The sequence below is a fragment of the Polaromonas sp. P3_B1 genome (genome assembly GCF_056402935.1).
Window position 1 is genome coordinate 52,648 of record NZ_JBFUGK010000017.1, and the last position, 51,556, is coordinate 104,203.

The window sequence follows — 51,556 nt, forward strand, 5'->3', positions numbered from 1 at the left end:
CCAGAGCCATCCCCGTGGACGGCTTGATGATCTCCCACTGGAATTCGGTGTTCCCGCCTTCATAGCCTTCATTGAGGTAGATGATGAAGGTCAGCAGGCTGACTTCGTCGTCGCTCTTGAAGTAGAACCCGTCCTTGTGCCATTTGAAATACTGGCCGGGAACATAGCGGTAAAACCGGAAGCGCTCGTTGAACCCTGACAAGGTCCACTGGTCGAGCACATCCGGAAGCAAAGGCCGCGCGCGTTCAAACAGGGTTTGCGCGAGCGCAGGATCGTCAAAAACAATCCGGTCGTTGTTCCTGATTTCGCGAGCTATTTCAGATCCATTGGCGGTCTGGATGGCGGCCTCTTCATAGCCGGTTTCCTCGCTGCCGCCGATGTAGACGGCGCATTCCTGCGGCGTCAGGAATTCCTTGAGCGTGAACAGGCCTGCGCCGTGGCTGATCTTTTCCATGGGGGACCCGTTGTTTTTTGATGGGCCTGATCATAGAGCCGGTTCGGTGTCGTGCCCCGCGCACACCTCGCGCACGCAAGCGCGCAGCCAGCGGTGCGCCGGATCGGCATCCAGCCGTGGGTGCCACAGCAATGACACGGTGAACTCGGGCGTGGCGACGGGCAGGGCAAAGCTCAGCATGCCGGCGCGCAGCTTGCCGGTATGGCGCTCGGGCACGCTGGCCACCAGGTCGGAATCGCCGGCCAGCACCAGCGCGGCCGAAAAACTGCCGACGATGGCGGCGACGTCCCTTTGCAGGCCCAGGGGCGCCAGGGCCTCATCCACCGCCTCGGCGCCCAGGCCGCGCCGCGAGACGGCGATGTGCCGGGCGGCCGCATAACGGGCGGGCGTGATCTCGCCTTCAGCCAGCGCATGGCCAGCGCGCACGACGCCTATAAAGCGGTCGCGAAACAGCGCCTGCACGCGCAGCTCGGGCGCCGTGGCCTTGCCGATCACACCGGTTTCGAGATCGACGTCGCCGTCGCGCAGCGGCGTGCTGTCCTTGTCGAGCTTTTGCACAAAACACAGGCGCACGCCGGGCGCTTCGGCGCCTATGCGGGCCAGCAGCGCGGGCCCGAAGTTTTCCACAAAACCTTCGCGGGTGCGCAGGGTGAAGGTGCGCACCAGTTGGGCCAGGTCCAGCTTTTCGGCGGGGCGCAGCACGGCTTCGGTGTCTTGCACCAACCGGCCGACCCGCTCGCGCAGCTCAATCGCCCGGGGCGTGGGAACCAGGCCGCGCCCGGCCCTGACCAGCAGCGGGTCGCCCGTGGTCTCGCGCAGGCGGGCCAGCGCCCGGCTCATGGCCGAGGGGCTGAGCCGCAAACGCCTGGCCGCACCGGCCACGCTGCCTTCGGCGAGCAGCACGTCGAGGACCACCAGCAGGTTGAAATCAGGCATGGACATGCCCGCACCATAGCGCATCTGCACCTGGCATGGCGTCAAACGCACGAATAAAGTGCAAATGCTGCGTCTTCCGCTACGCCATGCAAAAACCTACGCTTGAGACAACCCTGTTCCGGGCCTTGTCTCAATAAGAAAGCGGAGTCCATGTCCAAGCCAATTCATACCCAATCCGATGCCGGTGTGGCATCACCGCCCATGCAGCCCGCGGTCCGCTGGGCGCTCGCCAGCCTGTCGCTGTCCATGTTGCTGTCCTCGCTGGGCACCAGCATCGCCAATGTGGGCCTGCCTACGCTGGCGCTGGCCTTCAATGCCTCTTTCCAGGAGGTGCAGTGGATAGTGCTGGCTTATCTGCTGGCCATCACCACCTTGATCGTGGGCGCCGGGCGGCTGGGCGACATGCTCGGACGGCGGCGCCTGTTGCTGGCCAGCATCGGCCTGTTCACCGCGGCGTCGCTGCTGTGCGCCGCTGCGCCCACACTGGGACTGCTGGTCGCGGCCCGCGCGCTGCAGGGCCTGGGCGCCGCCGTGATGATGGCGCTGACCATGGCGTTTGTCGGCGAGACGGTACCCAAGGCCAGGACCGGCAGCGCCATGGGCCTGCTGGGAACCATGTCGGCGGTGGGCACCGCGCTCGGCCCCTCGCTGGGCGGCGTGCTGATTGCCGGCTTCGGCTGGCGGGCGCTTTTCCTCGTCAATGCCCCGCTGGGCCTGCTTGCGCTGCTGATGGCCTGGCGCTACCTGCCGCCGGATCGCAAGGCCGGGGCCGGCAAGGCTGGCTTCGATACCGTGGGCACGCTGCTGCTGGCCCTGGCGCTTGCGGCCTATGCGCTGGCCGTGACACTGGGGCGCGGCAGCTTCGGCTTGCTCAATATCGCGCTGCTGCTGGCGGCGGCCCTGGGCGCGGGCCTGTTTGTGTTGGCCGAAGCACGCGTTGCATCGCCGCTGGTCCGCCTGGCGATGTTTCGCGACCGCGTGCTGAGCGCCAGCCTGGTGATGAATGTGCTGGTCGCCACGGTGATGATGGCGACGCTGGTGGTCGGGCCTTTCTATTTGTCCCGCGCGCTGGGGCTGGGCTCGGCCATGGTGGGGCTGGTGCTGTCGGCGGGGCCGGTGATCTCCGCGCTCAGCGGGGTGGTGGCGGGCCGGCTGGTTGACCGCCTGGGTGCGCCGGCCATGGTCGCCTTGGGCCTGGCCGCCATGGTGGCGGGCTCGGCGGCGCTGTCCGTGCTGCCGGGCCTGTTCGGCCTGGCGGGTTATATCGCCGCCATCGCCGTGCTGACACCCGGCTACCAGTTGTTCCAGGCCGCCAACAACACGGCGGTCATGGCCGACGTGCAGGCGGACCGGCGCGGCGTCGTCTCCGGGCTGCTCAATTTGTCGCGCAACCTGGGCTTGATCACGGGCGCTTCGGTGATGGGCGCGGTGTTCGCGTTGGCTTCGGCGGCCAGCGATATCAGCGCCGCGAATCCCGCAGCGGTGGCGACGGGCATGCGCATCACCTTCGCGGTGGCGACTGTGCTGGCAGCCGTGGCACTGGCCCTGGCGCTCGCAAGCCGCACATTCGCGGCACGCCCTAGCGTGCCCGCGTGCCCAGCACCGCCGCGCCTATGATCATCGCCGCCGCCAGGCCTATGCTCCAGCTCAGCGCGCGGCCGCTGACTCCCATCAGCAGCGCGGTGGAGCCCAGCGGCGTGAGGTAGCTCAGGATGCCTATCTGCCGCGCGTCGCCGAGCTTGAGGGCTTTGTCCCAGAGGAAAAACGCCGCGCCCAGCGGGCCCAGGCCCATCACGGCCAGCAGCAGCCAGTCTTGCGCCGACAGGGCCGCCGCCGGCTCCAGCACCCAGTGGCACAGCAGCGAGAGCAGGCCCGACACCAGGCCGAACAATCCTATGGCCGCCGTGGGAAAAGCTGCGACGCGTTTTGTCATCAGCGAGTAGCTGGCCCAGATCAAGGCCGAGCCCAGCGCCGGCAGATAACCCCATGACCAGCCGCCCGTTGCGGGTCCGCCGGCGGCGCCCAGGATGGCAATGGCCGCGCCGGCAAACCCCAGCAGGGCCGCGGCCACATGCACGCCGCGCAGCCGCACGCCGCGAAGAAACAGCGGCGCCAGCACCACCATGAACAGCGGCCACAGGTAGTTGACCAGGTTGGCCTCGACGGCGGGCGCATGGCGCAGCGCGATAAAGAGCAGGAAGTGAAAACCGAAAAGGCCGTAGATGCCCAGCGCCAGCGTGGTGGCGGGAATCTTCCATAAGGCGCGGTCCCGCAGCACAAAAGGCAGGGCCAGCAGGCTGCCGACCAGCAGCGCCACACCGGTCAGCAGAAAAGGCGGCACATGTTTGAGCGACACGCCGAGCGAGGCAAGCAGGGCCCAGAGGGCGATGGCGCCCAGTGCATAAAGATTGGCAGGCATGCCGCGAGCATAAAAGCCGCCGCGCGGGGCATCGTCGCGCAACGACGCTGTTCCAGCGCGTAACGACGTTGAAGGGCCCGTGCCCGGCCATGTGCGCCTGCCGTCCTACAGGAATGCCTACATCCGGTAACCAGTTTCACCTGGCGGGCGTGTGGCAGACACCTCCCGGGCGCGGGTGGCGCGTTCAATGAGGGTGCAGATGTTCTGACAACAAACCGAGGCTCGCAGCCTCAAGGAGACCCTCATGAAAAAGCTTTCCATCTTCCTGCTCTCGCTCGTGGGCTTTCTGGCCTTGTCGGGCTGCGTGGCCTATCCCGTGCCTTATGACAACGGGCCGCATTACCGCGGCGGCCCCGGCCCGGGTCCGCGCTATGACCGTGACGGCGATGGCGTGAGCGACCGCTACGACCGCCGGCCCAACAACCCCTACCGCTATTGAGTCAGGGAAGCACTTGACTGCCGCCTGAGCGCGGCCGTCAGTGCCGAGGGCGAGTGGTAGCCGCAGTGCAGCGCGGTATCGGCCACGCTCATGCCGCGGCCGCGCAGTTGCAAAGCCAGCTCCAGGCGTTGCCGGCGCAGCCAGTGCATCACGCTGAGGCCGGTTTCGCGCCGGCAGCGCGCGGCGAACTGCGTAGGGCTTAAAAACACCTGGGTGGCGAGCTGCGCCACGCTGAGCGGTTCGTGCAGGCGCTGCTGCGTCCAGGCGGCCAGCTGCTCCCAGTCTATGGGGCGGCGGTAGCGTGTGGTGCGCGGCGCATGCTGCGCCAGCGGCTGCCAGGATTCCAGCAGCAGGGCCGGGCCGTAATGCTGGGCCAGGCTGCCGCGCTGCTGCAGCGCGTGGGCCAGGTAGTTGCCAAGGGCCAGGGCTTGCGCGGCATGGGCTGGGTCGGGGGCGCAGCGCGCCCAGCCGGCGTGCGGGGTGTCCAGCACGATGCAGCGGCTGCCTTCGCGCGATTCGAAGTCGTGGTGCTCGCCGGGCGCTATCACGCAGCCCTGGCCGGCCGCGACGCGGCGCCCGCGTCCCTGCACCTCGAGTTCGAGCACGCCGTCCAGGCCCAGCAGGACCTGGAAATGCGGGTGCGCATGGCTGCCGTGGGAGGCGCCGTAGCGGCGCAGCGACAGGGAGCCTTGCGGCGCGTTCATGTTCCGTGTATCAAAGGGCGGCAGCCGCCGCATCGGCCTTGTCGGCCACGCCGGCGGCGTGGGCCTGCTGGTCGGCGTGGTAGCTGCTGCGCACCATGGCGCCCACGGCGGCGTGGGTAAAGCCCATCTTGTAGGCTTCCTCTTCGAACATCTTGAAGGTGTCGGGGTGCACGTAGCGGCGCACCGGCAGGTGGCTGGTCGATGGCGCAAGGTATTGGCCGATCGTCAGCATGTCGATGTTGTGGGCGCGCATGTCGCGCATGACCTGCAGGATTTCCTCGTCGGTCTCGCCCAGGCCCACCATGATGCCGCTCTTGGTCGGCACATCGGGGTGCAGGGCTTTGAACTTCTTGAGCAGGTTGAGGCTGAAGGAATAGTCGCTGCCGGGGCGCGCTTCTTTGTAGAGGCGCGGCGCGGTTTCGAGGTTGTGGTTCATCACGTCGGGCGGCGCGGCTTTGAGGATTTCAAGCGCGCGGTCGTCGCGGCCGCGGAAGTCGGGCACCAGGATTTCAATCGTGGTGGCGGGCGAGAGCTCGCGGATCTTCTGGATGCACTCGACAAAATGGCCGCTGCCGCCGTCGCGCAGGTCGTCGCGGTCCACGCTGGTGATCACCACGTACTTGAGCTTGAGCGCCGCGATGGTTTTCGCCAGGTTCATCGGTTCGTTGACGTCCAGCGGGTCGGGCCGGCCGTGGCCGACGTCGCAGAACGGGCAGCGGCGCGTGCACTTGTCGCCCATGATCATGAAGGTGGCCGTGCCCTTGCCGAAGCATTCGCCGATGTTGGGGCAGCTGGCTTCTTCGCAGACGGTGTTGAGCTTGTTCTCGCGCAGGATCTGCTTGATCTCGTAAAAGCGCGTGGTCGGGCTGCCGGCCTTGACGCGGATCCAGTCGGGCTTCTTGAGCATTTCGCCCTGCACCACCTTGACGGGGATGCGCGAGAGCTTGGCCGCGGCCTTTTGTTTGGCCAGCGGGTTGTAACCTTCCAGGGCCTGGACGTCGCGGACCACGGGGTTGGAAGAGGGCGTTGTCGCCGCGTTGACGATCTCTGGTGTGCTCATGGTCAATGCCGTTCGAAATCCGCTCATTACCGGTTGCGGCCGGGGGCTTGGACAGGCTCAGCCCGAACGGAAAAAAAGATCAGGGTGCCAGATACGTCGCGAGTTTCTGCCCCAGCACGTCCGCAGCCTCCTGCCACGTGACGGATACGCCAATTGTACGGAGGTCCGTGGTTTCCAGCCCCACATAGCCGCAAGGGTTGATGCGCGAGAAGGGTTCCAGGTCCATGGCCACATTGAGCGCTACGCCGTGGTAAGTGCAATTGCGGCTGACCTTGATGCCCAGGGCGGCGATTTTGCCCAGGCCCCGGAAGGGATCGGCCGGGTGCAGTGGGCCGGTAAGCGCGGCATGTGATGCGGGGTCGTCCAGGCGCACATAAATACCGGGCGAGCCGGCCACGCGGTGGCCGGTGACGCCGAAGTGCGCCAGGGTCTTGATGACGGATTCCTCGATGCGGTAGACGTATTCCTTGACGTAGTAGCCGGCGCGCTTGAGGTCTATCAGCGGGTAGGCCACGACCTGGCCGGGTCCGTGGTAAGTCACCTGGCCGCCGCGGTTGGTCTGCACCACCGGGATGGCGCCGGGATTCAGGACATGGTCCGGCTTGCCCGCCAGGCCCTGGGTATAGACCGGCGGGTGTTCGCAAATCCACAGCTGATCGGGCTCGCCCTCGGCGGCGCCCGGGTGGCGGGCGGCCGTGAAGGCTTGCATGGCTTCGTAGGTGGGCAGGTAGTCGACCCGGCCCAGGTGGCGTGTTTCAGCCTGCATTTGCGGCTTCGATCGAGCTTGGTTAGAGAACCACCTTGACCATGGGGTGCGTGGACAGCGTGCGATAGAGCTCGTCGAGCTGTTCGCGGCTGGTGGCGGTGACGGTGACGGTGACGCCCAGGTATTTGCCGCCCTTGCTTTCACGCAGCTCTATGGTGGAGGCGTCGAAGTTCGGGTCGAACTGGTGCGCCACCGAGGTGATGGCGGCGACCAGCCCATCGACCTTGTGGCCCATGACCTTGATGGGGAACTGCGAGGGGTATTCGATCAGCGACTCCTGGCGTGCGGGCCCGGAGCCGGGGACGCCGATGATGTTCGGGTTGTTCGGGGTATCGGGAGAGGTGGTCATGGCAAAGGTCCTTTCAGGCCTGTTTGGCACGCTGGTATTGCGCGTACAGCTTGGCATAGATGGGGCCTGGCTTGCCCTTTTCCAGGCCGTTGCCCACGGGCTGGCCGTCCAGCAGGGTCACGGGCAGCACTTCCTTGGTGGCCGATGACAGCATGATTTCGTCGGCGGCCAGCACTTCGGCGCGGCTGATGCGGCGCAGCTCAAAAGGGATGCCGGCAGCGCGGCAGATTTCTTCGATCAGGCCGAAGCGTATGCCTTCGAGCACCAGGTTGTCCTTGGGCGGGCCCAGGACCTTGCCGTCCTTGGCGATCCAGACATTGCTCGAAGCGGCTTCGCTGAGGTAGCCGCCGCGAAACATCACCGTTTCCACCGCGCCGGCATCGACGCTGATCTGGCGTGCGAACACCGCGCCCAGCAGGCTGGTGCTTTTGATGTGGGCCTTTTCCCAGCGGAAGTCGTCGGCGGTCACGCAGGCCACGCCGGCTTCGCGTTGCTGCGGGCTCGGCAGCTTCATGGTGTTGGCCATCGCGAACACGGTGGGCGTGAGGCCGGGCAGCATGGGATGGTCGCGCATGGCGACGCCGCGGCTGAGCTGGATATAGACCAGCTGGCTGCCGCTTTCGGCCGGTGTGCCGGTGGAGAGCGCGTGGGCAGCGATCAGCTTCAAGGCGACGGCCTGCCATTCATCGCGGGTCATCGGATTGGGAATGCGCAACTCGGCCAGGCTGCGTTCCAGGCGCGCCATGTGCTGCTCAAAACGAAACAGCCGGCCGCCATAGGCCGGCACCACTTCGTACACGCCGTCGCCGAAGATGAAGCCGCGGTCCATCACGCTGATCTTCGCGTCCTTGAGGGGGGTGTATTCGCCGTTGAGGTAGCAGGGCGTGTCGGGAAGGCTGGAAGGCGTGGTCATGGTGAGCTGAAGAGAGGGAAATAAAGAAGAATAAATGCCCGATTGTCCAGGGTCCGGCGTTTAACGGCGGCGGCGCTTGAACCAGATGCGCAAACGCCAGGCCAGCTTGACCAGCAGGTAACCGGTGACGGAACCCAGCACCGCGAACGAGCCCATGCCCAGTATGGCAGGCCCGCCAAACGAAGCCAGCCAGCCGACGACACCCGCGCCCTCGGACATGGGCACCGGCGGCGGCGCATCGAGCAGCAGGCTGCCGGCCTGGTAGGCCAGCCAGAGCCAGAAGCCCACGGTGAAGGGGTTGGTGATGAAGGTGATGCCGACGGCGACCGGAATATTGGCGCGCCACCAGACGCTGTGGGCGGCGGCCGCGACGATTTGCGCGAAGGGCAGCGCAAAGGCCCAGAAGATGCCGATGGCCGCGCCGCGCGCCACGGCTTCATGCTGCAGCCGCCACAGCTGCGGGTCCAGCAGGCGGTGCGCCACAGGCCTGAGCCAGGGGTGGGCGGCCAGCGCCTCGCGGGTCGGCACCGACGCCTTCAGGCGCTCCAGCCAGCCGGGTTTTTTTCGGAGTTTGGGCCGTGCCTTTTTCACGCGAGAAAGATGACGGCGGCAATCGCCAGCGCGCCCAGTGCGAGGTTGGCCATGGCCAGGGTGGCGATCTGCCCGGTGCGGCGCCCGCCTTCGGGCCAGTCGGATGCGGCCACGGCCTGCTTGAGGCGGCGATAGGGGCCGAAATACAGGTGGCCGAAGAGCGCGAACATCAACAGGCCCAGGCCGAACATCAGGTGCCAGCCGGTGGGGGCGCTCTTCATGCCGACCGCCAGCAGCATGGCCAGGCCCGTCAGCAGCAGGACCGCGATGCTGAGCCACACCGCGACGAAGAAGCGCCGCAGGACCTGCATGATCAGCGGCAGGCGCTGCGGCGGGGGGAGTAATTCGGTAGCGGCAGGGCGCAGCGCGAACAGCATGAAGGAAATCCCGCCCAGCCAGGCAATGGCGGCGGCGAGGTGCAGGAATTTCATCAGGGCGTGCATGGGGGATCTTTCAGTGCGGCGTTGTGGGCCGGCCCATTGTGAACCACCCCTGGTGCCCGCTCCGGCGCAGGCGTGAGAGGCCCCTAATTCACCCGCAAGCGGGGTTTTTTATGGGGTCCGGGGGTTTCTACGTATAATCAAGGGCTTTGCTAATAGCGGCCCCTGTAACTTTCCCGTAATTTGTAGGTTTCAGAATGACAAATTCGGTGAATTCGGCGACGGACCCGGTCCCCCGGGCAGTTACATATGAGCTTGAGGCGGACGACGAGGGTTTCAAGCCCCTGACGCGTGAAGAAGCCCAAAAGCTTCGTGCAACGAGTCCGTCGATCTCCCCCTGGTCGGTATTGGCGGGACAACTGGTGGTTGGGGTTCTGGTGGCGTGTGCCGCCTGGGCTTTGACGGGCCAGCGGTCCGCCGGCTGGTCGGCGCTCTACGGAGCGCTGGCGGTGGTGATTCCGGCCGCGCTGTTTGCGCGCGGCTTGACCGGCAAAGTGTGGTCCATGAACCCAGGCACTGCGGTGGCTGGGTTCTTTTTGTGGGAAATGGTCAAGATCGCCTTGACGGTGGCAATGTTGTTTGCCGCGCCAAGGCTGGTTTCGATGCTGAGTTGGCCGGCCATGCTGGTCGGCCTGGTGGTGACAATGAAAACGTCCTGGCTCGCGCTGTTGTTCGCGGTCAGGAAAAACAAACTTTGAGGCGTGCAATAAATGGCTGCTGAGAATGCTGCTGGACATGGCGGTCCAACCGCCGGTGAATACATCGTTCACCACCTGACGCACTGGCGCAACAAGGAACTTGTTGGCCCGTTCGATCTGAGCGTCATCAATATTGACTCCACCATTTTCACCATTTTGCTGGGTGTGATCGGCTGCTTCCTGCTCTGGAAAGCCGCCCGCAAAGCCACTTCCGGCGTTCCCGGCCGTTTCCAGGCCGCGGTTGAAATCCTGGTTGAAATGGTCGACGCGCAAGCCAAGGGCATTGTGCACAACGCCCAAAGCCGCAAGCTGGTCGCTCCGCTGGCTCTCACCGTGTTTGTCTGGATTTTCCTGCTGAACGCCATGGACTTGCTGCCGGTCGACCTGCTGCCGGTGCTGTGGGCCTGGGTTTACGGCGCTGCCGGCCATGATGCGCACCACGCCTACATGCGCTCGGTGCCCACCGCCGACCTTTCCATCACCATGGGCCTGTCCATGGGCGTGCTGATCACCTGCCTGGTCTACAACGTCAAGATCAAGGGTGTGGGCGGCTGGATCCACGAGCTTTTCACCGCGCCTTTCGGCAACCACTGGGCGCTGTACCCCTTCAACTTCCTGATGCAGGTCATCGAGTTTGTCGCCAAGACGGTCTCCCACGGCATGCGACTGTTCGGCAACATGTATGCCGGCGAACTGATTTTCCTGCTGATCGCCCTGATGGGCGGCGCCTGGTCGCTGTCGGCGACCGGCATCGGCCTGGCCATCGGCCACATCATCGCGGGCTCGGCCTGGGCGATTTTCCACATCCTGATCATCACGCTGCAAGCTTTCGTGTTCATGATGCTGACGCTGGTGTACATCGGCCAGGCGCACGATCACCACTGATCAGTTGTTCCCGTTTTCGTTTTCAGTTTTTCTTTTTCTCTCGTAACCAAAGTCCTAAGGAGTCATCATGGAAGTTATTAGTTTTGTCGCTCTGGCCGCTGGCCTCATCATCGGCCTGGGCGCAGTTGGCGCCTGTATCGGTATCGGCATCATGGGCAGCAAATACCTCGAAGCAGCTGCACGCCAGCCTGAACTGATGGGCGAACTGCAGACCAAGATGTTCCTGCTGGCCGGTCTGATCGACGCGGCTTTCATTATCGGTACGGGTATTGCACTGTGGTTCGCCACTGCCAACCCCTTCCTGGCGCAAATCGCCAACCTGCCCAAGTAAGCATTGATCAAAGTCCCAAGAATGTCATTCCTTCGGGTCGGCCTCTGGTTGGGCCCCAAGGGAAAGGATGAGCAGTGAGCATTACCGGTACCCTTATTGTCCAGCTGATCGTTTTCCTGATTTTGGTCGGGTTCACGATGAAGTTTGTGTGGCCACCCATCGCGGCGGCCCTGGATGCGCGCGCGCAAAAAATCGCTGACGGCCTTGCTGCTGCCGACAAAGCCAAATCCGAACTCTCCGTCGCCAACAAGCGCGTGGAAGAAGAGCTGGCCAAGTCTCGCAATGAAGCGGCCGTGCGCCTGGCTGAAGCCGAGCGCCGTGGCCAGGCCCTGATCGAAGAAGCCAAGGCCAAGGCCACCGAAGAAGGCAGCAAGATCATTGCCGCCGCCAAGGCCGAAGCCGAGCAGCAGGCCGTCAAGGCCCGCGAAGCGCTGCGCGAGCAGGTAGCCGCGCTGGCCGTCAAGGGCGCCGAGCAGATTCTGCGCAAGGAAGTCAATGCCGGTGTGCATGCTGACTTGCTGGGCCGCCTGAAGACCGAACTCTAAGCGAGCACCAACATGGCCGAACTAGCCACCATTGCCCGTCCCTACGCTGAAGCGCTGTTCAAGGCCTCCGGCTCTGACCTGGGCGGCACCGCCGTCTGGCTCGAAGAGCTGGCCGCCATCGCTGCGAATGCGCAGCTGCAGCAGTACGCCGGCAACCCCGGCGTCACTTCGGCGCAGGCGTTCGACGTGATTTCGGGCGTTGCCAAGACCAAGCTGCCGGACGCCGCGAAAAACTTCCTGCGCACGGTGATCGAGAACGGCCGCCTCAGCGTCCTGCCGGAAATCGCCGCGCAGTTCCGTGCCCTGAAAAACGCGCAGAGCGGTTCTTCCGACGCGACCGTCTACAGCGCTTTCGCGCTCGACGGCGCGGCGCTGGCCGGCCTGTCCGCAACGCTGGAAAAACGCTTCGGCAAGAAGCTCAATCTCCAGGTTGAGCTGGAGCCGGCCCTGATAGGCGGCGTGCGAGTCGTGGTGGGTGACGAGGTGCTGGACACCTCGGTCAAAGCCCGTTTAGAGCAAATGAAAGTGGCGCTGGTTTCCTGAGCCCGGTGCCCAGGCGCAGTCCGCAGGTTTTTAGCCAACAACATACTGAAAGAAGGAAAGAGTCATGCAACTCAATCCCGCAGAAATTTCTGAACTGATCAAGAGCCGCATCGAAGGCTTGACCGGCAGCAGCGACATCCGCAACCAGGGCACCGTGGTGTCCGTCACCGACGGTATCGTCCGCATCCACGGCCTGTCCGACGTGATGCAGGGCGAAATGCTGGAATTCCCCGCAACCGCCGACGGCACCCCCACCTACGGCCTGGCGCTGAACCTCGAGCGCGACTCGGTCGGTTCCGTGATTTTGGGCGAATACGAACACATCGCGGAAGGCGACACCGTCAAGTGCACGGGCCGCATTCTGGAAGTGCCCGTCGGCCCCGAGCTGCTCGGCCGCGTGGTGAACGCCCTGGGCCAGCCCATCGACGGCAAGGGCCCGATCAACGCCAAGATGACCGACGTGATCGAAAAGGTCGCGCCCGGCGTGATCGCCCGTAAATCCGTCGACCAGCCCCTGCAGACCGGCCTGAAGTCCATCGACTCCATGGTGCCCGTCGGTCGCGGCCAGCGCGAACTGATCATMGGCGACCGCCAGACCGGCAAGACGGCCGTGGCCATCGACGCCATCATCAACCAGAAGGGCAAGGGCGTTTCCTGCGTCTACGTCGCGATCGGCCAGAAGGCTTCCTCGATCAAGAACGTGGTGCGCGCACTGGAACAAGCCGGCGCAATGGAATACACCATCGTCGTGGCTGCCGCGGCTTCCGAGTCCGCCGCCATGCAATATGTCAGCGCCTACTCCGGCTGCACCATGGGCGAGTACTTCCGCGACCGCGGCGAAGACGCGCTGATCGTGTATGACGACCTGTCCAAGCAGGCCGTGGCCTACCGCCAGGTTTCGCTGCTGCTGCGCCGTCCGCCAGGCCGCGAAGCCTACCCCGGCGACGTGTTCTACCTGCACAGCCGCCTGCTCGAGCGCGCAGCCCGCGTGAACGAGAAGTATGTGGAAGACTTCACCAAGGGTGCGGTCAAAGGCAAGACCGGTTCGCTGACCGCGCTGCCCATCATCGAAACGCAGGCTGGCGACGTGTCCGCTTTCGTGCCGACCAACGTGATCTCGATCACCGACGGCCAGATCTTCCTGGAAACCAGCCTGTTCAACGCCGGTATCCGTCCCGCCATCAACGCCGGTATCTCGGTGTCCCGCGTCGGTGGCGCCGCCCAGACCAAGCTGATCAAGAACCTGTCCGGCGGTATCCGTACCGACCTGGCCCAGTACCGTGAACTGGCTGCCTTCGCGCAGTTCGCTTCCGACCTGGACGAAGCCACCCGCAAGCAGCTGGACCGCGGCGCCCGCGTGACCGAACTGCTCAAGCAGGCCCAGTACTCGCCTTTGTCGATCTCCAACATGGCCGCCACGCTGTTCGCCGTGAACAAGGGTTTCATGGACGACATCGAAGTCAAGAAGGTTCTGGCTTTCGAGCACGGCCTGCATGCCTTCCTGAAGGACAAGAACGCGGCCCTGATGGCCAAGCTCGAAGCCAACAAGGCCATGGACAAGGACGCTGAGGCTGAACTGAACGCGGCCGTGACCGAGTTCAAGAAGTCGTTTGCCTGATCTCGCCTGACTTCATCGTCAAGCAGGTAATTAAGCAACCCTCAGGAACCCCTTAGGAATCCATATGGCAGCAGGCAAGGAAATACGCGGCAAGATCAAATCGGTGGAAAACACCAAGAAGATCACCAAGGCCATGGAGATGGTGGCCGCCTCCAAGATGCGCAAGGCGCAGGAGCGGATGCGCGCTGCCCGTCCTTACAGCGACAAGATCCGCAACATCACGGCCAATCTGAGCCAGGCCAACCCCGAGTACACCCACGCGTTCATGGAGTCCAACGACGCCAAGGCCACCGGGTTCATCGTGGTGACGACCGACAAGGGCCTGTGCGGCGGCATGAACACCAACGTGCTGCGCGCCGTGACGGCCAAGCTCAAGGAAGTGCAGGCCGCCGGCCATGATGCCAGGGCAGTCGCCATCGGCAACAAGGGTCTCGGTTTTCTCAACCGCGTCGGTGCCAAGGTGGTGTCGCACGCGACCCAGCTCGGCGACAAGCCGCACCTGGAAAAGCTGATCGGCCCCGTCAAGGTGCTGCTCGACGCATACGCCGAAGGCAAGATCAACGCGGTGTACCTGTCGTACACCAAGTTCATCAACACCATGCGCCAGGAACCGGTGGTCGAGCAGCTGCTGCCTTTGACGGCCGCGCACCTGCAGGCCGACAAGGACCAGCACGGCTGGGACTACATCTACGAGCCCGACGCGCAGACCGTCATCGACGACCTGCTGGTGCGCTATGTGGAAGCGCTGGTGTACCAGGCGGTTGCCGAGAACATGGCGTCCGAGCAATCCGCCCGCATGGTGGCCATGAAGGCCGCAACCGACAACGCCGGCAGCGTGATCGGCGAACTCAAGCTGGTTTACAACAAAACGCGTCAAGCGGCGATCACGAAAGAACTTTCGGAAATCGTTGCCGGTGCTGCAGCGGTCTAAGCCGCCACACCCGATTTAGAGATTTAAAGAAACGAAAGAGGATCCAATCATGGCTCAAGCTCAAGGCAAGATTGTTCAGTGTATCGGTGCGGTGGTTGACGTGGAATTCGCGCGCAACCAGATGCCGAAGATTTACGACGCGCTCAAGATGGAAGGCTCTTCCCTGACGCTGGAAGTCCAGCAGCAGCTGGGTGACGGCATCGTGCGTACCATCGCACTGGGTTCGTCCGACGGCCTGCGCCGCGGTAACGTGGTGTACAACACCAACGCCAACATCACGGTTCCCGTGGGCAAGGCCACGCTGGGCCGCATCATGGACGTGCTGGGTTCGCCCATCGACGAGCGCGGCCCGGTCGACCAGACCCTGACCGCCCCTATCCACCGCAAGGCCCCCGCGTACGACGAACTGTCTCCTTCGCAGGAACTGCTGGAAACCGGCATCAAGGTGATCGACCTGGTTTGCCCCTTCGCCAAGGGCGGCAAGGTGGGCCTGTTCGGCGGCGCCGGCGTCGGCAAGACCGTGAACATGATGGAACTGATCAACAACATCGCCAAGGCGCACTCGGGCCTGTCCGTGTTCGCCGGTGTGGGTGAACGTACCCGCGAAGGCAATGACTTCTACCACGAGATGGCCGACTCCGGCGTCGTGAACCTCGAGAACCTCGGCGAATCCAAAGTGGCCATGGTCTACGGCCAGATGAATGAGCCCCCAGGAAACCGCCTGCGCGTTGCGCTGACCGGCCTGACCATCGCCGAGTCCTTCCGTGACGAAGGCCGTGACGTGCTGTTCTTCGTGGACAACATCTACCGCTACACGCTGGCCGGTACCGAAGTGTCCGCACTGCTGGGCCGTATGCCTTCCGCCGTGGGCTACCAGCCTACGCTGGCCGAAGAAATGGGCCGCCTGCAAGAGCGTATTACCTCCACCAAGGTCGGCTCCATCACTTCCATCCAGGCCGTTTACGTCCCTGCCGATGACTTGACCGACCCGTCGCCCGCCACCACCTTCGCCCACCTGGACTCCACCGTGGTGCTCTCGCGTGACATCGCTTCGCTGGGTATCTACCCCGCGGTCGACCCGCTGGACTCCACCAGCCGCCAGCTGGACCCGAACGTCGTCGGCGAAGACCACTACAACACGGCCCGCGCCGTGCAGGGCACGCTGCAGCGCTACAAGGAACTGCGCGACATCATCGCGATTCTGGGTATGGACGAACTGGCTCCTGAAGACAAGCTGGCCGTGGCCCGTGCCCGCAAGATCCAGCGTTTCCTGTCGCAGCCTTTCCACGTTGCTGAAGTGTTTACCGGCTCCCCCGGCAAGTACGTCAGCCTGGCTGAAACGATTCGCGGCTTCAAGATGATTGTGTCCGGCGAGTGCGATCACCTGCCGGAACAGGCTTTCTACATGGTCGGCACGATCGACGAAGCCTTCGAAAAAGCGAAAAAGGTGGCGTAAAGCGGCCATTTGAGCGATCCGCGTCGTTGGCGTGCTCAATGTGCATTTGCACATTTCCGCGCGCCGCCTAGCGGCTCATCTCAACTGACCACTTTCCATCCCCCTTTTTAATTGGAGTACGTATGAGCACCATTCACGTCGACGTCGTATCCGCAGAAGAGTCCATCTTCTCGGGCGAAGCCAAGTTCGTGGCATTGCCCGGCGAGGCTGGCGAGCTGGGCATTTACCCGCGCCACACGCCGCTGATCACCCGCATCAAGCCGGGTGCCGTGCGCATTGAAAAAGCCGACGGCACGGAAGAGTTCGTCTTCGTGGCCGGCGGCCTGCTCGAAGTGCAGCCCAACTGCGTGACGGTGTTGAGCGACACCGCCATCCGCGGCAAGGACCTGGACGAGACCAAGGCCAGCGAAGCCAAGGCCGCCGCCGAGGAAGCGTTGAAGAACGCCAAGAGCGACATCGACATCGCCATGGCCCAGTCTGAACTCGCCGTCATGGCCGCGCAGATCGCCGCCTTGCGCAAATATCGCCAGAAGAAATAAAAACAAGCCTTCCGGCTTTATCGCCGGATCGCAGCAAGCCCCTGCCGAAAGCCAGGGGCTTTTTTCATGGGCGACGCACGAGCACTAATCCTTTCTCACTCATGCTGTTGCGCCGGCGCCTCAGCTTAACAACTGGAAACCYTAAATCGTAGCCAGCGGGGGCGCCTCTGCCGTATCGTGGATCCAGCGATTCAACCGAAGCGACGAGGTGGGATTATGAACAGCACACTGGACAGTCTGACGTGGGACGAAGAGCTTTCGCCGCAGCGCCGGGGACGACGTTCGCTCAGAACATGGATACGCCGCATCCTGGTGGTGCTGACGGGGTTGTTTGTCCTGGGCGTCTTGCTGTCGTCCTGATCTTTTCGACTTCTTACTGCAGCAGCGGCGCGTCGGGTAGCTCATTCGCCCTGGCTGGCGCGCCATCCTCTGAGCCATGCGCCGCGAAGTGCTGCACCAGCACCGCCGACGTTTCTTCCAGCGCCTGCGTCAGCCCGTCTTCATAACGCTGTTCGCGAAACGCGGCCGCCATGCGCCCCACCATGGCCTGCCATTGTTCCGGGCCCACGTGCCGTGCCACGCCGCGGTCGGCAACGATCTCGATGGCGCGCTCGGCCAGCAGCACATAAAGCAGCACGCCGTTGTTGTGCTCCGTGTCCCAGACCCGCAGCTTGCCGAACAGCGTCACCGCACGCTGGCGCGTGAGCGCGGCGATGGAATTGTGCTTGCCGAGTCGCCGCAAATAACTCAAAGGCAGTGAAGCCTCCACGCAGATGCGAATCTCGCCGCTGTGACGCTGCTCGCTGGCCGTCACGCGTCGCGCGAGCCGTTGCAGCATGTCGGGTGGAATCGCCCGCCTCGCGTCAGAGGCGTCCAGCCAGAGGTGCTTGAGGATGGTTGTGAGCTTGTCGAGCATATGCCTACCAGTCTCCTGAGGCGCCGCCGCCGCCAAAATCGCCACCACCGCCGCTGCTGAAGCCGCCGCCGTCGCTGCTGCTGCTACCGCTGCTCCAGCCGCCACCGCCGCTGCTGAAGCCCCCGCTGGTCCAGCCGCCTGAAGATCGGCGCCCGCTGCCCAGCGAGCCCAGGCTGGCGACCAGCGCGAACACCGTGCCCACCAGGACGGCGAGTCCGGCCACGATCAGGCTGCTGGTGAAAATCCAGGCCAGCACGCCCACCACACCGCCGGTTGCCAGCGAGCCGAACTTGCGGCCCAGGATGGCGGCCGCGATCCGCCCGCCAATCGGCACGGCAAAGAACAGGAAGACGGCAAGGTCCGTCCATTCAAAACCATCGTTGTTGCCGCCACTGCTGCCGCTGCGTTTGGGTGCGGGCAGGTTCTCGCCGCTGATCAATGCAATGAGCTGGTCGGCCGCGGCATCGAGCCCGCCGGCGAAATCGCCCTGTTTGAAGTGCGGCGTGATGGCCGTGTCTATGACCTGGCGCGCCGCCAGGTCGGGGATGGCGCCTTCCAGCGCCTTGGTGGTTTCTATGCGCACCTTGCGGTCGTTCTTGGCCACCACCAGCAAAAGGCCGTCGCCTATGCCCTTGCGGCCAATCTTCCAGCTGTCGCCCACGCGCTGGGCGTAGGCGGCGATGTCTTCCGGCTGCGTCGTCGGCACCAGGAGCATCACCACTTGCGCACCGCGGCTTTTTTCAAAGGCCGCAAGCTTGGCTTCCAGCGCATCGCGCTGCGCGGCATTCAGCGTGCCGGTGCTGTCCATGACGTGCGCCGTCAGCGCCGGCACCGGCTGCACACCGTCCTGCGCCCATGCCGCCAGCGGCAGCCAGGCGGCCAGCAGCAGGCCTGATACCAGGCCCAGCACCAGCCGGACGCCGTTGCGAATGGGTGGTAGGGGAAACATCGGACGCTGCACGGTAAGGTCGATGAGGTCCGCCGCGCTTTATTTTTTGTTGAAATCCACCACCGGCGGCGTGGAGATCTGCGCCTCGTTCTGCACCGTGAAGTTGGGCTTGACCTGGTAGCTGAAAACCATGGCTGTCAGGTTGCTGGGGAAGCTGCGCGTGAGCACGTTGTACTCCTGCACGGTCTGGATGTAGCGGTTGCGCGCCACGGTGATGCGGTTTTCCGTGCCTTCGAGCTGCACGCGCAGGTCGCGAAAGCCCTGGTTGGCCTTGAGGTCGGGGTAGCGCTCGCTGACCACCATGAGGCGGCTCAGTGCGCTGCCCAGCTCGCCTTGCGCGGCCTGGAATTTGCTGAAGGCGGCCGGGTTGTTCAGGGTTTCCGGCGTCACCTGGATGGAGGTGGCCTTGGCGCGCGCCTCCACCACCTTGGTCAGCGTATCCTGCTCGAAAGCGGCTTCGCCCTTGACCGTGGCCACGATATTGGGCACCAGGTCGGCGCGGCGCTGGTACTGGTTCAGCACCTCGGACCAGGCCGACTTGGTCTGCTCATCCAGCCGCTGGAAGTCGTTGTAGCCGCAGCCCGAGAGCAGCAGGCTCAGCAGGGCCGCGAGGGTGAAAGTCAAAAAGCGCGATATCGTCATGGCAATGCCTCCGAAAATGCAAGCCGCAACACTAACATAGTCGAATGTCCTTGCCCTCCCAAGTGTCCTCTTCCGGCAGTCCGCTGCAGGCCCTGCAGTCGGTCTTGCGTTCGCCGCCGCCATCCCAGGCCAAGCCGCGCCTGCTGGTGGCCGGCGCCACCGGCGTGTTGGGCAATGAGGTGCTGCGCCGCCTGGTTGGCAGCGGCCGCTATGCGCACACCGAGGTGCTGGCCACCGAGGCCATGGCAACCGGGCTGTCCGGGGTCGGCATCGCGCTGGCGGGCGTGCCCCTGCCCATAGCGCAATGGGCCGCCCGGCCGCTGCCGGCGCACACCGGGCTGGTGATGTTCGAGCCGCCGCGGATGTACTACGGACGTGAGCGCACGCTCTGGACGCCGGCGCCTTCTGAGCTGCCCGCGCTGGCGCAGTGGTTCAAGCGCTGCGGCGTGCAGACTCTGGTCGTGGTGGTGCCGCACGTCACCGGGCGCCTGCCCGACGCGCTCAAGCGCGGCCTGGCCAACCTCGACGAGCAGGCCGTCGCGGCCCTGGGCTTTGAACGCCTGCTGCTGGTGCGTTCAGCCCGCAAGGCGCAGGATGCGAGCGGGAAAAACTTTTTTGAAAAGACAGCCGGCTGGATGCTGTCCACACTCAAGTTCATGATTCCCCAGGCCGAGCAGCCGGTGCGGCCCGCCAAGCTCGCCGAGTTTGTTGATGCCGCCCTGCAGGTGCTGCCGCCCGGCACCCATGTGGCCGCGCCGGAATTGCTGTGGCAGGCCAACCAGAGCGGTAGCGCCCGGGGTGCGGAACGGCCGCCCAGCGGCATGCACGGCGTGGTCCAGGCATGGCTTGCTGCGGCGCGCAATCCCGCGCAGAATTCAGCACCTGACGCCAGACCGGATTGATGCCGCCATCTCCCTTGCCCGAACTTTTTTGATTGCCCTCATGCCCAAACCCAAAGTCCCGCCCGCCAGCAGCGGCAATGCCGATGACATCGAGGCGGCCTTCTATGACGCGCTGCAAAGCGGCGACATTGAAAAACTCATGGCCTGCTGGGGCGACGAAGACGACATCGTTTGCGTGCACCCTGGGAGCGCCCGCCTCGTGGGGCCGGCGGCCATTCGCGCGGCCTTCGACGCGATGTTCTCCAACGGCACCGTACGCGCGCAGCCCATCAAGGTGCGCAAGGTGGAGGCCATGAGCGCCAGCGTGCACAGCGTGCTTGAGCGCATCGAGGTGCTCACGGAAGAAGGCCCGCGCCACGCCTATGTCATCGCCACCAACGTGTATCACAAGACCGCGCAGGGCTGGCGCATGGTGGCCCACCATGCCAGTCCCGGCACGCCGCGCGAAATGCAGGAAGTGTCGGAAACGCCCACTGTCCTGCACTGAGCCGGCCGACGCGTGGAACCCGCCATGAACTATGCCGCGCCCTGGTGGCTCCCGGGCGGCAACCTGCAGACCATCTGGGCCGCCTTGCAATCGCGCCGCTTTCTGGGTCCGCAGCCGGTGTTTCGCCGCGAGCGGTGGGTCACACCCGATGAGGATTTCGTCGACGTCGACTGGCTTGTCACGCACGACGCAAGCCCCGCGCCCAAGCCCCTGCTGGTCGTCTTCCACGGTCTTGAAGGCTCCTCGGCCAGCCACTATGCCGAAGCCCTCGCCGATGCCGCCCGTGAGCGCGGCTGGGCCTGCGCGATCCCGCATTTCCGCGGCTGCTCGGGCGAGATCAACCTCGCGCCGCGTGCCTACCATTCGGGCGACTTTGCCGAGATCGACTGGATACTGCGGCGCTTCGCTGCACAGCACGACGGGCCGGTGATGGCTGTCGGCATCTCTTTGGGCGGCAATGCCTTGATGCGCTGGGCCGGCGAGATGGGCGCCGAGGCCCGGCAGGTCGTGGCCGGTGTTGCTTCCGTGTGCTCTCCGCTGGACCTGGCCGCCAGCGGCTGGGCCATAGGCCGTGGTTTCAACCGCCTGGTCTATACGCGCATGTTCCTCAAGACCATGGTGCCCAAGGCTCTGCTCAAGCTCGAGCAGCACCCCGGACTGTTCGACCGCGAGCGACTCCTGGCGGCGCGCGACCTGTACGCCTTCGACAATATTTTCACGGCGCCCCTTCACGGTTTCAAGGATGCCGACGATTACTGGTCGCGCGCCTCGGCCAAGCCACACCTGCACCGTATCGCCGTGCCCGCGCTCGCCCTCAATGCGCTCAACGATCCCTTTGTGCCGGCCTCCAGCCTGCCTGAGGCCGGCGAGGTGGGCCCGCATGTCACGTTGTGGCAACCGGCTGAGGGCGGCCATGTCGGTTTTCCCTCACCGCCTTTTCCGGGCCACGTGCGGGCCATGCCCTACAGCGTCACAGGCTTTCTGGCGAGCCAGCTATGAAGTGGCGCGGCGCACAATAAGCCCATGGACGACATAGTTCGGCAGGCGATCGCCAAGTGGCCCAACGTTCCCGACTGCTACGGCTGGCTGGGGCTGGACGCGCGCGGCAACTGGTATATGCGAGACGACAGGGCGCAAGCCGCCGGGCCCTTCGGCGGCGTCGCCGGTGCCGATCCGGCCCGCAACAAAGCGGCCAAGGGCTCACTGCTCAAGCATGAAAAGCTGATCGATTTCATCCAGCGCAACTACGAAAGCGACGCCGCCGGCCGCTGGTTTTTCCAGAACGGCCCGCAGCGCGTGTATGTGGAGCTTGAAGCCACGCCGCTGGTCTGGCGCATCGGTCCGGCGCCTTCGTTTGCCGTCACTTCGCACACCGGCACGCCCGCGCGCGCGCAACGCTGCGTTCTCGATGAGGCCGGGCGGCTTTATCTGGAAACCAACCTCGGCTTTGGCTTGGTCCACACCCAGGACATGACGCATGCCGCCGACGCGGTGGAGCAGGGGCTGTGGGTGCCCGAGGAACATGCTGTGCGCGACCTGCCGACACGCTTTGGCTATGTGCGCAGCCCGCAGGCGCTGCAGGAAAAGCAGCCACGCGCTGCAGCCTGACATTGGCGGACACGCATAAAAAAAGCCGGTCAGTGACCGGCTTTTTTTGTGAGGCGCAAGCGCTTACTTGGCCGCGCCCACCATGTACTGGACAACCGCCTTGATCTCGCTGTCGGAGGCCGAAGAGCCACCCTTGGGAGGCATTGCGCCCTTGCCCTTGATGGCGCTGGCGGTCAGTGCATCGACACCGGCAGCCACGCGCGGGCCCCAGGCGGCTTTGTCGCCCAGCTTGGGGGCGTTGGCCACGCCCGTTGCGTGGCAGGTGGCGCAGACCTGGCCGTACAGCGCAGGAACGGCGGCGCCGCCGGCAGCGGCCGGCGCTGCAGCAGGTGCGGCGCCCTTGTTGGCGGCGGCGAGGGCGGCCACGACGTCGGCTGGTGGGGCTGCGGCGGCCGTTGCGTCGGCGGGTGCCGAAGCGGCAGCGGCAGGCGCTTTGGGTTCGGCAAACTTGCCGCCGGCCGCTGCGGTCATGTAGACCACGGCCTTGCCGATTTCGGTGTCGTCAAAATCGCCGCCGGATTGGGCAGGCATATTGCCTTTGCCCTTGAGGGCCGAATGCCAGAGGCTGTCGAAGCCGGTCTTGATGCGCGGGGCCCAGGCGCCCGCGTCGCCGAACTTCGGTGAGCCGGCGGCGCCCGCAGCGTGGCAGCTCGCGCATTGGCCTTTGTAGACTTCTTCGCCGGACTTCAGTGGGCGGTTCGCATCACGGATTTCAACCGAGCCGATTTTCTGGATGCGCTGCGCGACGGCCTTGGCGTCTTCAGTGGCGCCGGCGCCGGGCTTGTTGGCCGAGACGACGAAATAAACCAGGCCGATGATGGCGAAAACCGGGACGACAAAAGAGAAAAAAACCGCTGCCAGCAGTTGCTGGGGCGTCTTGATCGGGCCAGTGTGGGCTTCTTCGTGGGCCGTGGTGTGGTCGTTTGCGCTCATGGCGTCCTCAAAAAACTAAAAATCGGGGGGCTATCGCGTGTTGTGGCGCGCCTGTACAGCGCTTGCTCAGCAACCTCGCATTATAACTGGGGCCTTGTGGCGCCCGGGGGGAGCGCCGTGCCTGGCTGGTAGAATCGGACGCGCTGCACGGCATGAATTGCCCGTGCCGCGCAAACTGCCCTGATTTCGCGCCCTACGGCCGCGAATTCCGGCGCAAACCGTTTTCCAGCGTTGCGGCTGTAGCTCAGTGGATAGAGTATTGGCCTCCGAAGCCAAGGGTCGTGGGTTCGATCCCCGCCAGCCGCACCACCATACCCCTGAAGCCCAGCATTCATGCTGTCCCGCGAAGCATAACCGTGCCGGAACGGCACGCTTATGCTTCATTTTTGGCCGGCACAGTTATGCTTCGGTCAATTTACAGCGCCGGTTGGTCCAAATAGAGCGTTTCCAGGCGCTCAAACCATCAAATTTCGGCACAGTTATGCTTCCAAACGGCACGGTTATGTTTCCAAACGGCACAGTTATGCTTCCGCGCGTAGAAACATGGTGCTTAGCTCGGAACTTTCTGAGAAAGGAGCGTGCGTAATGCCGCCACTAGGTGATGAAGCTGGACTAAATAGCTCTTGGGCGAAGTTCGCATTGGACCTGATGGAGCCCGAATTCGCCCCTATGCTTTCGCCGACCCGCTACATTCGCCTTCTCGGCATGGATGCGGAGTCGCTAGCTCGGAATGCACGGGTATCTGTGAGCGCATTAACCATGACTCCAGGTGCCGCCCGTATTCAAAGTCACCTTAGGGAAAACCTCCGCGTCATCAGAGCAGCATATGACGCATCAGGCGGTGATCTCCCGAAAGCGTTGGATTGGTTCCGAACAGAGCAGCTTCCGCCCTTCAGTCAAAAAACCGCAGAGCAAGCGGTTGCGGCGGGTCGAGCGGATGACGTTATTCGTCTGATTAGTTCTTTCTACGCGGGCGCAGCGGGCTAGCTAGCGGTACCGATCAGGGTGCCGTCTCTCACGGCCAGGAGGAATGCTAGTCGAGAGCTCATCGAGAGACTTGCGGCATGCAAGCCGCACCTTTGCCTCCAATCCCTGATCGCGGCTCGGCACCGATCCCTTTCCTTGCGCTGATTTTCATTGGTAGGCTGAGGATTCACCACGTTGATCAAAAGTGCATCAAGGCACAAGGCTTCCATAAGCAGCATGACCCCATGCAATCTTTTGGCCTGAAGCTGAGGTCCCTTGCTTAGATCCGCCAAGAACTGGCAGGCCGACAGTTGGCAGTCCACAAAGGCATCCATGCTCTGTGCTGCATAGCTCATCCGGGCCTCGAGTAGGTACACGACTAGGCCGACCCACTTCCCGAAGTCGGAAATGACCGCTCTCCTGTTCGCCGCAGTTTTCTTGAGGTGCCAAAACTGGCCATTTTTCGCGGCGGTTCGCTCCCCCGCGCTGTCCACTCTCGCGACAAAATGCACATGGACGCTTTCGTCCAGTGCCAAGTAAGTCGATTTCAAGCCGTTGAGATCAAGCTCCGGTTTCCAGGTTAAGAGATCCCATAACGGGGTGTAGAACACCTCGTTCGTATCAGGGAAAACCTTCGCGATGCGGGCAACCAGTGAGGTGGGTGATGCCGTAAGCGCGCCTTGCGGGACAACTTCCCCGCGCATGTACCGGGACCAGAGACCACTGGTCAAGGCAAGCCTGTGCGATTTACGCAAGAGTGCCTCCAACTCCTGCACCTGGCTCCTCCCGCTGGCCAGCAAAACGGCATGACTCCAGAAGGACACCCTGAGCCGATTAACTAGCTGGGTTTTGGGGCGACCACGCTCGTAACTATTGTGTAAAACCAAGACAAATAGGAAAAAAAGTAGTAATTTCTTTCCTATGCCATCTCATTTGTTTGACATAAAGAAAGTTCAATTTATTTTGAAAGAGTCCATGCAAAAGCAAGGCCTCCGCGTCAAAACAGCGCGGTGTTTATCAACCCCCCAGGAACTGGAAAGTGCGAGCAATCAAAATTACTGGCTAAAAGCAAAAGAGCACGAGTCTTGGCGGACTCGTGCTCTTCCCATCGGCTGCTATAGCTTTGGCCTCAACACCTAAAGTATATGGCGACCACCTTCTAAATCAAGAGGGTTGGTGGGGTTTTGCCAATCTTTTGGAGTGACTTGCCACATACCTGCCTGGTACTGCTAGGAGTCAGCGATGCTGACCGAAGACGAGCTGATGGAACTGTGCCAAAGGCACCAGCTCACGGATGTTGCAATAACAATCGTGAGGAATATTCGAGAGAGCAATCCTTCTCGAAATGTACGTAGTGGCACACACAACGTCGTCACACATTACGCCAGCCGAAAAATGGGCTGTGTGGTCAAAGCCGAGGCGCGCAGCACCGAGCTGGCTGCCATCTATCGCTGGGATCATGACCAGGACACCTACGAGTTCTACGACCAGCCACCGCGTATCAAGAAAACCTACTTCACAGCGGAAGGTCGAGCCAAGGCAACGAGCTACACGCCGGACTTCTTCGTTCTGTCCCGGGACTTTATTGGCTGGGTGGAATGCAAGGAAGAAAGTTGGCTGGCAACAGCGTCTCAAGCGGACGATCCCCAGTACTTCCTGGATGAGCAAGGCCGGTGGAGTTGTCCGGCCGCTGAGGCTTACGCACAAGCCAACGGCCTTGGTTTTGCGGTGAGCTCCTCGTCCGACTTTAATCCCATCCTCACGCAGAATATTTCAGACCTGTCTGACTACTACCGGTCGGACTGTCCTCCCGTCGGTGCGGCGGTGCTCAATGGAGTTCGGGAGTTCATCGGCAACAGTGGCTGGTGCTGGCTTCGCGACCTTCTTCAAAATGACGCAGGTATCGTTGCCGACCAGCTTTTCAAGCTGATCGTCGATGAGCAGCTCTTCGTAGATCTATCACAGTTCCTTCTGATGAAGGAAGCGCACAGAGTGCGAGTCTTTAGAACTCAGGTTTTGCTGGAGTCGAGTGAATATTGGCTTCCTAGCTTGCTGGCCCCCCCGATACAGGGCCTGCCGCAAGTGGCAATGGTGCCCGGCACACAATTGCTTTGGGACGGCAAAGCTTGTGAAATTCTCAATGTCGGGTACGACAAGGTCTACCTGAAAACTGCCGACGCCCCTTTGATTGGGATCGAATACGAGCCGTTTGCGGCCATGGTGCGCGAGGGTGTCATTTGCGGGACGCAGGAGTACGCAGATCCTCGGTCGGTAAAGGCCGCTGAAGTGTTGCGCCAGGCAACCGATGAAGACCTCAAATGCGCGAGCCACCGCTACTACTGCCTGCACCCGGAATTTTGTCCGCCAGGAGAGCAGCACGTGGCGTCCGAAAGGGGGGTCCGAAAGTGGCGAGCAATTGTGCAAGAGAGGATGGGAGAAATCGGCAACGAGTTCGTTGCGCTCATCCCTGAGGTCAGCCGCCGGGGGAACCGGATGAGGAGGCTGGACACGCGAACTTTGGAATTGATGCACGAGGTCATAGATGCAGAGGTGACCTCCTCGACCCGTGGCGGGAACTTTGTGTCGTGGTCTACCCTTGTCGATAAGTGTGGCAAAGAGGGGCGATTGCCTCCCAGCAGGCGCACGTTCGAAACCGAAATTCGTCGAGTCACGACTCCGGAGGAGCTTAAGAAAGCACGAGAAGGCGAGAAAGCCGGATACAACCTGGAGTTGCCTTACTTGAGCTTGGAGCGCCAAACGCCCAAACACGGTTGCAGGCCGTTTGACATTGCGCACATCGATCACACGATGTTGGATCTGCAATTTGTCGATGAGAGCACCGGGCGGAGCATGAAAAAAGCTTGGCTCACCGTATTGATTGACGCATTTACCCGGACGATTTTGGCGTGGGTAATTTTGTTTGATCCACCAAGTTATCGATCTTGCATGCTGGTCATCCGAGATTGCGTACGTCGCCATGGGAGATTTCCCAGCACCGTCGTTGCGGATCAGGGATCTGATTTCAAGAGCAAGTTTTTTGACATGTTGGTGGCATTCCTTGGGTCCCACAAACGGATGCGACCAGCAAGCCATCCTCGATATGGCAGCATCATCGAGCGGTTTTTCGGCATGAACAACACGGATTTTGTTCATGCGCTGCGAGGAAACAATCAGGCCTTGCAAAGTCCACGCAGTATGTCTGCATCGCACAACCCGGTCAGCCTTGCGGTTTGGAATTTACGCGCATTTCGCGAGGCATTCGAAGGATTCCTAACCAGGGTCTACCATGCGACGGAACATCCCGCCCTTGGCATCTCCCCGGACAGGGCCATGGAAATTGGGCGGCTGCAATCTGGTGCTCGCAGTCACACCCTGATTAGCTATAGCCGCGACTTTGTGATTGCAACGATGCCGACCACGCAAAAAGGGACGGCAAAAATCCAGAATGACGGCTCGTTCAAGGCCAACAGCATCGAGTATCACTCCGGGTTCCTGGTCACCCATGCGCGGTGCGACCTAGAAGTGAAATACGACCCCTTTGATGCATCCAGGGCTTACGTACTGACTCCCGATGGTTGGGTGGAAGGGTTCAGTCCCTATGCGGATTTGCTCGCGGGCCGGTCCGAGAAGGAAATCGAGGCGATCTCGCTGGAACTTAACGAACTCAACAGCCGGACCGGAATCCAGAAAAAAGAGAAGGCGCAATTGCTGGGCAGCTTTATGAACGGCATTCGAGAGCGTGAGGGTTCGCTGGCCATTGAGGTGCAGGCGGCGCGTGATCGGGAGCAAAAATCTACATATGCCTACAGCGGCTTGTTGGATACGCCCGCGCTCCTCGGGTTGCCGGTCGATGCTGAGACTGGCTCCAACGTGATCGCACTGAAGCCTGATGCGAGGGAGAAAGACACCGTTAAACAGAAGGCGCGCGAGGTTTTCAGGAATACCGAGCGCAAGGTGTTTGGGGACTTTGAATGAAAAGAGCCATTGCCCCACTATTCCCCGGCTCCATCTTGGATGGTACCGACGAAGATCGCCTTGCTTACTTTCGCAAAAAAGTAATCGCACACCCGCACCTCGCGGCTGCCTTTAATTTAGCTCAAGACAACATTGAGTATGGTGCAGATCATGAAATTGTTGCGGTCGTTGGCCCCGCGGAGGTCGGAACAACCACACTTGCAGGGAGGCTCTATAACCACTACCGGAAGGAGTGGCCTGGGCTGCAAGGAATGGGTGACGATGAGTCGATGGTCGGCAGTGTTGCGGTTCATGCGCCGAGCTCTGCCGGGCGGGTTGACGCTAACTACTGGAAACGCTTGCTCAAGGAATTGCTTCACAAGGGCGGCGATATTCTGATCGATCAAAAGCTCTTTGTGATCCCGTCGGAATTTCAGCTCTCCCAATACACGCCGTATTCGGCTTACGGTCTGCAAGATCTGGATGCGCTGATGTCCGCGGTTCTCAGCATGCTGTGCCGGCGGAATACGAAGATGGTCCTAATCAATCAGGCGGAAAGGTTATTTCCCGTGAACGATAAGGCGGGCTGTATCCGGAGCCAGCAGATGCTCTACGACCTGGCTGCCCGGACTGAGGCGCGTATTGTGCTCATCGCGAATTACCAGCTCCTGCAAACCACCTGTACAGCTGGTGATTGGCTCCAGCGACGCAATATTGTGCATTTCCGTCGGTATGACCGTCGGGACGAGGAAGAGCAGTCGGACTTTAACTCCGTACTTGACGAACTGCTGGGGCATATTCCGGGTCCACGGCGGCTGGACAAGCTCAGCGAAGCGACGGCGGAAGCGCTCTATGTCAACTCAGTAGGCTGCGTTGGCACTCTGAAAAAGACGCTGACGATGGCGGCCAGTCATTGCCACCGGACAGGGGAGAAAATGACCGAGGAATTGCTCCTTACCTTCTGCCAACCCAATGTGACCGCCGCCAATCTTGCCAGGCAAGCGGTGGTAGGCGAGAGACTTCTTACGGATGTTGATCAGAAGGCGGTCGAGCGGATTCTGGATGGCGGATTGATGGATGAAGGAACTCAGAACGAGAGCATTAGGCCGGGCCAGGGGGGGAGAGCCAAGAACCCTGATAAGCGCGGGCACACCTTTGCACGACATATTGGTGAACGGACGCCAAGCAGAGATCCTGTGGGAGGGATAAATGCAAAAAGACGAGCTTGACATCCTTGATGATCTTTTTGCTGAGCCGCCCAAGACGTTGTTTCATGTCGATCCTGGAGGCAGCTTCGTTGACTCTGAGAGCCTCATCTCGTGGTTCGTTGCGATCGCTCACGCCCATTGTGTGAGCCCTAGGGTACTGATGAAGTATCTTCTGCAGACCTCCACAGATCATCGGGATATCTGGAGCGGGACGACCTTCTTCGACCGTGATTGCACAACTCTCAATGGATATGGCACCTACGCAAAGTTAGCGATAGACCTGCTGCAACAGAAAACAAGTGGCCCCTTGGCGCGGCTTACCTTACTGCATGCGGAAGGCCTGTTTCCCCACAACAGCGAAGGTGCTCTGGGCCGCCATCCGAGATGGTGCACCGCTTGCTTATGCGACCAGGCGCGGGCGGGGCAAAGACCTTATTTCAAATTGCTGTGGTCTTTGGAACACTACCGGGTGTGCCACGAGCACCAGCGGCCCCTAAGTGACCGGTGTCCCGCATGTGGGTGCCTGCAGTCTTTTGTGCCGGTGTACCCAAGCCTCATGCATTGCAATAGCTGTAGGCACCCGTTGCTGGCAGAAACCGAGGGGGGCGTATCCGTTGACGATTCGGCCTGTACTGAGTACGAAATTTGGTGCGCCAATTCCTTGGTCTCGCTGATCGAACGCCGCGCAGAACTCAAGTCCTTTGGAAGTCTGGTGACCTTCCGGAAAAACATCGCTGAGATCGTCGCCCGCCTGTCCCCCGGAAATAGAAAGGGGCTTTGTGAATTGGTTGGCCTGCAACCTTACGCGCTGAATGGCTGGTTGAACAAGGACGAGCGGCCATCTGTTTCCGTATTACTTAGGCTTGGCTATGGAGTATCCGTACAGATCGCTGCTCTGTTCTTGCCGGGTGCAGCGACGCTGGTTTCGGAGCCTGCAGGACGGATGCCTCTGGAGACGGATCGTGGCGCTCGGCCCATGCTTGGGTTCCAGCAGCGACATGAAATGAAAAAACTGCTGGAGGTGATTATTGCTGACCCTACCGACAACCGTGCCCTGGTAGACGTAGCACATCAGCTTGGGCTGAGCCGCAGTGCCTTGAAGTACTGGTTTGGTCAAGAGTGCCGGGATATCGTTCGCAAGAGGAGGAGTTTCGAAAGTTCTCGGTTGGGCCTGCGGTATCAGAAGGACCATGATCTCTTGCGGTCGATAGTTCAGCGGATCCGCTCCAGGGAATTGCCGCCCACGCGAAGACGGGTGGATTCCGAACTCAGAAGAAACGGTTTGTCATTGATGCGCCCGGACATTTTTCAGGCGTATGAGAAGTTGAGGAATGGTTCCGCTGGATAGAAAAGATCTTTGATCGCTTTGATCGACAACTTTTGAACAGCCACCAGGAAGGCCGTATATGAACAACCCCGCGCTCAACGTTTGGAATGTCGTAGACCGTGAAGAATTTATGCGTTTGATGGGGTGTAGCGCCTCTACACTCGATGAGCTTGAGGCTGTCGGTGAGGTATTTTCGGTATCGTCACCCGAAGGCGGCAGTAGGCGCTATCCAGCGTTTCAACTTAACAGAGATCTGGATAAGGAGCTTCTAAGAAAGATGATCGCGATGTATCGTGAGGCCGATGTTTCTTACGCCAAGCTTTGGAGCTTTCTGCGGTCTCCTCAGCGTGAGAGCAGCGACAAGACGATGGTCGAGATACTCTTGGGTGCGTTACCGGCGGCAGAAATTGGTATGTCTGCGGCGGAGAGAGCTGAATCTATTCTTGACATCGTTGCGGAAGAGTTGTCGCGCGCGCGTTGGTAGTTACTCCCAAAATCTGCGCCAAAACAAAAAATGATAGCCGGATCACTTTCTCCTGCGATCCATCGTCGTATTGATTCGCTTAGGAGTCCCCCATCACCCAAGGCGAGTGGATTCCCAACTTGGATGGAATGAATTGCCATTGGTGCGGCCGGACCACGCCGCGCCAGCTAATATCGGAACAGAACGCGGCGAATTACACCTCGGAGCAGAAGGTCGTAGCGTGCGGTATCAGGACACTACCGCTTATGAGGCGAATTCTTATGGTCAAGCGGACAGGGAGAATAAATGTCTAATCTCACAGAAGAGCAGAAAGCGTGGCTCAGAACAGCTGCTATCTTTCCAGAGGTCATGACCCTCAAGTCTCAGGGAGGCACGGAGCTTTCCTGCCGGGTTCTCGATAGGGACGCCAATGGCCGCGTGGTCGCTGTTGCTAATCGCTTTGGCTTTAAGGGTTTCGTATTGAAAGTGCAGGAAACTGGAAGTGAGGCAGTCTATGCCGCTAAGTTCTGTGTTCCGGACGATTATGTGATTCGCACTGAGCTGGAGGAAGCAAGGCTTGCCGGGCGTTTACGAAGTGCTGGAGATCTGTTTGTACGGCCCCTGTTTGTAGGTAAGACAGCGAGTTTCGAAGGGATGCCGGGCCCGAATACCGAATTCGTCTGGTTCCTCTCCGATTGGATAGAGGGTACAACTCTCGAACAATATTTGAGCGACGAAGCAGAGGACGTCGATCCCGTATTCGTTTGCTCTGTCGGACTCGAAATCCTCAGGGCAATCAGATTCTTGGCTGCGCACAAGCTCAAGCACGACGATCTGCACATAGGCAATGTGATGATCTCGCGTCTGGATCCCGCGCTCGCACTTTTCCCAAAAGAGGAGAACCAACTCAAGATTCAGATCATTGATATGGGAAGCCTTAAGCCCTTTGACCAAGGAACGACCAAGAGCAAAGATGATCAGCTAAATCTGGTCGACATACTAGTCAAACTTCATAACGGACTGTGGAGTAACCGTAAGGCCGCATCGAGCTATCCGCATTTCATGCGGAAACTTCGAGAGCTGATTGATAAGTTGAGTGACGATGATCATCTAAGGTTCTTCCACGATGAGGCCGCTATAGCCCTGGAGTTGAGTAATTTAAGAAATAACCTTCTACCTTCCGTGCAAGGTGCGATGGATAGGAAATTTCATCCATTTGAGGCCATATCCGCGGAGCATCTCGCGGATGACTCTACATTATTGGAACTATTTGTTTCGAATTTGCCATGGATGTCGAGCCTGCAAGAACGAAAACCCGTGGTCTTCACAGGGCCTCGAGGCTGCGGAAAGTCCATGATCTTTCGGTACATGGCTGCTCGGACTCACATTGGCGCAAGTGGAAGCTCAAAGGCTAGTAACCTTGGCGCGGCGCCGCTTGACTCCTTCGGCGTGTATGTGAGCTGCGCGTCTCACATCCAGAATAATCTGAGCTGGATTGCGCGCAAGCCGGGGCGGGCAAGCGCTCTGGCGCAGCAAATTTCAACATTCTTTCAGCTGGTAGTTCTGAGAGAGCTGCTAAAAGCCATTGGCGCCGCCTATGGCGATGCCAATTTAAAGCGCCGCTGTGAGTTGACTGAAAGTGGTATTGACGAACTTCTCAATACCATTAACACGTACTTCAAATTTTCGATTGAGACGCCAAGATTGACGAGTCGGCAAAGAATATTTCACTATGCGGACGATCTTGAGCGTGTACGTGTCAAGTTGAACATGTGCCTCATAGACGAAACACCGTCTGACGTCACGTTGCCTGATACTTTTCTGGGCGATGTTACTGCGAAACTAACCGAGGTCCTCCCCTACTTTCATAAATGTCCGGTTATTTTCTTACTCGATGACTATTCTTCTAATCGAGTGCAACCGGAAATCCAGAAGATCCTGAATCGAATTATCTTTGAGCGGCGACCCTCTCACTACTTCAAAATATCTTGCGAGAAGTTTGGGTTCGTTAGTGAAGATATCGATGGCGTTGCCGTGGACGATACGCGGGAATATGCCATTGTGGATGCTGGTAAGGATGCTTTCGGTTTACCTGACAAAGTAGTGAGAGCGTTCATTGCCAGTCTCATCGATCAGAGATTAAAAACTGCCGGGTGGGTGGGTCGCTGCGCAGGACTGATCGGGCTGTCTAGTCCATTTGACAATGACGTGAAGCTTGCGACCTACATTCGCACAGAGGGAAGTACCCAAGGACAGCGCTACTACTATTACGGAATCGAACACCTTGCGCGACTTTGGAGCGGCGATACAGCCACCGTGCTTCAGATAATTAAAGAAATGTTTGTCCTGGCGGACGTTAAAGCGCAGTCCACGGACCTCATACCTCACGCCAAGCAGCACACGGCTATCACAGCTGTTTCAAAGGCCTTCAAGGAGCGAGTGAGCGGGTACCACCCATACGGGCAGATCATGGCGACTGTGCTTAACGAATTTTCGAATAGTGCCCGCGAGATTCTCGTAGGGGGTTCGCTGACTAGTAAGGATGAGCCGCGACGACTTTATCGGATCGAGATGACGAAGACAGAGCCTCGCGCTACCATTGAACTGATCGAGGAGCGCAATTTGGAAGCCGCCAGTCTCGCCAAAGAATTGCTACGACGAGCGATATTCGTGGAGCTTCTAGATAGCCGTGGAAAAGAAGGACCGGGTGCTACGACTATGCGTTGGGAGTTGCGGAAAATTTTTCTCCCGGCGTTTGGACTTTCTCTCGTTCGTCATAGCTACTTCGATCTCAAAGGCATGGAAACCTTGCTCAGCCTGCTAACTGACCCGAAGAACTTTGGGCACGAAATGAGAACTAGGTATATGCAAGGAAAAAAGCAAGATCGCGTGACAAGTAATCTATTTGCTGACGAGGGCCTTGAGCATGACTGAGAAAACGGCGTTTATACGGCGCGTCCAGTTTCAAGATACTTGCAGTCAGTTGCCAATGGTTAAGCCGTGGTCGGGAGAGACTGCGCAGCCAGATATTTTTATTTGCGCTCTGGGCTTCGAAGATAGGGCGGGAGCGATCGCTAGCGCTATTTCCGTTGCATTGGGTAATGCCCCGAAGGGGGCCACACAATGTCTGCTGTGTATTTACTCCACCAACCACGAAGACAACATTCGAAATTCCCCTCAGTTGAGGGAGAGTATTGGGGGATTTTGTTCTGCAACGCATGAAGTTTCCGCCGACTCGCCGCAAGTGGTGCGAAAGGCATTGGTGGATCTTGTGGCGAAAGCGAGTGAACCGAAAAAGGTGCGGGTCACTTTTGATATTAGCGTTGCGTCTGGAAGCTTGATTCTTTCGGTGTTGAAAACCATTATTGAACTACGAGAGCGAGTTGAACTGACCGTCCTGTATTGCGAGCCGCAGACATATTTTCCCGAAAAGGCAATTTATGACTCCCGCCCGGAAGCGCTGGTGGAGGGCGCGTGTGCTGCTGGTGACGGCCAATCTCTTGCGGAGTATGGCGTAGCAGATGTCGAGTTCAATGAACTTTATCCAGGCCATAACGTTGAGAGCCGACCAGAGCGCGTCATTGCGGTGCCGGCTTTTCGGACCTCCCGGCTAGTTCGATGCTTAGCGCACATCAGCGACCAACTTCTGGCGTCACCTGCCGACTCGATTTTCTGGGTCGTCAGCGAGCCTCCGGCGAGTGAACTTCGGTGGCGTAGGGACCTCCAGGAACGTATTGTCAATTTCCAACTGGCTAAATTTGTCGGAATGAGCCCTGCCGACAATCTCGCTCCACGACTTACTCCGACAAACCATTCGGTATGCAGTACCAGGGACTACACGGAGATACTTCAATTAATTCTGACCCAAGCCGATGCCCACGCCGGCTCCAATCTATATTTGGTGCACATGGGATCCAAGCTGCAATCGGTGGGGGTTGCCTTGGCACTAGCGGTGCGCTCGGAGATCGCAGTTTGTAGCTCTAGGCCCATCCAATTTAACCCGACTCGATACTCTATTGGAGTCGGGCAAAAATGGAAGCTTGACATGTCCAATCTAGAAAAAATTATCGATGGACTATCTAGAGTTGGATCACTCGAGTTGCAAACAAAACTTGAAACAAGTAGAGATCCTCATCCTAGTTTTTGAGATACCAGTAAGACACTGTGTCTCAGCCGGTCGCGCCAACGGCAGAATGGCAAATGCGGCAACGAGCCGAATCATTCTTGACATTGTGGCGGACGTGCTGTCGCGCGTGGGTAGTCGCGACAGAGTTCAGAGTGGCGCCCGGCATGGCGGGCATTCAGGATCGGACAGCGAGCCCTGTTTGCCTGAGGATCACCCTGGGTTGTTATGCCAGAGTTTGAAAAGGATTTGGTATGCGCCGCCTCGCGACAAATTGCCCGTAAACCTGCGCGTGCGGAAATACCTCTTGCAGTTTTCTGCGCAGCGCAACGAAATGAGCGCCCGTAGTGAGCATGTCGTCAAATAAAAGGATCGCGCCAGGTGGATCTCCGAGGCGGGCCAAGTCTTCATCCAGAGAGACTTCCGCGAATAATTGTTCAGGGGAGGGGCGATCTTCGCTCTCATGGCTAGCGGCAAATGCCCCGCTGAACGAGAAGCAATCACGAATGTCCAGCGGCAATCCCGTTTGAGCCCGCGTGATGGTGAGCGCTTGTAGAAGGCGGTCGTCGTACATGGGGTCCGCGCGAGCCTTGGACGGAGGTACCGGTATAAGAGCAACTCTCTGCTCTTGCATTCTCTGCCAGTTCCAGAACCCCGCGAAGGCCCGCCCAACTGTCTGGATTGCATCCCCTTTGTAGCGCCAATCGGGCTGATCGCGGCGATCCAGCTTTTTCTTGAAATTGCTGATTAGATGGTTGGTTGGCGAGTAATTCCAGGCAGGGCCTTCAATGTGCTGACGGGGGGTGTACTCGCCCCAGAAGTAGCAAATTGCATCAGCTGGCAGATGGAAATGATCAGGGCGCTCCAAGTCCCCTATGACCGTTAGCCGCGGTGGCATTGTCATGAGAGTTCATGCAGGATATCGTCCAGGTCAGCGACACGGCGACCACCCAATTTTTCGTAACGATGCGGCCAACTGATCGCGGGATTCGAAAAATTACTCTCCAGAATAAAAAGCTTGCGACCCTGATCCAGCGCCGCTTTGGCTTGTATTAATGTTCCCGATGTTTCCCCGGCTTCTACGATGATGGTGGCCTGAGTGAGCGCCGACATGGTTTTGTTGCGCTCAGGGAAGAAAAGGCGATTTCCCATTGGGCCTTGGGCCTTGTAGCGAAGAATGGGAACCTGGCTGATCAGCAGGTAGTCAAGGGCAATACGCCGCTGTAGCTCAGCATTCTGCTTGGGGTATACCTCGGAGATCGGAGTGCCGATCACAGCAATGGTTTTGCCGCCCTCATCGATGGCAGTCTGGTGCGCTATCGTGTCCACACCTTGGGCCAAGCCAGAGACTATCGTGTAGTCATGTTCCACCAAACCGCGCACTAACTTGCGGGTTCGTGCTGCTCCTTCGGGAGTGACCTGTCTGGTGCCCACTACGGCAACACGCTTGGGCGACTCCGCGAGCTCCCACGACCCAAGAAAGTAGAGCAGTTCCACCGGATCGGCAGCGTCGCGCAGTCGACCTGGATAGTCGCCGGTCCCATGAATGCGCACACCGAACTGGCGGATGCCGCGCTTCGCGAGCTGATCAAGGACCTCCCTTGCCACCGACTCTGCCGTGTCCTCTTCTACTAAGTCAGAGGGAAGCATGCCAGGATGCGAGCCGAACAATTGCGCCAGCCGCTTTGTAGATGACGCAGGCTGACGCCACAGATGTTCGTAGGCACCGATCTCCACGCGTGTGTCCACCGGCTTGGAGGTTAGCAATGCTTGAAGGGAGCTCATAGAGGCTTGGAAATATCTGCAAATTGGATACTGTATCAATATACAGTATCGACGAATATGAATGGCCTTGCAAGGCTACAGCATCGCGGAGGTTGGTCAAAGAATTTAAGTGTTTTGCACGGCGCCTCCTCCAATTGGAGGAGGCGTTTGCATTTGCATGGATAGCACGTCCGTAACAAAATGCTGCAGTGACAAAGAAGAAGCAAATGCACGACCATGGTGTCGAGTCTTTTCGCCATTGCAGGGTTCGCCGTACCAAGCCGCCCTTGAAATATGAGGCGGAAGGCTGAATGTCGAATGCGCTTGAAGAGATCGAGGCTGGACTCAGGGCTCACTTTGAGCACCTTGCCGCCGCAAAGACCGCGACTGGCTACCCGGTCTTCGCACTTGAGCACAATCTCTCTACTGACGCGCTCAAAGAAATGCGTGGTTACCTCTATGCCGACTTCCGTCGGCGGGCGATGTACCACGAATTTAAGCACTGCTGGATCGTGCATGCTGCTGAACATGGGTACACCTTTCAAGGCCAAGAGTTCTGGCAGACCTTCGCCGGGTTGACCCCGGGCTGGGAGTATTTGGGCGACCGGTGGCGCCTTCGAGATTGGTTCTCTCAGTTCGCTGCACGTTACAACGGTGTGCGTCCAGTTGGAAGATGGGGCGCCCGTTACCCATATATTTCTTGGCCGATTACAAATGCCCTGTTGCCTAACGATCTGCAGGTGCATCTTGCGCGCGCGCTCTACGATATGCGGTACCGTTTGGATGATCTGATCCAGCTTCAGTACGTAGCCGCTGGTCAGATGGTTGCGCAGCAAGCTGAGTTCCCTTCTTCACGGTTCAAACATTTCTTGGAGCAACACGAATTAGTGGGGCGGCTTGTGCGCGCATTGCTTGAAGGCGACCCGGAAGATGCCGTCATTTACAGGCCAACGCTGCAGCGCATCACCTGCGATTTGGACGCCAAGCATGATGCTCGCGCTTGGTTGAAAGACGTTCGCCAGGTGTACGCTCAGTTTCGCGCGAAGCTCGCGCCCCCCAATCCGACATACTCGGTCATCAATCCCGCGCTTGATTTCGAGGCCGACGATACTTCAGATCCCACGACGGAGCTCAACACTAGAGAGGTCATGCTTCTGCCACGCTTGCAGTTGCGGAGAATTTCGAGCGGTCGATGGGAGGCGGTAGTGCTCATTCCCTCTTTCCAGTCGCTGATCAGTGCGAAGCAAAAATTTCGGGAACACTTGACGCGCGCGAGATACAGGATGCCCGCGCACGGCAGTGCCCTATATCCGGGGTTGTCACTCATTTCGGGGCGACCGGTTCCGAGGCGACTTACTAAATGGCCGGCGGAGCGGACGCCGCTGCTCCAATTCACGCTTCAGGACAAATTGTTCGATGCCATCGTCAATACTGAGTGTCAGTTGGTGCCGTCCAAGCTTTGGGTGTTTCATTGCCACGAGGAGGATGGGTACGCAGTGCATATCCAGGGCCAGCACATGCGGCCAGGGCAAAACTACATCGTTGTGGCCCGAGAGGCGCGACTCCTCTCACGTCTCGGGGATTCTGTCGCACTTGAGTGTGAAGATATATTTGCTGCTCGGTTGTGTATGCCGTCGGTCACGAGTGCGGAACTCGCGGAAACATTGAAGGCAGCAAACATTGCGCTGCACAGCAAAGTCGAGATTGAGCCCGTTGGTCTGCGTCCTCGTCAGTGGACCGACGAAGGATCGGGCGAATGGCTCTCTACGGAAAACCCTCTGTTCGCATTAAGCTGCGACCACGAATGCACAGGGTTTCAGATCAAAATCGACGATCAGGCGACTCAGTTCATTGTAAGAAGTCCCTTGGGCGCAACGCTGATCAGCCTCAAGAACCTTAGTGTAGGACGGCACGATGTTTTGATCGCGGCAGTCGTGATCCAGAAAGATGCATTTGGCAGCCGTAGCCGGCACGTTGCACAGTCTGTCTTGAACGTCTCAATTCGGCATCCGACCAACTGGTCGCCGCGCATGCAGCTACCGTCCGCGATGCTCGTCGAAACCGATCCTGCAGTGCCGACCTTGGAGGATTTTCTGAGTCGGCGTCTCCAGCTCCAAGTGGATGGTGACGATTCGCGTAAGGCGACCTGCAGCGTGGTGCTGGTGAGTTCGGCAGACGGGAAAGAAACTGTGCTCCCAATCTTTGAGCATTCTTTGCCAATTTCCATTTCGCAGTGGTCCGAAGCGCTTAAGACATTTATCAAAAAAAGCGACGACCTGCAATTCATCACTGCTTCCAGCATCTTTTTGGTGGTTGAAGCGGAAGACCTCGGTGAGCGTCGAATCGAACTTCATCATGATCCAGAACCAGTGCGCTGGGCGCAAAAAAAAGGGAAGCCTGCTACGCTGCTCTTGATCAACGAGGGCGTTCAGGAAGAAGTCAACATTACCTACTTCAATTTTGACCATCCGCTGAAGCCTGTTCAGATTAGCGAGATGCAAGCGACTCGAGGCATCCAACTACAAGACGCGGATGGTTTATACCTGGCGAGTTGGCCTAATCAGACGACATCTATCATCGTCGCACCCGCAGACAAAATTCGTGGCTTGTCTTCGTTAGGTGCGCACGTCGATAGTGCTGAACTCGCGCGCGGGGTCTCGGTTGGCCAGCTCTTGGACGCGTGCCGGCTTTGGCGGTCCGCACGAGCGAGTGGGTACATGGCGGAGATCAAACAGAACTCTGTCGTAGAGATACTTCGCCAACATTTATATGGGAAACTGTGCGGTGTCCCTTGGGCGCATCAAGAAAAAGCGCTTTTCGCGAACCCTAATGACGAGCACTGCTGGGAAGCGTTGGAAGGTGCGGTGTATCAACAGCCATCGTTCGCAATCAGCCTGAGGAATGTGTGGCTGACTAAAGGCGGCAATTCAGACTTCGATGCTCGGTCCCAATTTTGCAGCATCGCGAGAAGCTTTAGTCGGGCCTTTGATGTTCACCACGATCCAGAAGAGTGCGCATTGATCTGGCAAATTGCCGCCGATCCGGTTGCGCTCACCGCCTCCATTGACTTGCATGGACTAACGGCCAGGCGTCACTTTATCATCTGGTTGAAGGCTGCGCGCCTGCTGTGGCTTTGCCAGAGTCTAAAGCGGAGCCGCGTATGACACTGGCACAGGTGCATGTCATCACGCCGCTTGAAGTTCGTCAGGAACTGTCCCAGTTTCTGCAGCTAGGTGAAGCGTCGGACCAGGCGACACTGATTGCGTCAGCCGTACGGCGACTATGCAGCTTTATGTGTCCGTGCCCGTCATTTGCGATTCAGCGAATGGCCTGCCGCTCACTCAAGGTACTAGGTCTTCCCGAAGATGAGCTGCATCGTTTGGTCGCAGATTCATTGGAAGATCTGAGTGTCAGCGGTGACGTCCTTGAACTATCACGAGTCACCATGGCCGGTGCTGAGAACTTCCCCTCCTGGCTGTACTGCGCTCCTCCAAGTTTTATTTCGCGAGCGACTGGGCGAATTTATGTCACCGGTATCGCCGCTGATGACGCCTCTTTCTTGCCGCGAGAGCTCCGAGCTAATATCACTCGCGATGGCGCCGCCCGGTTTATCGACAGTGCTAACCAGGAGATTGCCGAGCAGCTGAAGCAACTGGGACTACGTCAAGTCAAGGAATCCGCCTGGATGAATGGCGTGAGAACCGAAACTGCCCCCGATCACTTGCGCAGGGCCACGGGCCGGTTGCGCAGTTTCGGCGTCGCTGGGGACCTTCCGGATCTAACTATTCTTGAGTACGCCGGCCGTGCCAGAAAGAGTTACACCAGTCGATGGAAGAAAACCGATAACGAAAACGGGGTGTATGTTGGCCGCGTACCTCAGCCATATGGCGCCCCGCTGTGGTATCTGTGCGATCTGGTTGAGGGAAAGTCGGCAAGATCTATTCTCCTTCCCACCAAGGAATCCACTGAGCGTGCAAGCGACGTAGCGTGGCGCATCCAGTTCGCGTTGGACTCGCAGGCCGGATTTCCGGCCTCCTATTCTGTGGCGCGAGATTCGAACGTCGCTACGCTGAGTTTTCATTTCCCCTTACCGGTGGCTGTGCGAAGGCGATTCATGTTTCTGGGCGCGCGGCGATCGCAGGATGACCCCAATCCCTTTCGGTTCCAGCTGCCGCTCCAGGAACTGGACGGGGAGCGGCGATTTTTGCGTGACAACTACTGGATCGAAGAACGGGCTGAGGAGCAAACCGAATGAATGCAACCATGAGCGAAGTGGCGCAAAGCCTGCGCGACTCGCTGATCGAATACATCGAGGCCACATACCACATCTCCGATCCTGACATCCTCAGACAGCGCCGCGAGCTGCTGGAACAGCTAGGCATTGTTCACCAAGCGCCATACCTAGAGTCAACGCCCAGGTACCAGACGGGCGAGACGTTCTCGCAGATTGAAGGCCTGAACGCTGCCGCCCGGCAAGTCCTTGAGACATTGGCGATGCCGACGCCAGCTGGCAAGCGCTTGATCTATGACCCGCCGTATACACACCAGAGCAAGGCCGTTCGCGAGCGACTGGTGAACGACAGGAATCTGCTGATCATGACCGGCACGGGTTCGGGAAAGACGGAGTCTTTTCTGATGCCGGCACTTGGGAAACTAGCGATCGAGGCGACCCGTCCCGGTTCAAGCTTCGCTGAGATGCCGGGCGTGCGCGCGTTAATCCTTTACCCGATGAACGCGTTGGTCAACGATCAGCTTGGTAGGCTGCGCGCCATCTTCGGTGACAAGCGGCTGGTAGACCTGTTCAACGGCTGGGTTGGCCGCCCGCCTCGGTTCGCACGATACACCAGTAGGACACCATACGCGGGAGTTCGGGTGAAAGCCAAGGACCAGCGGCGCCTGAAGTCATTCGGCGATTTCTACGTGGGATTGCTCAAAGATGCACGTAATGGGGGCGAGCGAGGTCAGGAGGCGCAAAAGCTAATCGACGATCTTATGGCGCGCGGAAAATGGCCGGCGAAGCCCGATCTGGAGCGTTGGTACGAGGGATCCGCGCGTCGGCATTGGCAAGACGACGAGGGCAATTTTTTGCGTGCAGTGACGCTGCCGGACGATTCCGAATTAGTGACGCGCCATGAGGTTCAGGCTGCTGCACCTGACCTCCTAGTGACAAACTACTCAATGCTCGAGTACATGCTGATGCGGCCGATCGAACGACCGATTTTCGATCAGACAAACGAATGGCTCGCCAAATGTCCTGATGAGAAATTCCTACTGATCTTGGACGAGGCGCATCTCTATCGGGGAGCGGGTGGGACAGAGGTAGGCCTGTTGTTGCGTAGGCTTCGTGATCGTCTTGGCATCCCGGTCGAGCGCTTTCGCGTGATCTGCGCAAGTGCTAGCTTCGAGAGCAAGGAAGACGCTCCCAAATTCGCGGCTGAACTAACAGGCACTGACCCGGCAAGCTTTGTAGTGATTTCAGGTGACCTCAGATATCAGCTGGGGGCGAGCGCTGGTGAACCCAAAGAAGCGGAGCTACTGGCGACACTCCCTCTTGAAACCGATTTTCGAAGCAGCGATCCTACGGTGCGCTCGGCCGCTATAAAGCCGTTGCTTGTCAGTCGCGGTGTTGTACAAGGCCCCGACGAGACAATCGACGCGGTACTACATCGGGCCCTTGGCGGCTATGGACCTTTGGCGAACCTTGTCAATCGCACCATGGGAAACGCCTTGCCAGTCGAGGAACTCGGCGGCATGCTGTTCCCCGGCGTTGAGAAGGAAGTGGCTGATCGCGCTGCTACAAACCTAGCTGCTTTAGCCTCTACGGCGAGAGAGCGTGACGAGGAGCCGAGCCTTTTACCGTGTCGCGTACACATGTTCTTTCGTGGGCTGCGGGGTCTGTGGGCCTGCATGGACCCAGAGTGCAGCGCGCTCCCCATTTCGATGAAAGGTGGCGGTATCGGTAAGCTCTACACGCAACCGAGAGACTTTTGCGAGTGCAACGCGAGAGTCCTGGAGTTTTTCACTTGCCGGGTGTGTGGGACAGCTTATGGGCGGGGGTACACCGATGATCCGCAACACCCTTCCTCTGTATGGCCGGAAGCCGGTTCTGAGCTTCGCACCGGAGACAACACCGCCCCTGCGCTGATCGCATTGGATCTCCTATTGGTTGAGCCTGGGAGGCCGCAACTGGCAGAGAGGGCCATGCTGGACTTGGTCAGTGGACGAATCAATTCGGATCAACCGGGCTTGCGAGAGCGGACCGTGTTTCTTGCACCGGATCGCACTCAGCGTATGGTTACCGACGACGATGACGACGAGGGTACCTACATGGCGGACGCCGGTGCGTTCCATGAGTGCGCGATTTGCGAGCGAAAAGCATTTCAATCGCGTTCTCCGGTGCAGGATCACGAGACGAAAGGCGACCAACCTTTCCAGATCTTGGTTAATCGACAGCTGCAGGTGCAACCACCCTCGAGCGCGGAGGCTACCAAGTTTGCTCCTTTGCGTGGGCGAAAGGTTCTCGCTTTTTCGGATTCGCGGCAGGTTGCTGCGCGGCTTGCTCCTTCTCTACAGATGTACTCGGTGCGCGACTCTTTGCGTCCTCTCATGGTCAGAGGCTGGGAGAGGCTGGCTCGCGTGCCGAAACTGCAACTGCGCATTGAGGATATCTACACCGCGGTACTGCTGGCCGCGAACGAGCTCGATGTGAGACTGCGGCCTGAAATGTCTATGGTCGAGACTTTCGCAGATTACACAATGGTCCGCGATAGGGTGGAACAAGGGGTTCTCAATTCCGATGAGGCATTGCGCGATCTGTGCCAGGAGATCGGTAGGGGTGATGGCCCGCCAGAAGCGCTACTGGCCGATATCATGTCCACGCTTCGCGATCGCTCGCTTGGCCTGGAGCCTCTCGCAGTGGCGTCGATTGTCGAGCGCGAAGACAAGACAAACGACCTGGCCGCGCTTCCTGACATCCCGGGCGTCACCGAGACCCCCCAAGATCGAATTGACTTGGGACGAGCCTGGTTGCGCGAGTGGAGTCGCGCAGGATTCTGGCTCCCCAAAATAATGAAGGCGCGATGGTTTCTCGTTCATCCCGATAAGAAGGTGCGCGTCAACCAAATGTCCGGCAAGTTCCAAAAGTTTGAACGTCGACTTCCAACTCCTGCAGCGCGGACCATTTTCAAACAAAAGTGGCTTCCACAGCTGCTGCGGTTGTTTGCGGAGCGAATGGGAGACCGCTATCGCCTTCAAGGGCAATTTCTTTCCCTGCAATTCGGCGGTGAATGGGTGCGATGTGCTGATTGCAAGTCTGTTCACCGCCCAGTCCGGCTGCTCCCTGTCTGCCTAGATTGCGGTCATAGGGCGGTCCAACCGCTTGATCCGGACCATGATGAGGTTTTTAATAAGCGCAAAGGCTTCTATCGGCGCAATATCGGCGAAGCTCTCCAAGAGCATCCGGTTGCACCTTTGTCGCTCATCGCAGCAGAGCACACCGCGCAGCTGAATTCCGCCGAGCAGGACGAGGTGTTTTCGAGGGCTGAAGAGAACGAACTTCTCTTTCAAGACGTTGAGTTGCCCGCGAGTGATCAGAAGACACCCCCCTCCGCGATCGATGTTCTGTCCAGCACGACCACGATGGAGGTCGGAATTGATATCGGCCAGCTTCCCGCGGTGGCGTTGCGCAACATGCCTCCCAGCCGCGCTAACTATCAACAGCGGGCCGGCCGGGCTGGGCGCCGCGGCAATTCCATCGCGAGCGTTGTGGCGTTCGGTGGCTCGGACACTCATGACGAGCATTTCTTCTCAAAACCAGCCGAAATGATCTCCGGCCAGGTGGTTGACCCGACCCTATGCTTGGACAACCCGGAGATCGCGCGCCGGCATATCAGAGCGTTTCTTCTGCAGTGCTACCACCAAGCCAAAATTCCCGGTGTTCAGGTGGGCCTTGGTGGCGATCTGTTTTCGGTGCTCGGCAAAGTCGGTGAGTTTTATATCGACACCAATGTTTTGAACAGAAACGACTTCGAGAGATGGCTACTCGCTAACCAAGCCGCGTTGCGGGAGCGAGCCGCGCGATGGATTCCGACGATGCTCAGTACCGCGGATCGTGCCGAATTGTTGGAAATGATGGTGCTTGACACGCTGAGGGCTATTGACCGGGCGTTAGGCGAAACACAGACATCGGAAGCAGCAGAGCCGGTGGTTGACGAGCACGACGAAGCGCAATACTTAGAGATACCTCCGGAGGCGGACGATGATAGGCCGGCCGTTCGCTTCAACGAAGATAAGTTGCTCGACACCCTCCTATATCAAGGTGTGCTGCCGCGGTATGCATTTCCAACAGACGTGGCGACCTTCCACGTCTTCGATGTAGAGAGTTCGACAAGATTTCGTCCGAAGCTCCGATTCGCGCCTTCGCAGGGTTTGAATGTCGCTCTGTCCCAATATTCTCCTGGGCGTCAGGTATGGATAGCCGGGAAGTGCTACACGTCCGGCGCCATTTATTCACCGATGTCGGGAGAGCGATTCGAGCAGTGGCGTGATCGGCGACTACATCTGGAATGCAGCAGATGCGGCTTCGCTTTCACGCGTGAGTTGAACATGGGCTTGGAAGTCCGGCAGCGTATTGACTGTGAAGCTTGTGAAGGGCAAGACACGGTTGGTCCGGCGCAATACTGGATGCGCCCCACAGGCTTTGCACATCCTGTCGATATCGCTCCTGTGACGTCTCCCGACGAGTTGCCAGAGGTGAGCTACGCTACTCGGGCCAAGCTAACCCTACGTCCGACCGAGAACACCACTTGGGAACATTCCACCGACCAGGTGCGCCATCTGACCACTCGCACCCACCTGTTGGTTTCCAACACGGGGCCGGGCCGCGAGGGCTACTCATACTGCACCAAGTGTGGCCGCATTGAGTCATCAACTTCTCATTCGCACACTTTGATGGGAATGCATCCAAAGCCCTACCCAGACCCCGACAGACCAGAATGCCCTGGTGGATTCACCGCGCGGCATGTTGTCTTAGGTACCGACTTTCCAACGGACGTCGCTCTGTTTTCGCTCAAGCTGGCACATCCTCTGCTAATGCGACCGGGGGATTCCGTTACTCAAATTGCTCTACGCACACTCAGCGAGGCACTTGCCCGGGCGGCTACCGACTTGCTGGAGATCGAACCAGGAGAGGTGCTGGCGGAATTCCGGCCCGCATTGACGCCGCTGGGCGTGCGAGGCTTGGAGACCGAGATTTTCCTGTACGACACGTTGTCAGGTGGCGCCGGCTTCGCGCGTGAGGCAGCTCGCAAAGGGAGAAAGCTTTTCGAACAGGCGCTCAACCGGATGACAGACTGCGAGGAGCGCTGCCCGATGTCCTGCTATCGGTGCCTCAGAAGCTTTCGCAATCGGATCGATCATGGGCAGTTGGATCGCTTTATGGGGATTGCGCTCGTTCAGTACCTTCTTGACGGGCAGTTGCAGCCTTTTGAGCCCACGCGCATTGCGGTTGCGACCGACCTGCTTCGCACCGACTTAGGACGCTATCCGCAGATCGAGGCCCAGCTGCTTGACCGACCCATCATCGATGCTTCGGGCGTTGAGCATCACAATGTGCTCAGCATGCGAGATGTTAGTGGCGCGCGCCTGTTCGTTGGCATCGCAAATCCTCTCGAAGTCATCGGCATTCCACAGAGGGCGAACGCCTTCGATGGGCAGCAGGGTCAACTCCTGAAAGTGAGCGAACTCATTGTTCGAAAAAACCTGTCGGCAGCGACGCTCAGCGTACTACAGGCCTTGGGTCATTAGGYATGTTCATCGGCGCTCTCAGCATTTTTTCGACTGGGAATGCTGGCAATGGTCTGGCGGATCAACTCTGTGGAGTTGTCCTCTTTCCAGTGGGGTCGGCGAAGTGCTCGAGGCAGCGCCCATCGCTCCAGCCAGTAGTCGGAAAACTCCTGGGTGGTCATACATTGAGGCTCGCCAAAGCTCGCGCCGGTCATTCCGGGAATCAGGTCGCTGACCAGGTCATAGATGAAAACCTCGCGTTTGACACCGTGCCGCAGTAAATCATTGGTCAGCCCCAGTTTCATTAATGCATTAATTAGGTTTTGCCAACGTGTCTTGGGGCCCATGCCGAAGCCACCACTGTTGTATTCACTGGTCATTTCGAGGTATGAGCGAACTCGAGGGTATAGGTGCTCCAGATGAAGAGTGCCATAACCGAGGGTGTAGCCGATGGGCTCGGCTAGCAATCGATTTTTGTATTTGAGGCGGTTGTACATCGAGCTCTTGCCAAACGCACTCGTGGTTGTGACGGCGGCTAGCGGTTGCCTGATTCTGGCGTTCTCCATCTGAGTCTTCTTGCCAGCGTATTGGCGCCAGTATGCTTGGCGGACCGCGTCAGCAGCCACTAGACCAGCACATAGCTTGCCGCCCAGCAGAAATGAGTATGGTGGAACAGCACCCACGGAATAGGCATCCATGGTGCAGTTCACCATTTCGAGCTTACGGCCTTCGGGGTAGACGAAGATGTTATCGCGGCACCCGAGGTCGGCGGGAGGCGATTGCAGGCCAATGATCCCCATCACAGACTCATGGTATTCGTCGAAGATCACGAATCGCAGTCGCCGTCCATATCCCTTGTTGTAGGGCATTGACCAGAGCGATCGCACGATTACGAACAGATCCCCCCAGTCTGATCCCAAGGGTGCCAGATGCATCACCGGCTTGATCTTCGCGGGGTCGATGTCGCTTCCGACGCGAAACAGGTGCTCATACTTCTTATAGAGCGATTGAATTCTTCGTCCATCTACTCCCGGCTCGAGCGCCTTGGCGCGGCCGTGCAGCGCGCGCAGATAATCTTTGTCACCGTCTTGCTTGGAGCGCTCGAAATCCGCGCATGCAGCGAGGATGGACTCGCGCAGGTTGTCTTCCACCCTAGCGATTTCGCGAGGGAGATAGAGTACCTTCCCACGTGTTTTGGGTTCGGCAGAGGTTTCGGCAGGTAAAGGTTTGGGCACGGTAAGCTTGGAGGATGCCAAATTCGTATTTGGCCACAGGTTGGCCAACGAGTCAACCTTTCATTGGGGGAGGGGTATCTAAAATGCCGCAGATCGCAATAGAAAGCGTGAATGTCTATTAAATCCATAGTCGCCTGGCGATGAGACAGAAACTGAAACAGGTGGGTCCATCGGAACGTGAGGAACACTTTCACCTCAAGCCTGAGCACCGCTGCTACTACTGGGGGGATTACACCTCTTGGCATTTCACGCGCGGACAGAATGCAGACTTCTCGGAGACAAATCGTTTGATCGCCGACCTGAAGATTGAGCCAGGGCTTCGCGACTGCCATGAGAAGTGGTCGCGCAAAAGCACAGCCGTCGACCAAGTCAGCGATGCGTTCTCCCGATTCTGGCGGTGGCATGAGTTGGCGACCAAGGCATTGCTGGTGCCAATGCCCACTTCGAGAGGTGCTAGCGATCCTTTGCGAGATGACCGAATGGATCGCATTGTGGAAGGAATTCGTATGCGAAGTGCTGCGCCGCTGTCATGCGCGTCTCTTTTGGTCTCCGATGGCTCCTTGCAGGCCAGTCACAGCACCTCGACGCGCCCGAAGCTGCATCGCCTGCTTGCTTCCATTAAGCTGGACCGGGCCGCACTACCGCAGCAAACCCCAGAGATGATCTTTCTGTTCGACGACGTACTGACAACAGGAGCCCACTTTGTCGCATGCTTAACACGCGTTCAAGAAGCATTTCCGAAGGCGAGGGTCGTGGGAACGTTCGTGGCGCGAACCACGCGCCCAGATCCGCGGGAGTGATGTGCTCCTTACGTTCATTGCAGTCCGGTTCAGCGCTAAAAATGGGTCGGCGACTTTTAAAAGCTAGAAGTTACATAGGCACCGAATGCCGAAGCGCCAGATCAACTTTCAGTCAAGTTGGTTGAATGAGCAAAGCAATCTTGAATCGGTTTTCGCAAGCCTCGCCTTCATTCTGTCCGGCCACTGCAGCTTCGCGGCCTTTGCATGGCAAGTCATGATTTCCGTTTCCTTGCTCCAGAATTAATTGCTCGACGGCTATCCCGCCATCCTGACACCTAGCATTTGCACAGCGAAATAAACTGGGCAGCGTCGATCTGGTGTAGACGTACTCCCGTTGCCACTCGTGAAAACAGTAATGACCGTTGGGATCTTGGCGAACGGTCATAGAAATTTCTTCTATATTGGGAAATGCCTCACTGAAAGCGATACTGGTACCAAACGAGGACGTGTAAACCGGACGCATGCGTAACCTCCATTTTTTCTGCGTATTTAGTAGCATAGCGGGTAGCCGTCGCATCGGCGTTTCTTTCGCCGTCAGAAATTTCATCGTGTAATGGCTCAGAATTGTGAGTGCTTGAGCAGGTTGAGGTCGCGGCAATCTAAAACGATCTCGAATCGTGAGTTCGATAGCGTTGCGGAACCAATGCTGCCGACTTATTCGCAAATAGAGCTTTGACGTGACGCAGGAGGACCGCAATGGCAACGGAAGTGGATCAGTTAAAGGAAGCATTAGCGCAAACTCACCGAATGGCGTTGGCCTATCGAGGTCCTCGCGAGCGGGAATTTGTGGAACTCGCCAAGAGGGCATATCGTCATCCAGAGCCCTCTGCCAGGCAACGCGATGGAACTGTTGATGACCAGCAGGTTGAGGAGCTCGATCCGAAGCATCAGCTTGAAGAGGTGATATCTTATTTGTTCGCGCTGGCGTTCCCGGCCACAAAAGATACGGCAGACGAGATCTACCAGGAGCTATCTTCATTGCTCGAGCAACCGATTACCGGGGTTCGAATCGTCGGTCTGGAGCGGAGCTTTCAATTAAGGTCTCAACTGCCGGCTCGCATTCCCAGGCGCCACAGGCATCTGTATTCATACTTCAGAGAGATGCTGCCCATGGAGGACTCTCTCGATGACTAAAAAGCCAGCACCACCGGCCACTTTAGTCCAGAACGTGGAGAAACTATTTCAGATCGCGGCAGTGGCGAGCGCGAAACCTCCAAAACTGCAGACGTCGATCAGCACAGACAAACTGTTTGAGTTGCGAGTCCTTGCCCGGCTTCTGCGACTGTACAAGAGTAAAACTAGCGGCGCAAAAATCAAGCATATTCCACCCACCCACAAAGGGGCCGGCGATGATGTCATTGTTGTGCCGCTTAACCCCGCCTCTGCGAATCAGAAGAAATACTCGCACTTCGACTTGACTAGTGGCGTAGGTGACGAGTATGTTGCGTGGATTTCGGTTGAGACAAAAACGCTGAGCTGGAGCATGACAAAGCCGATCCCTGTTCCTCTTGCCGCCTTTCACGAGCTTGATGTCGCGATTTTCCAGAAACCGATTGGCTTGTATCCGGAGCATGACGATATATGCGTAGCGGTCAGCTGCAAGAACGTGATGAAAGTGCAGAAGGAAAGTGTGCGCGAAGCTCTTGGTATGAAAAGAGAAACCGCGCTGCTTACAAACGGTCTACGGGGGCAGAGCCGGGCTCCATGGCTTATTCCGTCAGTACCTACCAACCCGTCTAGCCCTGTCCTGTTGGTGAGTTCCGATCCCGGGATCCGTAAGTACCGACATCCGGTCGACTCTCATGGGGTATATGTGCGATACCTTCACTTCTTTACTTAATCGTCTGAGGGCCCTCCGRAGATTTCGAATGGCCTAGGAAGTCACCATCCAGACGGATAAGTTATGCCGGGCTCTGTAGATTGGCAAGCTGAGCCCTAATCATTTCGGTGTCGAAAAAGAAGGCATCAAGTAGAAGAATTGCTCTCTCGGCCGCCTTAACATCGGCGCCCGTCACTGGTGGCTTTCGCTTTAGTGAAAGACCGCGCTTTTCGAGCCATTCCTGAAGTTCCGCTACAGCAACGAGCGTCACCCCACATGAAAGCAATTGAGACGCAGAGATATTTGAAAGATAGTGCGGGGTTAAGGCTGGCGCCGATTTGAGTCGCAAAGCAGATACGAGCTTTTCCACTAGTGGCTTCCGCAAATCAAACTGAGGTTCAGTTTCAAAGTTCTGTAGTGCCTTCAAATACTTTTGCGGAGAGGCTTGTATCTCTGAGACGTCTGTATTGAGTGCCAATTCGCGTCGCAAGCGCCGCAGTGATTCCTTCGCCTGAGTTGTGGTCAGTTCAGCAGCTGCGCCTGCCTCGGCGATAGTTGCACCCATAGCGACGGCACGTAGGACTGCGGCTTTTTTAGAATTTGAAATCACACATTTATCCTTCTTAAGGTTTTTTTATCAACGTCTCAGAGCTTGAGCGGGATTAGGCTGCGTTCATTGTTATCAAAACAAGCTGCTATGACCATAGCGTGGGTCAGAGGCCCTGAATATCGTATTGCGGCGAGCCGAGGATAGGAAGTCTAGGGCGCTTTCTCGATCTTGGCTAGCTGACAAAACGCTTTATGGTTGTTGGTCAGGAAGAAGGAGAGTCTCATAAATTTCGGTTTCAGTTGAACCATCTTTTTCATTTAACTATTACCGGCTACGTGGTCGGATTTCACTGTGAAATTTGCTTGATTGCCCGGGTCAATCAGCTTGAAAATTTCTGCTCTAAGTGGATCACTTCTTGATGAAAAATCGTGCCCGTGTTGAATTCCGTCGAAATCTGACCCACTTAGCGCAGTAATTTCCATCCAAAACTGACCCACGTAGGCACTACCC

The 51,556-nt window shown here is 59.1% G+C and carries 49 protein-coding genes and 1 tRNA gene (1 of these 50 cut by a window edge); 29 read left to right on the forward strand and 21 right to left on the reverse strand.

Annotation, left to right across the window (positions count from 1 at the left end; all coding sequences use genetic code 11):
* Positions 1 to 454, reverse strand: partial view of a prolyl hydroxylase family protein gene (locus AC1DXS_RS11860; protein WP_477737693.1) — the 5' portion only. 107 nt of this gene lie to the left of the window's left edge; the window shows 454 of its 561 coding nt (coding positions 1-454); the start codon lies at positions 452 to 454; the stop codon falls past the left edge of the window.
* Positions 455 to 484: 30 nt separating this feature from the next.
* The gene (locus AC1DXS_RS11865) at positions 485 to 1,396 is read right to left on the reverse strand and encodes a LysR family transcriptional regulator (RefSeq protein WP_477737694.1); all 912 of its coding nucleotides are present in this window, start codon (positions 1,394 to 1,396) and stop codon (positions 485 to 487) included.
* A 144-nt stretch (positions 1,397 to 1,540) separates the two neighbouring features.
* Here AC1DXS_RS11865 and AC1DXS_RS11870 point away from each other — a divergent pair, with 144 nt between their 5' ends.
* Positions 1,541 to 3,007: an MFS transporter gene (locus AC1DXS_RS11870; protein ID WP_477737695.1), complete on the forward strand. Its 1,467-nt coding sequence runs from the start codon at positions 1,541 to 1,543 to the stop codon at positions 3,005 to 3,007.
* Here the strand turns inward: AC1DXS_RS11870 and AC1DXS_RS11875 are convergent.
* Complete coding sequence (locus AC1DXS_RS11875; RefSeq protein ID WP_477737696.1) at positions 2,970 to 3,809, reverse strand: DMT family transporter; 840 nt, start codon at positions 3,807 to 3,809, stop codon at positions 2,970 to 2,972. The genes AC1DXS_RS11870 and AC1DXS_RS11875 overlap by 38 nt on opposite strands.
* 244 nt (positions 3,810 to 4,053) lie before the next feature.
* On the opposite strand from AC1DXS_RS11875, the gene AC1DXS_RS11880 reads away from it, so the two are divergent.
* Positions 4,054 to 4,248, forward strand: a complete 195-nt coding sequence (locus tag AC1DXS_RS11880) for a hypothetical protein (RefSeq protein ID WP_477737697.1) — start codon at positions 4,054 to 4,056, stop codon at positions 4,246 to 4,248.
* On the opposite strand, the gene AC1DXS_RS11885 is transcribed toward AC1DXS_RS11880, so the two are convergent.
* The 7 genes from AC1DXS_RS11885 to AC1DXS_RS11915 form a co-directional block, all read right to left on the reverse strand.
* Positions 4,242 to 4,952 carry a helix-turn-helix domain-containing protein gene (locus tag AC1DXS_RS11885; RefSeq protein WP_477737698.1) on the reverse strand — a complete coding sequence of 237 codons (711 nt, stop codon included), beginning with the start codon at positions 4,950 to 4,952 and terminating at the stop codon, positions 4,242 to 4,244. The genes AC1DXS_RS11880 and AC1DXS_RS11885 overlap by 7 nt on opposite strands.
* A 10-nt stretch (positions 4,953 to 4,962) precedes the next feature.
* Entirely contained in the window at positions 4,963 to 6,012 is a 1,050-nt protein-coding gene (gene lipA, locus AC1DXS_RS11890) for a lipoyl synthase (RefSeq protein ID WP_477737699.1), read from the reverse strand.
* 79 nt (positions 6,013 to 6,091) lie between these two features.
* Entirely contained in the window at positions 6,092 to 6,778 is a 687-nt protein-coding gene (lipB, locus tag AC1DXS_RS11895) for a lipoyl(octanoyl) transferase LipB (protein WP_477737700.1), read from the reverse strand.
* A gap of 22 nt (positions 6,779 to 6,800) precedes the next feature.
* Positions 6,801 to 7,127, reverse strand: a complete 327-nt coding sequence (locus tag AC1DXS_RS11900) for an HP0495 family protein (protein ID WP_477737701.1) — start codon at positions 7,125 to 7,127, stop codon at positions 6,801 to 6,803.
* 13 nt (positions 7,128 to 7,140) lie between these two features.
* Positions 7,141 to 8,040 (reverse strand): D-amino acid aminotransferase, encoded by a 900-nt coding sequence (locus AC1DXS_RS11905; protein ID WP_477737702.1) that lies wholly within the window; start codon positions 8,038 to 8,040, stop codon positions 7,141 to 7,143.
* A gap of 60 nt (positions 8,041 to 8,100) precedes the next feature.
* Positions 8,101 to 8,631, reverse strand: coding sequence for a DUF2062 domain-containing protein (locus AC1DXS_RS11910; RefSeq protein ID WP_477737703.1), 531 nt, complete (start codon positions 8,629 to 8,631; stop codon positions 8,101 to 8,103).
* Complete coding sequence (locus AC1DXS_RS11915; protein WP_477737704.1) at positions 8,628 to 9,074, reverse strand: DUF4149 domain-containing protein; 447 nt, start codon at positions 9,072 to 9,074, stop codon at positions 8,628 to 8,630. The genes AC1DXS_RS11910 and AC1DXS_RS11915 overlap by 4 nt, the downstream gene beginning before the upstream one ends.
* Positions 9,075 to 9,268: 194 nt before the next feature.
* Here AC1DXS_RS11915 and AC1DXS_RS11920 point away from each other — a divergent pair, with 194 nt between their 5' ends.
* The 10 genes from AC1DXS_RS11920 to AC1DXS_RS11965 all read left to right on the forward strand — a co-directional run bounded on the left by AC1DXS_RS11920 (position 9,269) and on the right by AC1DXS_RS11965 (position 16,977).
* Positions 9,269 to 9,769, forward strand: a complete 501-nt coding sequence (locus tag AC1DXS_RS11920) for an ATP synthase subunit I (protein ID WP_477737705.1) — start codon at positions 9,269 to 9,271, stop codon at positions 9,767 to 9,769.
* Positions 9,770 to 9,781: 12 nt separating this feature from the next.
* Entirely contained in the window at positions 9,782 to 10,654 is an 873-nt protein-coding gene (gene atpB / locus AC1DXS_RS11925) for a F0F1 ATP synthase subunit A (RefSeq protein ID WP_477737706.1), read from the forward strand.
* A 67-nt stretch (positions 10,655 to 10,721) separates the two neighbouring features.
* Positions 10,722 to 10,985 (forward strand): F0F1 ATP synthase subunit C, encoded by a 264-nt coding sequence (atpE, locus tag AC1DXS_RS11930; RefSeq protein WP_007868969.1) that lies wholly within the window; start codon positions 10,722 to 10,724, stop codon positions 10,983 to 10,985.
* A 74-nt stretch (positions 10,986 to 11,059) separates the two neighbouring features.
* Positions 11,060 to 11,530: a F0F1 ATP synthase subunit B gene (locus AC1DXS_RS11935; RefSeq protein ID WP_413328632.1), complete on the forward strand. Its 471-nt coding sequence runs from the start codon at positions 11,060 to 11,062 to the stop codon at positions 11,528 to 11,530.
* Between the two features lie 12 nt (positions 11,531 to 11,542).
* Positions 11,543 to 12,073, forward strand: coding sequence for a F0F1 ATP synthase subunit delta (locus tag AC1DXS_RS11940; protein ID WP_477737707.1), 531 nt, complete (start codon positions 11,543 to 11,545; stop codon positions 12,071 to 12,073).
* Between the two features lie 64 nt (positions 12,074 to 12,137).
* Complete coding sequence (gene atpA / locus AC1DXS_RS11945; protein WP_477737708.1) at positions 12,138 to 13,691, forward strand: F0F1 ATP synthase subunit alpha; 1,554 nt, start codon at positions 12,138 to 12,140, stop codon at positions 13,689 to 13,691.
* A 64-nt stretch (positions 13,692 to 13,755) separates the two neighbouring features.
* Entirely contained in the window at positions 13,756 to 14,622 is an 867-nt protein-coding gene (gene atpG, locus AC1DXS_RS11950) for a F0F1 ATP synthase subunit gamma (RefSeq protein ID WP_074578722.1), read from the forward strand.
* A 49-nt stretch (positions 14,623 to 14,671) separates the two neighbouring features.
* Positions 14,672 to 16,078 (forward strand): F0F1 ATP synthase subunit beta, encoded by a 1,407-nt coding sequence (atpD, locus tag AC1DXS_RS11955; RefSeq protein WP_477737709.1) that lies wholly within the window; start codon positions 14,672 to 14,674, stop codon positions 16,076 to 16,078.
* Positions 16,079 to 16,200: 122 nt separating this feature from the next.
* Entirely contained in the window at positions 16,201 to 16,617 is a 417-nt protein-coding gene (locus AC1DXS_RS11960; protein ID WP_007868942.1) for a F0F1 ATP synthase subunit epsilon, read from the forward strand.
* A gap of 216 nt (positions 16,618 to 16,833) precedes the next feature.
* A complete protein-coding gene (locus AC1DXS_RS11965; RefSeq protein WP_413328629.1) occupies positions 16,834 to 16,977 on the forward strand; it encodes a hypothetical protein in 144 nt (47 codons plus the stop codon).
* A gap of 13 nt (positions 16,978 to 16,990) precedes the next feature.
* Here the strand turns inward: AC1DXS_RS11965 and AC1DXS_RS11970 are convergent, their stop codons facing one another.
* Genes AC1DXS_RS11970 through AC1DXS_RS11980 form a run of 3 tightly spaced genes read right to left on the reverse strand, consistent with a single transcriptional unit; the run spans position 16,991 to position 19,124 of the window.
* Positions 16,991 to 17,533 carry a TPM domain-containing protein gene (locus AC1DXS_RS11970; RefSeq protein ID WP_477737710.1) on the reverse strand — a complete coding sequence of 181 codons (543 nt, stop codon included), beginning with the start codon at positions 17,531 to 17,533 and terminating at the stop codon, positions 16,991 to 16,993.
* 4 nt (positions 17,534 to 17,537) lie between these two features.
* On the reverse strand, positions 17,538 to 18,482 hold the full coding sequence (locus tag AC1DXS_RS11975; RefSeq protein ID WP_477737711.1) for a TPM domain-containing protein: 945 nt from the start codon (positions 18,480 to 18,482) through the stop codon (positions 17,538 to 17,540).
* 39 nt (positions 18,483 to 18,521) lie between these two features.
* On the reverse strand, positions 18,522 to 19,124 hold the full coding sequence (locus AC1DXS_RS11980) for a LemA family protein (RefSeq protein WP_477737712.1): 603 nt from the start codon (positions 19,122 to 19,124) through the stop codon (positions 18,522 to 18,524).
* Positions 19,125 to 19,168: 44 nt separating this feature from the next.
* Here AC1DXS_RS11980 and AC1DXS_RS11985 point away from each other — a divergent pair, with 44 nt between their 5' ends.
* The 4 genes from AC1DXS_RS11985 to AC1DXS_RS12000 are packed head-to-tail and all read left to right on the forward strand — an operon-like array spanning position 19,169 to position 22,121.
* Positions 19,169 to 20,026 (forward strand): hypothetical protein, encoded by an 858-nt coding sequence (locus AC1DXS_RS11985; protein ID WP_477737713.1) that lies wholly within the window; start codon positions 19,169 to 19,171, stop codon positions 20,024 to 20,026.
* 40 nt (positions 20,027 to 20,066) lie between these two features.
* Positions 20,067 to 20,513 carry a YybH family protein gene (locus AC1DXS_RS11990; protein ID WP_477737714.1) on the forward strand — a complete coding sequence of 149 codons (447 nt, stop codon included), beginning with the start codon at positions 20,067 to 20,069 and terminating at the stop codon, positions 20,511 to 20,513.
* Positions 20,514 to 20,537: 24 nt separating this feature from the next.
* Positions 20,538 to 21,512, forward strand: coding sequence for a YheT family hydrolase (locus AC1DXS_RS11995; RefSeq protein ID WP_477737715.1), 975 nt, complete (start codon positions 20,538 to 20,540; stop codon positions 21,510 to 21,512).
* A 24-nt stretch (positions 21,513 to 21,536) separates the two neighbouring features.
* Positions 21,537 to 22,121: a DUF2946 family protein gene (locus tag AC1DXS_RS12000; RefSeq protein WP_477737716.1), complete on the forward strand. Its 585-nt coding sequence runs from the start codon at positions 21,537 to 21,539 to the stop codon at positions 22,119 to 22,121.
* Positions 22,122 to 22,184: 63 nt separating this feature from the next.
* Here the strand turns inward: AC1DXS_RS12000 and AC1DXS_RS12005 are convergent, their stop codons facing one another.
* Complete coding sequence (locus tag AC1DXS_RS12005; protein ID WP_477737717.1) at positions 22,185 to 23,054, reverse strand: c-type cytochrome; 870 nt, start codon at positions 23,052 to 23,054, stop codon at positions 22,185 to 22,187.
* A 233-nt stretch (positions 23,055 to 23,287) separates the two neighbouring features.
* Here AC1DXS_RS12005 and AC1DXS_RS12010 point away from each other — a divergent pair.
* Positions 23,288 to 23,363: transfer RNA gene (locus AC1DXS_RS12010), tRNA-Arg, on the forward strand.
* 674 nt (positions 23,364 to 24,037) lie between these two features.
* Here AC1DXS_RS12010 and AC1DXS_RS12015 read toward each other — a convergent pair.
* Entirely contained in the window at positions 24,038 to 24,775 is a 738-nt protein-coding gene (locus tag AC1DXS_RS12015; protein ID WP_477737718.1) for a hypothetical protein, read from the reverse strand.
* A 487-nt stretch (positions 24,776 to 25,262) separates the two neighbouring features.
* On the opposite strand from AC1DXS_RS12015, the gene AC1DXS_RS12020 reads away from it, so the two are divergent.
* From AC1DXS_RS12020 to AC1DXS_RS12045, 6 genes are all read left to right on the forward strand, one after another.
* Positions 25,263 to 27,995 carry a Mu transposase C-terminal domain-containing protein gene (locus AC1DXS_RS12020; RefSeq protein WP_477737719.1) on the forward strand — a complete coding sequence of 911 codons (2,733 nt, stop codon included), beginning with the start codon at positions 25,263 to 25,265 and terminating at the stop codon, positions 27,993 to 27,995.
* Positions 27,992 to 29,203: a hypothetical protein gene (locus AC1DXS_RS12025; RefSeq protein ID WP_477737720.1), complete on the forward strand. Its 1,212-nt coding sequence runs from the start codon at positions 27,992 to 27,994 to the stop codon at positions 29,201 to 29,203. Before AC1DXS_RS12020 ends, AC1DXS_RS12025 begins: the two co-directional genes overlap by 4 nt.
* A complete protein-coding gene (locus tag AC1DXS_RS12030) occupies positions 29,184 to 30,530 on the forward strand; it encodes a TniQ family protein (protein WP_477737721.1) in 1,347 nt (448 codons plus the stop codon). Before AC1DXS_RS12025 ends, AC1DXS_RS12030 begins: the two co-directional genes overlap by 20 nt.
* Positions 30,531 to 30,588: 58 nt before the next feature.
* Positions 30,589 to 30,993, forward strand: coding sequence for a hypothetical protein (locus AC1DXS_RS12035; RefSeq protein WP_477737722.1), 405 nt, complete (start codon positions 30,589 to 30,591; stop codon positions 30,991 to 30,993).
* 285 nt (positions 30,994 to 31,278) lie between these two features.
* Positions 31,279 to 33,906 (forward strand): ORC-CDC6 family AAA ATPase, encoded by a 2,628-nt coding sequence (locus AC1DXS_RS12040; RefSeq protein ID WP_477737723.1) that lies wholly within the window; start codon positions 31,279 to 31,281, stop codon positions 33,904 to 33,906.
* Positions 33,899 to 35,119 (forward strand): hypothetical protein, encoded by a 1,221-nt coding sequence (locus AC1DXS_RS12045; protein WP_477737724.1) that lies wholly within the window; start codon positions 33,899 to 33,901, stop codon positions 35,117 to 35,119. Before AC1DXS_RS12040 ends, AC1DXS_RS12045 begins: the two co-directional genes overlap by 8 nt.
* A gap of 202 nt (positions 35,120 to 35,321) precedes the next feature.
* On the opposite strand, the gene AC1DXS_RS12050 is transcribed toward AC1DXS_RS12045, so the two are convergent.
* Positions 35,322 to 35,999 carry a hypothetical protein gene (locus tag AC1DXS_RS12050; RefSeq protein WP_477737725.1) on the reverse strand — a complete coding sequence of 226 codons (678 nt, stop codon included), beginning with the start codon at positions 35,997 to 35,999 and terminating at the stop codon, positions 35,322 to 35,324.
* Positions 35,996 to 36,832, reverse strand: coding sequence for a DNA-processing protein DprA (locus AC1DXS_RS12055; protein ID WP_477737726.1), 837 nt, complete (start codon positions 36,830 to 36,832; stop codon positions 35,996 to 35,998). The genes AC1DXS_RS12050 and AC1DXS_RS12055 overlap by 4 nt, the downstream gene beginning before the upstream one ends.
* A 338-nt stretch (positions 36,833 to 37,170) precedes the next feature.
* On the opposite strand from AC1DXS_RS12055, the gene AC1DXS_RS12060 reads away from it, so the two are divergent.
* The 3 genes from AC1DXS_RS12060 to AC1DXS_RS12070 are packed head-to-tail and all read left to right on the forward strand — an operon-like array spanning position 37,171 to position 46,663.
* Positions 37,171 to 40,023, forward strand: coding sequence for a hypothetical protein (locus AC1DXS_RS12060; protein WP_477737727.1), 2,853 nt, complete (start codon positions 37,171 to 37,173; stop codon positions 40,021 to 40,023).
* Complete coding sequence (locus AC1DXS_RS12065; protein WP_477737728.1) at positions 40,020 to 41,114, forward strand: hypothetical protein; 1,095 nt, start codon at positions 40,020 to 40,022, stop codon at positions 41,112 to 41,114. Before AC1DXS_RS12060 ends, AC1DXS_RS12065 begins: the two co-directional genes overlap by 4 nt.
* The gene (locus AC1DXS_RS12070; protein WP_477737729.1) at positions 41,111 to 46,663 is read left to right on the forward strand and encodes a DEAD/DEAH box helicase; all 5,553 of its coding nucleotides are present in this window, start codon (positions 41,111 to 41,113) and stop codon (positions 46,661 to 46,663) included. Before AC1DXS_RS12065 ends, AC1DXS_RS12070 begins: the two co-directional genes overlap by 4 nt.
* Here AC1DXS_RS12070 and AC1DXS_RS12075 read toward each other — a convergent pair.
* Positions 46,660 to 47,925 carry a Druantia anti-phage system protein DruA gene (locus AC1DXS_RS12075; RefSeq protein WP_477737730.1) on the reverse strand — a complete coding sequence of 422 codons (1,266 nt, stop codon included), beginning with the start codon at positions 47,923 to 47,925 and terminating at the stop codon, positions 46,660 to 46,662. The two genes, AC1DXS_RS12070 and AC1DXS_RS12075, sit on opposite strands and share 4 nt — an antisense overlap.
* A gap of 92 nt (positions 47,926 to 48,017) precedes the next feature.
* On the opposite strand from AC1DXS_RS12075, the gene AC1DXS_RS12080 reads away from it, so the two are divergent.
* On the forward strand, positions 48,018 to 48,677 hold the full coding sequence (locus tag AC1DXS_RS12080) for a hypothetical protein (protein WP_477737731.1): 660 nt from the start codon (positions 48,018 to 48,020) through the stop codon (positions 48,675 to 48,677).
* A 112-nt stretch (positions 48,678 to 48,789) separates the two neighbouring features.
* On the opposite strand, the gene AC1DXS_RS12085 is transcribed toward AC1DXS_RS12080, so the two are convergent.
* On the reverse strand, positions 48,790 to 49,224 hold the full coding sequence (locus AC1DXS_RS12085; RefSeq protein WP_477737732.1) for a hypothetical protein: 435 nt from the start codon (positions 49,222 to 49,224) through the stop codon (positions 48,790 to 48,792).
* Between the two features lie 149 nt (positions 49,225 to 49,373).
* Here AC1DXS_RS12085 and AC1DXS_RS12090 point away from each other — a divergent pair, with 149 nt between their 5' ends.
* Complete coding sequence (locus AC1DXS_RS12090; RefSeq protein WP_477737733.1) at positions 49,374 to 49,811, forward strand: hypothetical protein; 438 nt, start codon at positions 49,374 to 49,376, stop codon at positions 49,809 to 49,811.
* A complete protein-coding gene (locus tag AC1DXS_RS12095) occupies positions 49,804 to 50,517 on the forward strand; it encodes a hypothetical protein (protein ID WP_477737734.1) in 714 nt (237 codons plus the stop codon). The genes AC1DXS_RS12090 and AC1DXS_RS12095 overlap by 8 nt, the downstream gene beginning before the upstream one ends.
* A 61-nt stretch (positions 50,518 to 50,578) precedes the next feature.
* On the opposite strand, the gene AC1DXS_RS12100 is transcribed toward AC1DXS_RS12095, so the two are convergent.
* Positions 50,579 to 51,106, reverse strand: coding sequence for a hypothetical protein (locus AC1DXS_RS12100; RefSeq protein WP_477737735.1), 528 nt, complete (start codon positions 51,104 to 51,106; stop codon positions 50,579 to 50,581).
* Between the two features lie 257 nt (positions 51,107 to 51,363).
* Positions 51,364 to 51,556 (reverse strand): hypothetical protein (locus AC1DXS_RS12105; RefSeq protein ID WP_477737736.1); only part of this gene is annotated, 193 nt, incomplete at its 5' end.

Coding starts and splice junctions, on each gene's coding strand:
- AC1DXS_RS11865 (WP_477737694.1), bottom strand. CDS start 1,396: ATGTCCATGCCTGATTTCAACCTGCTGGTGGTCCTCGACGTGCTGCTC.
- AC1DXS_RS11870 (WP_477737695.1), top strand. CDS start 1,541: ATGTCCAAGCCAATTCATACCCAATCCGATGCCGGTGTGGCATCACCG.
- AC1DXS_RS11875 (WP_477737696.1), bottom strand. CDS start 3,809: ATGCCTGCCAATCTTTATGCACTGGGCGCCATCGCCCTCTGGGCCCTG.
- AC1DXS_RS11880 (WP_477737697.1), top strand. CDS start 4,054: ATGAAAAAGCTTTCCATCTTCCTGCTCTCGCTCGTGGGCTTTCTGGCC.
- AC1DXS_RS11885 (WP_477737698.1), bottom strand. CDS start 4,952: ATGAACGCGCCGCAAGGCTCCCTGTCGCTGCGCCGCTACGGCGCCTCC.
- lipA (WP_477737699.1), bottom strand. CDS start 6,012: ATGAGCACACCAGAGATCGTCAACGCGGCGACAACGCCCTCTTCCAAC.
- lipB (WP_477737700.1), bottom strand. CDS start 6,778: ATGCAGGCTGAAACACGCCACCTGGGCCGGGTCGACTACCTGCCCACC.
- AC1DXS_RS11900 (WP_477737701.1), bottom strand. CDS start 7,127: ATGACCACCTCTCCCGATACCCCGAACAACCCGAACATCATCGGCGTC.
- AC1DXS_RS11905 (WP_477737702.1), bottom strand. CDS start 8,040: ATGACCACGCCTTCCAGCCTTCCCGACACGCCCTGCTACCTCAACGGC.
- AC1DXS_RS11915 (WP_477737704.1), bottom strand. CDS start 9,074: ATGCACGCCCTGATGAAATTCCTGCACCTCGCCGCCGCCATTGCCTGG.
- AC1DXS_RS11920 (WP_477737705.1), top strand. CDS start 9,269: ATGACAAATTCGGTGAATTCGGCGACGGACCCGGTCCCCCGGGCAGTT.
- atpB (WP_477737706.1), top strand. CDS start 9,782: ATGGCTGCTGAGAATGCTGCTGGACATGGCGGTCCAACCGCCGGTGAA.
- atpE (WP_007868969.1), top strand. CDS start 10,722: ATGGAAGTTATTAGTTTTGTCGCTCTGGCCGCTGGCCTCATCATCGGC.
- AC1DXS_RS11940 (WP_477737707.1), top strand. CDS start 11,543: ATGGCCGAACTAGCCACCATTGCCCGTCCCTACGCTGAAGCGCTGTTC.
- atpG (WP_074578722.1), top strand. CDS start 13,756: ATGGCAGCAGGCAAGGAAATACGCGGCAAGATCAAATCGGTGGAAAAC.
- atpD (WP_477737709.1), top strand. CDS start 14,672: ATGGCTCAAGCTCAAGGCAAGATTGTTCAGTGTATCGGTGCGGTGGTT.
- AC1DXS_RS11960 (WP_007868942.1), top strand. CDS start 16,201: ATGAGCACCATTCACGTCGACGTCGTATCCGCAGAAGAGTCCATCTTC.
- AC1DXS_RS11965 (WP_413328629.1), top strand. CDS start 16,834: ATGAACAGCACACTGGACAGTCTGACGTGGGACGAAGAGCTTTCGCCG.
- AC1DXS_RS11970 (WP_477737710.1), bottom strand. CDS start 17,533: ATGCTCGACAAGCTCACAACCATCCTCAAGCACCTCTGGCTGGACGCC.
- AC1DXS_RS11975 (WP_477737711.1), bottom strand. CDS start 18,482: ATGTTTCCCCTACCACCCATTCGCAACGGCGTCCGGCTGGTGCTGGGC.
- AC1DXS_RS11980 (WP_477737712.1), bottom strand. CDS start 19,124: ATGACGATATCGCGCTTTTTGACTTTCACCCTCGCGGCCCTGCTGAGC.
- AC1DXS_RS11985 (WP_477737713.1), top strand. CDS start 19,169: ATGTCCTTGCCCTCCCAAGTGTCCTCTTCCGGCAGTCCGCTGCAGGCC.
- AC1DXS_RS11990 (WP_477737714.1), top strand. CDS start 20,067: ATGCCCAAACCCAAAGTCCCGCCCGCCAGCAGCGGCAATGCCGATGAC.
- AC1DXS_RS11995 (WP_477737715.1), top strand. CDS start 20,538: ATGAACTATGCCGCGCCCTGGTGGCTCCCGGGCGGCAACCTGCAGACC.
- AC1DXS_RS12000 (WP_477737716.1), top strand. CDS start 21,537: ATGGACGACATAGTTCGGCAGGCGATCGCCAAGTGGCCCAACGTTCCC.
- AC1DXS_RS12005 (WP_477737717.1), bottom strand. CDS start 23,054: ATGAGCGCAAACGACCACACCACGGCCCACGAAGAAGCCCACACTGGC.
- AC1DXS_RS12020 (WP_477737719.1), top strand. CDS start 25,263: ATGCTGACCGAAGACGAGCTGATGGAACTGTGCCAAAGGCACCAGCTC.
- AC1DXS_RS12025 (WP_477737720.1), top strand. CDS start 27,992: ATGAAAAGAGCCATTGCCCCACTATTCCCCGGCTCCATCTTGGATGGT.
- AC1DXS_RS12030 (WP_477737721.1), top strand. CDS start 29,184: ATGCAAAAAGACGAGCTTGACATCCTTGATGATCTTTTTGCTGAGCCG.
- AC1DXS_RS12035 (WP_477737722.1), top strand. CDS start 30,589: ATGAACAACCCCGCGCTCAACGTTTGGAATGTCGTAGACCGTGAAGAA.
- AC1DXS_RS12040 (WP_477737723.1), top strand. CDS start 31,279: ATGTCTAATCTCACAGAAGAGCAGAAAGCGTGGCTCAGAACAGCTGCT.
- AC1DXS_RS12045 (WP_477737724.1), top strand. CDS start 33,899: ATGACTGAGAAAACGGCGTTTATACGGCGCGTCCAGTTTCAAGATACT.
- AC1DXS_RS12050 (WP_477737725.1), bottom strand. CDS start 35,999: ATGACAATGCCACCGCGGCTAACGGTCATAGGGGACTTGGAGCGCCCT.
- AC1DXS_RS12060 (WP_477737727.1), top strand. CDS start 37,171: ATGTCGAATGCGCTTGAAGAGATCGAGGCTGGACTCAGGGCTCACTTT.
- AC1DXS_RS12065 (WP_477737728.1), top strand. CDS start 40,020: ATGACACTGGCACAGGTGCATGTCATCACGCCGCTTGAAGTTCGTCAG.
- AC1DXS_RS12070 (WP_477737729.1), top strand. CDS start 41,111: ATGAATGCAACCATGAGCGAAGTGGCGCAAAGCCTGCGCGACTCGCTG.
- AC1DXS_RS12080 (WP_477737731.1), top strand. CDS start 48,018: ATGAGACAGAAACTGAAACAGGTGGGTCCATCGGAACGTGAGGAACAC.
- AC1DXS_RS12085 (WP_477737732.1), bottom strand. CDS start 49,224: ATGAAATTTCTGACGGCGAAAGAAACGCCGATGCGACGGCTACCCGCT.
- AC1DXS_RS12090 (WP_477737733.1), top strand. CDS start 49,374: ATGGCAACGGAAGTGGATCAGTTAAAGGAAGCATTAGCGCAAACTCAC.
- AC1DXS_RS12095 (WP_477737734.1), top strand. CDS start 49,804: ATGACTAAAAAGCCAGCACCACCGGCCACTTTAGTCCAGAACGTGGAG.